The 57671-nt window shown below is 40.6% G+C and carries 59 protein-coding genes (1 of these 59 running past the window's edge); 34 read left to right on the plus strand and 25 right to left on the minus strand.

The annotated features are described in order from the left end of the window. Positions 1-288: 288 nt before the first annotated feature. Both CWB65_RS10360 and CWB65_RS10365 read left to right on the plus strand, forming a co-directional pair. Complete coding sequence (locus tag CWB65_RS10360) at positions 289-903, plus strand: trimeric intracellular cation channel family protein (protein ID WP_010557634.1); 615 nt, start codon at positions 289-291, stop codon at positions 901-903. Positions 904-937: 34 nt separating this feature from the next. Then, positions 938-2446 carry a YifB family Mg chelatase-like AAA ATPase gene (locus CWB65_RS10365; RefSeq protein ID WP_138740519.1) on the plus strand — a complete coding sequence of 503 codons (1509 nt, stop codon included), beginning with the start codon at positions 938-940 and terminating at the stop codon, positions 2444-2446. Between the two features lie 33 nt (positions 2447-2479). On the opposite strand, the gene CWB65_RS10370 is transcribed toward CWB65_RS10365, so the two are convergent. Continuing rightward, positions 2480-3184, minus strand: coding sequence for a response regulator transcription factor (locus CWB65_RS10370; protein WP_006791373.1), 705 nt, complete (start codon positions 3182-3184; stop codon positions 2480-2482). Between the two features lie 184 nt (positions 3185-3368). Further along, complete coding sequence (locus CWB65_RS10375) at positions 3369-5864, minus strand: alpha/beta hydrolase family protein (RefSeq protein ID WP_138740520.1); 2496 nt, start codon at positions 5862-5864, stop codon at positions 3369-3371. 84 nt (positions 5865-5948) lie between these two features. Here CWB65_RS10375 and CWB65_RS10380 point away from each other — a divergent pair, with 84 nt between their 5' ends. The 6 genes from CWB65_RS10380 to CWB65_RS10405 all read left to right on the plus strand — a co-directional run bounded on the left by CWB65_RS10380 (position 5949) and on the right by CWB65_RS10405 (position 12598). Then, positions 5949-7025 (plus strand): hemolysin family protein, encoded by a 1077-nt coding sequence (locus CWB65_RS10380; protein WP_138740521.1) that lies wholly within the window; start codon positions 5949-5951, stop codon positions 7023-7025. A 121-nt stretch (positions 7026-7146) separates the two neighbouring features. Further along, complete coding sequence (locus CWB65_RS10385; RefSeq protein WP_138740522.1) at positions 7147-8163, plus strand: metalloprotease; 1017 nt, start codon at positions 7147-7149, stop codon at positions 8161-8163. Between the two features lie 143 nt (positions 8164-8306). Then, the gene (locus tag CWB65_RS10390; RefSeq protein WP_138740523.1) at positions 8307-9548 is read left to right on the plus strand and encodes a beta-barrel domain-containing protein; all 1242 of its coding nucleotides are present in this window, start codon (positions 8307-8309) and stop codon (positions 9546-9548) included. Positions 9549-9741: 193 nt separating this feature from the next. After that, positions 9742-9900, plus strand: coding sequence for a class IIb bacteriocin, lactobin A/cerein 7B family (locus CWB65_RS10395; RefSeq protein ID WP_138740524.1), 159 nt, complete (start codon positions 9742-9744; stop codon positions 9898-9900). Positions 9901-9908: 8 nt separating this feature from the next. Next, positions 9909-10091, plus strand: coding sequence for a hypothetical protein (locus CWB65_RS10400; protein ID WP_024594667.1), 183 nt, complete (start codon positions 9909-9911; stop codon positions 10089-10091). A 368-nt stretch (positions 10092-10459) separates the two neighbouring features. Next, positions 10460-12598, plus strand: a complete 2139-nt coding sequence (locus CWB65_RS10405; RefSeq protein ID WP_138740525.1) for a peptidase domain-containing ABC transporter — start codon at positions 10460-10462, stop codon at positions 12596-12598. Positions 12599-12646: 48 nt separating this feature from the next. Here the strand turns inward: CWB65_RS10405 and CWB65_RS10410 are convergent, their stop codons facing one another. Then, the gene (locus CWB65_RS10410; RefSeq protein ID WP_138740526.1) at positions 12647-13957 is read right to left on the minus strand and encodes a short-chain fatty acid transporter; all 1311 of its coding nucleotides are present in this window, start codon (positions 13955-13957) and stop codon (positions 12647-12649) included. 178 nt (positions 13958-14135) lie between these two features. Here CWB65_RS10410 and CWB65_RS10415 point away from each other — a divergent pair, with 178 nt between their 5' ends. After that, a complete protein-coding gene (locus CWB65_RS10415; protein ID WP_010557641.1) occupies positions 14136-15203 on the plus strand; it encodes a potassium channel family protein in 1068 nt (355 codons plus the stop codon). Next, positions 15203-15406, plus strand: a complete 204-nt coding sequence (locus CWB65_RS10420; RefSeq protein ID WP_006791365.1) for a PLDc N-terminal domain-containing protein — start codon at positions 15203-15205, stop codon at positions 15404-15406. The genes CWB65_RS10415 and CWB65_RS10420 overlap by 1 nt, the downstream gene beginning before the upstream one ends. A gap of 16 nt (positions 15407-15422) precedes the next feature. Here CWB65_RS10420 and CWB65_RS10425 read toward each other — a convergent pair whose 3' ends face one another. Continuing rightward, positions 15423-15884: an EVE domain-containing protein gene (locus CWB65_RS10425; RefSeq protein ID WP_008129557.1), complete on the minus strand. Its 462-nt coding sequence runs from the start codon at positions 15882-15884 to the stop codon at positions 15423-15425. A gap of 77 nt (positions 15885-15961) precedes the next feature. Here CWB65_RS10425 and tesB point away from each other — a divergent pair, with 77 nt between their 5' ends. Then, a complete protein-coding gene (tesB, locus tag CWB65_RS10430) occupies positions 15962-16819 on the plus strand; it encodes an acyl-CoA thioesterase II (protein ID WP_006791363.1) in 858 nt (285 codons plus the stop codon). A gap of 19 nt (positions 16820-16838) precedes the next feature. Here tesB and plsB read toward each other — a convergent pair whose 3' ends face one another. Further along, on the minus strand, positions 16839-19277 hold the full coding sequence (gene plsB / locus CWB65_RS10435) for a glycerol-3-phosphate 1-O-acyltransferase PlsB (RefSeq protein ID WP_138740527.1): 2439 nt from the start codon (positions 19275-19277) through the stop codon (positions 16839-16841). Between the two features lie 419 nt (positions 19278-19696). On the opposite strand from plsB, the gene rpsJ reads away from it, so the two are divergent. The 12 genes from rpsJ to CWB65_RS10495 all read left to right on the plus strand — a co-directional run bounded on the left by rpsJ (position 19697) and on the right by CWB65_RS10495 (position 25591). Further along, positions 19697-20008, plus strand: coding sequence for a 30S ribosomal protein S10 (gene rpsJ, locus CWB65_RS10440; RefSeq protein WP_002957900.1), 312 nt, complete (start codon positions 19697-19699; stop codon positions 20006-20008). 27 nt (positions 20009-20035) lie between these two features. Continuing rightward, a complete protein-coding gene (gene rplC, locus CWB65_RS10445) occupies positions 20036-20671 on the plus strand; it encodes a 50S ribosomal protein L3 (RefSeq protein ID WP_006791361.1) in 636 nt (211 codons plus the stop codon). Between the two features lie 17 nt (positions 20672-20688). Then, entirely contained in the window at positions 20689-21294 is a 606-nt protein-coding gene (rplD, locus tag CWB65_RS10450) for a 50S ribosomal protein L4 (RefSeq protein WP_006791360.1), read from the plus strand. Continuing rightward, a complete protein-coding gene (gene rplW / locus CWB65_RS10455) occupies positions 21291-21593 on the plus strand; it encodes a 50S ribosomal protein L23 (RefSeq protein WP_006791359.1) in 303 nt (100 codons plus the stop codon). The genes rplD and rplW overlap by 4 nt, the downstream gene beginning before the upstream one ends. A gap of 15 nt (positions 21594-21608) precedes the next feature. Continuing rightward, positions 21609-22433, plus strand: coding sequence for a 50S ribosomal protein L2 (rplB, locus tag CWB65_RS10460; RefSeq protein WP_006791358.1), 825 nt, complete (start codon positions 21609-21611; stop codon positions 22431-22433). A 15-nt stretch (positions 22434-22448) separates the two neighbouring features. Continuing rightward, on the plus strand, positions 22449-22727 hold the full coding sequence (rpsS, locus tag CWB65_RS10465) for a 30S ribosomal protein S19 (protein WP_004588689.1): 279 nt from the start codon (positions 22449-22451) through the stop codon (positions 22725-22727). Positions 22728-22740: 13 nt separating this feature from the next. Further along, the gene (rplV, locus tag CWB65_RS10470; protein WP_006791357.1) at positions 22741-23073 is read left to right on the plus strand and encodes a 50S ribosomal protein L22; all 333 of its coding nucleotides are present in this window, start codon (positions 22741-22743) and stop codon (positions 23071-23073) included. An 11-nt stretch (positions 23074-23084) separates the two neighbouring features. Continuing rightward, the gene (rpsC, locus tag CWB65_RS10475; RefSeq protein ID WP_006791356.1) at positions 23085-23786 is read left to right on the plus strand and encodes a 30S ribosomal protein S3; all 702 of its coding nucleotides are present in this window, start codon (positions 23085-23087) and stop codon (positions 23784-23786) included. 12 nt (positions 23787-23798) lie between these two features. Continuing rightward, positions 23799-24212, plus strand: coding sequence for a 50S ribosomal protein L16 (gene rplP, locus CWB65_RS10480; RefSeq protein ID WP_002957890.1), 414 nt, complete (start codon positions 23799-23801; stop codon positions 24210-24212). Further along, a complete protein-coding gene (gene rpmC / locus CWB65_RS10485; protein WP_004588692.1) occupies positions 24212-24403 on the plus strand; it encodes a 50S ribosomal protein L29 in 192 nt (63 codons plus the stop codon). Before rplP ends, rpmC begins: the two co-directional genes overlap by 1 nt. Continuing rightward, on the plus strand, positions 24403-24660 hold the full coding sequence (rpsQ, locus tag CWB65_RS10490) for a 30S ribosomal protein S17 (RefSeq protein ID WP_006791355.1): 258 nt from the start codon (positions 24403-24405) through the stop codon (positions 24658-24660). The genes rpmC and rpsQ overlap by 1 nt, the downstream gene beginning before the upstream one ends. Before the next feature lie 172 nt (positions 24661-24832). Then, positions 24833-25591, plus strand: a complete 759-nt coding sequence (locus CWB65_RS10495; RefSeq protein WP_239104466.1) for a hypothetical protein — start codon at positions 24833-24835, stop codon at positions 25589-25591. 5 nt (positions 25592-25596) lie between these two features. On the opposite strand, the gene CWB65_RS10500 is transcribed toward CWB65_RS10495, so the two are convergent. After that, positions 25597-26142: a helix-turn-helix domain-containing protein gene (locus CWB65_RS10500; protein ID WP_138740528.1), complete on the minus strand. Its 546-nt coding sequence runs from the start codon at positions 26140-26142 to the stop codon at positions 25597-25599. A gap of 185 nt (positions 26143-26327) precedes the next feature. Here CWB65_RS10500 and CWB65_RS10505 point away from each other — a divergent pair, with 185 nt between their 5' ends. Then, positions 26328-26792: a hypothetical protein gene (locus tag CWB65_RS10505; protein WP_006791352.1), complete on the plus strand. Its 465-nt coding sequence runs from the start codon at positions 26328-26330 to the stop codon at positions 26790-26792. 27 nt (positions 26793-26819) lie between these two features. Here the strand turns inward: CWB65_RS10505 and CWB65_RS10510 are convergent, their stop codons facing one another. Next, positions 26820-28436: an endonuclease gene (locus CWB65_RS10510; protein ID WP_138740529.1), complete on the minus strand. Its 1617-nt coding sequence runs from the start codon at positions 28434-28436 to the stop codon at positions 26820-26822. Positions 28437-28739: 303 nt separating this feature from the next. On the opposite strand from CWB65_RS10510, the gene CWB65_RS10515 reads away from it, so the two are divergent. The 4 genes from CWB65_RS10515 to CWB65_RS10535 all read left to right on the plus strand — a co-directional run bounded on the left by CWB65_RS10515 (position 28740) and on the right by CWB65_RS10535 (position 33776). Beyond that, positions 28740-30554, plus strand: a complete 1815-nt coding sequence (locus CWB65_RS10515; RefSeq protein ID WP_138740530.1) for an assimilatory sulfite reductase (NADPH) flavoprotein subunit — start codon at positions 28740-28742, stop codon at positions 30552-30554. 60 nt (positions 30555-30614) lie between these two features. Continuing rightward, positions 30615-32312, plus strand: a complete 1698-nt coding sequence (gene cysI / locus CWB65_RS10520; RefSeq protein WP_024031990.1) for an assimilatory sulfite reductase (NADPH) hemoprotein subunit — start codon at positions 30615-30617, stop codon at positions 32310-32312. Between the two features lie 42 nt (positions 32313-32354). Beyond that, positions 32355-33095 (plus strand): phosphoadenylyl-sulfate reductase, encoded by a 741-nt coding sequence (locus CWB65_RS10525; protein ID WP_006791348.1) that lies wholly within the window; start codon positions 32355-32357, stop codon positions 33093-33095. Positions 33096-33233: 138 nt separating this feature from the next. After that, entirely contained in the window at positions 33234-33776 is a 543-nt protein-coding gene (locus tag CWB65_RS10535) for a DUF4124 domain-containing protein (protein ID WP_138740531.1), read from the plus strand. A gap of 3 nt (positions 33777-33779) precedes the next feature. Here CWB65_RS10535 and CWB65_RS10540 read toward each other — a convergent pair whose 3' ends face one another. From CWB65_RS10540 to CWB65_RS10555, 4 genes are all read right to left on the minus strand, one after another. Continuing rightward, entirely contained in the window at positions 33780-34025 is a 246-nt protein-coding gene (locus CWB65_RS10540; RefSeq protein ID WP_138740532.1) for a hypothetical protein, read from the minus strand. 134 nt (positions 34026-34159) lie between these two features. Beyond that, the gene (gene acnA, locus CWB65_RS10545) at positions 34160-36904 is read right to left on the minus strand and encodes an aconitate hydratase AcnA (RefSeq protein WP_138740533.1); all 2745 of its coding nucleotides are present in this window, start codon (positions 36902-36904) and stop codon (positions 34160-34162) included. Positions 36905-37104: 200 nt separating this feature from the next. After that, positions 37105-37533, minus strand: coding sequence for a hypothetical protein (locus tag CWB65_RS10550; protein WP_138740534.1), 429 nt, complete (start codon positions 37531-37533; stop codon positions 37105-37107). 94 nt (positions 37534-37627) lie between these two features. Further along, positions 37628-38011, minus strand: coding sequence for an RNA-binding S4 domain-containing protein (locus CWB65_RS10555; protein ID WP_138740535.1), 384 nt, complete (start codon positions 38009-38011; stop codon positions 37628-37630). A 227-nt stretch (positions 38012-38238) separates the two neighbouring features. Here CWB65_RS10555 and CWB65_RS10560 point away from each other — a divergent pair, with 227 nt between their 5' ends. Together CWB65_RS10560 and CWB65_RS10565 are read left to right on the plus strand one after the other, a co-directional pair. Next, positions 38239-38526, plus strand: coding sequence for a hypothetical protein (locus tag CWB65_RS10560; protein WP_138740536.1), 288 nt, complete (start codon positions 38239-38241; stop codon positions 38524-38526). Between the two features lie 55 nt (positions 38527-38581). After that, positions 38582-39247 carry a hypothetical protein gene (locus tag CWB65_RS10565; protein WP_138740537.1) on the plus strand — a complete coding sequence of 222 codons (666 nt, stop codon included), beginning with the start codon at positions 38582-38584 and terminating at the stop codon, positions 39245-39247. 1 nt (position 39248) lies between these two features. Here CWB65_RS10565 and CWB65_RS10570 read toward each other — a convergent pair whose 3' ends face one another. From CWB65_RS10570 to glnA, 5 genes are all read right to left on the minus strand, one after another. Continuing rightward, positions 39249-39707 (minus strand): cyclic nucleotide-binding domain-containing protein, encoded by a 459-nt coding sequence (locus CWB65_RS10570; protein ID WP_006791339.1) that lies wholly within the window; start codon positions 39705-39707, stop codon positions 39249-39251. Between the two features lie 26 nt (positions 39708-39733). Then, entirely contained in the window at positions 39734-41119 is a 1386-nt protein-coding gene (gene ntrC / locus CWB65_RS10575; RefSeq protein WP_138740538.1) for a nitrogen regulation protein NR(I), read from the minus strand. A gap of 14 nt (positions 41120-41133) precedes the next feature. After that, positions 41134-42204, minus strand: coding sequence for a nitrogen regulation protein NR(II) (glnL, locus tag CWB65_RS10580; RefSeq protein ID WP_008127000.1), 1071 nt, complete (start codon positions 42202-42204; stop codon positions 41134-41136). 83 nt (positions 42205-42287) lie between these two features. Beyond that, positions 42288-42809, minus strand: a complete 522-nt coding sequence (locus CWB65_RS10585; protein ID WP_277053767.1) for a DUF4124 domain-containing protein — start codon at positions 42807-42809, stop codon at positions 42288-42290. Between the two features lie 114 nt (positions 42810-42923). Beyond that, complete coding sequence (gene glnA, locus CWB65_RS10590; protein ID WP_006791335.1) at positions 42924-44330, minus strand: glutamate--ammonia ligase; 1407 nt, start codon at positions 44328-44330, stop codon at positions 42924-42926. A 506-nt stretch (positions 44331-44836) separates the two neighbouring features. On the opposite strand from glnA, the gene typA reads away from it, so the two are divergent. Further along, on the plus strand, positions 44837-46657 hold the full coding sequence (gene typA / locus CWB65_RS10595) for a translational GTPase TypA (RefSeq protein WP_006791334.1): 1821 nt from the start codon (positions 44837-44839) through the stop codon (positions 46655-46657). A 289-nt stretch (positions 46658-46946) separates the two neighbouring features. Here typA and CWB65_RS10600 read toward each other — a convergent pair whose 3' ends face one another. The 4 genes from CWB65_RS10600 to CWB65_RS10615 form a co-directional block, all read right to left on the minus strand. Next, on the minus strand, positions 46947-47675 hold the full coding sequence (locus CWB65_RS10600; RefSeq protein ID WP_138740539.1) for a CBM9 family sugar-binding protein: 729 nt from the start codon (positions 47673-47675) through the stop codon (positions 46947-46949). A 72-nt stretch (positions 47676-47747) separates the two neighbouring features. Continuing rightward, positions 47748-48173, minus strand: a complete 426-nt coding sequence (locus tag CWB65_RS10605) for a BLUF domain-containing protein (protein WP_138740540.1) — start codon at positions 48171-48173, stop codon at positions 47748-47750. An 88-nt stretch (positions 48174-48261) separates the two neighbouring features. Then, a complete protein-coding gene (locus CWB65_RS10610; RefSeq protein WP_138740541.1) occupies positions 48262-49350 on the minus strand; it encodes an MBL fold metallo-hydrolase in 1089 nt (362 codons plus the stop codon). Between the two features lie 142 nt (positions 49351-49492). Beyond that, positions 49493-50146: a DUF2959 domain-containing protein gene (locus CWB65_RS10615; protein ID WP_006791329.1), complete on the minus strand. Its 654-nt coding sequence runs from the start codon at positions 50144-50146 to the stop codon at positions 49493-49495. An 85-nt stretch (positions 50147-50231) separates the two neighbouring features. Between CWB65_RS10615 and CWB65_RS10620 the strand changes: the two genes are divergently transcribed. Both CWB65_RS10620 and dtd read left to right on the plus strand, forming a co-directional pair. Then, positions 50232-51134 carry a virulence factor BrkB family protein gene (locus tag CWB65_RS10620; protein ID WP_008127015.1) on the plus strand — a complete coding sequence of 301 codons (903 nt, stop codon included), beginning with the start codon at positions 50232-50234 and terminating at the stop codon, positions 51132-51134. Beyond that, positions 51135-51572 carry a D-aminoacyl-tRNA deacylase gene (gene dtd, locus CWB65_RS10625; protein WP_008127017.1) on the plus strand — a complete coding sequence of 146 codons (438 nt, stop codon included), beginning with the start codon at positions 51135-51137 and terminating at the stop codon, positions 51570-51572. Here the strand turns inward: dtd and CWB65_RS10630 are convergent. Beyond that, a complete protein-coding gene (locus CWB65_RS10630; protein ID WP_008127019.1) occupies positions 51556-52281 on the minus strand; it encodes a spermidine synthase in 726 nt (241 codons plus the stop codon). The two genes, dtd and CWB65_RS10630, sit on opposite strands and share 17 nt — an antisense overlap. A 172-nt stretch (positions 52282-52453) precedes the next feature. Between CWB65_RS10630 and CWB65_RS10635 the strand changes: the two genes are divergently transcribed. Next, positions 52454-53347 carry a bifunctional GNAT family N-acetyltransferase/hotdog fold thioesterase gene (locus tag CWB65_RS10635; protein ID WP_008127021.1) on the plus strand — a complete coding sequence of 298 codons (894 nt, stop codon included), beginning with the start codon at positions 52454-52456 and terminating at the stop codon, positions 53345-53347. Positions 53348-53416: 69 nt separating this feature from the next. On the opposite strand, the gene CWB65_RS10640 is transcribed toward CWB65_RS10635, so the two are convergent. From CWB65_RS10640 to CWB65_RS10655, 4 genes are all read right to left on the minus strand, one after another. Continuing rightward, positions 53417-54451, minus strand: a complete 1035-nt coding sequence (locus CWB65_RS10640; protein ID WP_008127023.1) for a phospholipase A — start codon at positions 54449-54451, stop codon at positions 53417-53419. A gap of 203 nt (positions 54452-54654) precedes the next feature. Next, positions 54655-55776: a succinylglutamate desuccinylase/aspartoacylase family protein gene (locus CWB65_RS10645; protein ID WP_138740542.1), complete on the minus strand. Its 1122-nt coding sequence runs from the start codon at positions 55774-55776 to the stop codon at positions 54655-54657. Positions 55777-55781: 5 nt separating this feature from the next. After that, positions 55782-56987, minus strand: a complete 1206-nt coding sequence (locus tag CWB65_RS10650; RefSeq protein WP_138740543.1) for a PLP-dependent decarboxylase — start codon at positions 56985-56987, stop codon at positions 55782-55784. Next, positions 56987-57671, minus strand: the 3' portion of a protein-coding gene (locus tag CWB65_RS10655) for a 2,3,4,5-tetrahydropyridine-2,6-dicarboxylate N-succinyltransferase (RefSeq protein ID WP_029773501.1). 56 nt of this gene lie beyond the right edge of the window; the window shows 685 of its 741 coding nt (coding positions 57-741); its start codon lies beyond the right edge, outside the window — the gene reads right to left on this strand; it ends in the stop codon at positions 56987-56989. The genes CWB65_RS10650 and CWB65_RS10655 overlap by 1 nt, the downstream gene beginning before the upstream one ends.

A 57671-nucleotide genomic window follows, 5' to 3' on the forward strand; every position in this document is an offset into this window, starting at 1 on the left:
AAAATTCAGTGAAATGGGTAACTCGTCGGTCTCAGCTCTCCATTAGCCAGCAAAGGTCGTCGGTTCACTTTATATAAGCTCAGGCTCCCGCAACCACTGAAATAAAAGCACTATTAAAGTGATATGCTAAAAGCATGTTTTTTATGTCTAAAATTCAGTAATTTTTAATAGCAAAGCTGTTATTACATTTACCACATATACTATACCAATCATTTTAAATTCGTTATTACTTAACACCTCGTGCTGGGTATGTTAAAACGGCTGAAATATTTTTAAGTGTACTTTTACATGACAGAACTGTATCACTGGTTTGATTTAATCGGCATTGCTGTGTTTGCTATTTCAGGCACATTAGTGGCCTACGAAAAAAAAATGGATGGTTTTGGGGTGGTAGTATTAGCAACAGTGACCGCTATTGGTGGGGGAACTGTTCGCGATGTGATTCTAGACGTTCCTGTATTTTGGCTACATGATCAAAGCTATTTTTTTGCTATTTTAGCTGCTGTACTTATTACATCTCGGCTTATTAATAAGCAAAAGTCTATTCCGTATTACACACTTCAAATAGCAGACGCATTCGGTTTGGCTTTTTTTGCTGTAATGGGTACTCAAAAAGCACTACTTGCAGGTATGCCAGAAATGACTGCAATCATAATGGGAGTCATAACGGCTTGTTTTGGAGGCTTAATACGTGATGTACTCGCTCGCGAAATCCCTATGTTGTTAAAAGGAGAGCTCTATGCCATTACCTGTATTGCGGGTGGTATTGTTTATACACTCAGTATGTATTTTTCATTTGTGACTGAGCTGGCGATGGTATTGGCAATGTTGATGACATTATTCTTACGTTTTTCAGCAATAAAATGGAAAATCACATTACACGTTTTTAAATATCCTGACTAAACTTACTTAATCATAGGATTGATTAGGATAAGGAATGTCATTAGCTCGTATCTATTCTCGTGCTCAGGTGGGTATTAATGCCCCTGAAGTTATTGTAGAGGTTCACTTAGGAACTGGTTTACCCGCATTCCACATTGTAGGCCTTCCCGAAGCCTCTGTTAAAGAGTCAAAAGACAGAGTGCGCAGCGCGCTTGAAAACTCTCAATTTGGTTTTCCTGATCAACGTATTACTGTTAATTTAGCCCCAGCTGATTTACCCAAAGACGGTGGCCGGTTTGATTTGGCCATTGCCGTAGGCATTTTGGTAGCATCAGGGCAAATAGTGTGCCCTGATATTCATAAATATGAGTTTTACGGTGAGCTTGCACTCAACGGTGAGGTACGCGGAGTAAATGCTATTTTGCCCTCTGTGCTTGCAGCTAAGGAACAAAACCGCTGCTGTTTTTTACCCATAGCTAATGATAGCCTGGCAAGCCTTGTAAATGGCGTAAAGCGTAAAGCGGTAAGCTCTATTCAAGAAGTATGGGGTGATTTACTAAACCAACAGCCGTTGCCGTTAAATATAGAGTATCCAGACTGTACGCAAGCACCTGACTTTTTACTCGATTTGAGCGACGTAAAAGGCCAGCCCGGGGCTAAACGTGTATTAGAAATAGCCGCTGCAGGCGGGCACAACCTGCTATTTTTAGGTCCACCGGGAACCGGTAAATCAATGCTTGCTCAGCGAATGGCCACAATAATGCCGGCTATGTCTGACGATGAGGCACTTTCAACTGCCGCACTTTATTCAATTATTGGTCATTCAATCGATTTAACAAACTGGCGGCAACGCCCTTTTCGTAATCCTCATCATACCTGTTCGGCGGTTGCATTAGTAGGTGGGTCATCAAACCCTAAGCCGGGTGAAATTTCGCTGGCACACAATGGGGTATTATTTTTAGATGAACTACCAGAGTTTGAGCGTAAAGTACTCGACTCCCTTCGTGAGCCAATGGAAACCGGTACGGTAACTATTTCGCGTGCGGCGCGGCAAATGGAGTTTCCTGCACAGTTTCAGCTCATTACAGCGTTAAACCCCAGTCCTACGGGAAGCCATACCGATAAACGAGCAACACCCGATCAGGTTATACGTTATTTATCTCGTGTTTCAGGCCCTTTTGTTGACCGTATTGATTTGCAAATAGAGCTACCACGGTTAACCAGCGTTGAACTGCAAAGCACTAAGCAAGAAGAAACCAGTGCACAAGTACGTGCACGGGTAGAAGCAGCTTATTACATACAGTTAAAACGCCAAGGCAAAGTGAATGCGCGGCTAAATAATAAAGAGATGAGTATTCACTGTGAGCTTGCCCCAGCAGAACTGCAGTTTTTGGCTAAGGCCAGTGAAAAGCTGTCTTTATCACCGCGCTCTTACCATAGAGTTGTTAAGGTAGCGCGTACGATTAGCGATTTAAAAGGGAATGAAAAAATTAGTTTAGACGATTTAAAAGAGGCATTAAATTACAGAGCCTTTGAACGATTAATTGCTCAACTTACTAAGTAGCTAAAATTGAGGCTAAACTGTTTTTACTAGCTGCTATAAAGAGAGCATATAACCTTTACCGCGCACAGTGACAATACGCTTTTGATCTTTTTCATCGTTTAGTTTTTTACGTAATCGACCAATAAGAACATCGACTGTACGATCGTTAGGGCTCCAATCTGGTTGGCCTATTTCTTCAGATATTTTTTCACGTGAAGTGGCTTTACCTGCATTACTTATTAAGCAAATAAGTACTTTGTGCTCTGCTTCAGTTAAACGTGATTCAACACCCGAGGAGGTAATAAGGGTGCGATTATCGGGGTGTAATTTAAAGTCGGCGTATTCAATAAACTCTTCACTTTCGTCGCTATCCATATTAACGGCAACGCGTTTATACAAAGCGCGCATGCGCAGTTCAAGCTCAAGCAAATCAACAGGCTTACAAATATAGTCGTCAGCACCTTGGGCAAGGCCTGCTATTCGATCTGCTTGTGAATCACGACTAGAAAGCACAATAACACCAATATCTGTTAGTGTGTTAAGTTCTTTGGCGAGCTGAAGGCCGTCTATTTTAGGCAGTACAATATCAATAATAGCGAGGGTAAATGCATCACGCAGGTTTACTCGCTGCCTAACGATGCTCAATGCATCAGCGCCAGTTGAGTCTACTTCTATTGTAAATTCGGTCTCTGCAAAGTGATTTTGAATGCGTTTAACGAGTATTTCATCGTCTTCAACCAATAAAACATTAATAGCCATAGTACTTTATTTTAAATGCTTGTAGCTTTGTATGGTAGCACCATTAGGTAAATACTGAGAAGGGGTTACATGCTAGTTTTAAGTAACTTAATATTTCAAAAATATTAAAATAATTATAAAAAAATCAAAAAAGCGCCCCATATTCAAGGGCGCTTTTCATAAAGATATAAAATTCCGGTTTAAATTACTTATTTTCGTACATAGAATCCCACCATTGTGGTTCGTCTTTTAGTTTTTTATCAAAAAATGCCAACATAGTATTCCACCAGTTAAAGCGTTTATCGCGCGCAAAAATTTGATGATCAGCACCTTTGTACTCAATAAGCTCCACGTCTTTATTTAGTAGTTTAAGTGCGGTGTACATTGTTAAGCTCTCGCCTACGGGTACGTTAGTATCACTGTCACCATGAATAAGCAGTAATGGTGTGGTTACTTTGTCTGCATGAAATACCGGACTATGTTGGCTATACAGATTGGCGTTATTCCATGGGAAGCTGTTTTTAGATGCTTCACCAGAGTATAAGTAGCCCCACCACCCTTCGCCCCAATAAGAGGTTAAGTTTGAAATACCCGCGTGGGAAATAGAGGCGCTAAATAAATCGGTTTTTGTTGCCAATAGCATGGTCATAAAGCCACCATAAGAGGCACCTAAATTACCGACCTTAGTGTTATCTACGTAGTCGTATTGTTTCAAAAAAGCCTGTGTTCCTTCGATAATATCGTCGGCGGTGTAATCACCCCATGCATTGACGTGTTGTGCTGAGAACTTTTGTCCAAAACCAGTCGCGCCAGTAGGTTGCACTACATAAACCACATAGCCGTTTTCGGCCCATAAGTTAAATGGGTAACGGCCAGTAAAACCACGGGTAACGGGTGATGTACCACCGTAATAATAAACAAGAGCAGGGTACTTTTTAGTTTTATCTAGGTTACTTGGCACATAAACACGCCCGGTTATTTCAACACCACTTTTATTAGTAAAGTTAAATTCTTCAAGGGTGGGTATTGTTGTATTGGCATAAGCAATTGGTTTTGAATCCCAAATAAGATCGGTTTTGTTTTTACTGATATTAAGGCGTTTGAGCTGTTGCGGTGCTAAAGCACTTGTGCCGGTGATTAACACTTGTGAATTGCGCCCATGTGAAACGCTAAATTTTTCTACAATATCCACATTGGTATTTAACTTTTTAAAGCGCTGCTTACTGAGGTCGAATAGATACAATGGCTGAGTGTCTTTTTCGGTCACTTTAAGTACCGCATCGCCGTTTTCTAATACGCTTAGCTGACTAATCGATGGGTCGAATTGTTTACTGAGCGCAGTGACATTTTTTCCGTTGTTAGTTAACAGGTAAAGCTGTCCGTCGTAGTTATTAGCAAGCATTGACTTTGGCAACGCTCTGCCAGCGCCATTTTTAAAGTCGGGACCTGCAACAACATACACGTCTTTGTTTGCGTATTTTGCTTGGTTAAATGTTTTAAATTTACCAAGTGACAAGAGCTTGTTTGATTTTATATCCAGCTCGACGAGCTCTGTCTCAGGGTGAGTAGACGCTTGCATAGCCATAACCGAACGGCTCATTAATATTTTTCCACGCGTACTATTTAAATCTTCAAAGCTATGAGAAAGCGGGCCTTGGCTAAGTGCTTTTGTTAAGCCACTTTTAGTATCAAGCATATAAAGTTGGCTGGTGGTGCGCGCGTATGACCAACGATCTTGAAGGCCTTTATAATGCTTGGTTAAGTTGTTGCTACTCTCTGGTGATTTTGACCAGCTAAATACTAGGCTGGTGTCGTTAAAAAAGGTGAAGCCACTGGCGCCGGCTAAGTCGTTTGCCAGTGTTTTAATGGCTAAACTTTTTCGATTAAGTTGTTTAAGCTCACCCTTTAATAAATACACTAAGTACTGATTATCTGGGCTCCAAATAATGTTGCTTGGTTGCCCATCTTCAAATCGATATACAGTTGAGTTGTCGGTATTTTTTAACTCGGTAACCAAGTTGGCTTGATTTTGAGTTTTATCGTCGTAAGTGCGCTTAGTGGTTATGTATTGCTCTGCGTTAGGCGCTAAAGATATATTACTCATGGTTGGCGCATCAAACAGTTGCTTTGCTGATAAGCGCTTTGTGTATGATGTATTTAGCGTAATTTTATCAGTGTCACTCTTAGGGGTGAAATCAATAACCACATCATTCCAGTTTGCGACTTGTTGCGCCAAAATAATAACGCTGTGGGTAGAGTTAGTTAATGCAAGCTTATAACTGTTTTTATCCCCTTTTTGGGGTTCGCCATTAATAAATAATTGCCCCTTTTCAATCCCTTTTAATGTTAAGGTGCCTTGTGTAAAACGCTCTGTTTCAATATTAAATTTTAGTGCTTGCAGTCCGCCAAGGGTGAGTGCGCTTACTTTATTGAATGGCTGCCAGCTTTGTTTTTTACCGAAAATAGAAAAACTGTCTGAGTTTGCTTGTAATTGTGGCAAAAGGTTGTTGATAATGGCTGAGCCATGCGGCGTTTGAAAAGGTTTTAATTGCATATCTTCGGCCAAGGGGCCGATAAACTGAATTTTTGATTTGTCCAATGGTTCAGCAATTGCTGCAAAGCTTAAACTGCTAAAGGCTAATAAACCTAAGGCTCGTTTAAATTGCTTGTTGCGGTAAAACCAAGGTGCATTAAATTTCATTATTGTGCCTGTTATTATTGGGTATTTGGTCAAATATAGCATGTATTGTTACCATGCTCACATACCCAATATAAAGGAGAAAAAGTGACTTTACTGATTGTTTATATGGTTGTGGCCATTGTTATTTCGTTTTTGTGCTCTGTGATGGAAGCGGTGCTGCTAAGCATTTCGCCAAGCTATGTTGCATCACTCAGAAAAGAGCAGCCTGTGCTTGCTAAGCAGCTTGAAAAACTAAAAAATAATATAGATCAGCCACTGGCAGCCATTTTGACTTTAAACACCATCGCGCATACAGCGGGTGCAGCGGGTGTAGGAGCGCAAGCGGCCGTGGTTTTTTCTGATGCTGCAGTGGGGATTGCCTCAGCAATTATGACCTTACTGGTATTAATCCTTTCTGAAATTATTCCAAAAACTCTGGGTGCTAATTACTGGCGAGCCTTAACGCCAAGTGTTACCTACTCTTTACGGTTTTTGGTAATTTCGCTAAAGCCCTTTGTATGGTGTGCGCAAAAGTTAACAAACCTAATGGGGCCAAAGCACGACGAGGCTTACTATATTCGCCAAGAAATAGAAGCCATGGCCGATATTGGCACTGAATCGGGCGCTTTGCACGAAGATGAGTCTGAAATTATTCGTAATCTTTTACATTTTAGGCATGCAAAATTGTCTGATTTAATGACGCCGCGCACAGTTATTTTTAAAGTACATAAAGACTTAACAGTAAACCAATATTTAAATGAGCACGGTTCGTCATCGTTTTCCCGCGTATTAATATTTGATAAAGATGCCGACGACATTGTCGGTTTTGTGCATAAAAACGATATTATGTTGGCGTATCATCGTTTAGGCACCGATTATAAAATCAGTAAACTGATCAAACCAATCTATACAGTACCCACATCTCAAAATGTATCGTCATTATTGCAAACGCTACTAACTCAGCGTACGCACATATGTTTAGTCGTGGATGAATACGGAGAAGTGCGCGGCATAGTAACGCTTGAGGATATGATTGAATCACTAATGGGCTTAGAAATAGTCGACGAACGCGATCAGTCAACCAATATGCGTGCAGTGGCAAAGCAACGCTGGCGTAAGCGTTTGGCCAGCAGTGCGCATATTGTAAGTGAAGAAGACGAACATCCTGAAGAAGAAAAGTAGCCTTTCGCTCGCAACGTTAGCTATTGTTAGGTACTTAAATTTAATACAATAGTTAACGTCTGCCCTCGTGTTTTTTTAGCCAAACGGTATACTAGCGCGATTATTTTAAATGGCTTTAATTATGATAAGAATAGACCTCACCTTGGCTGATCAGCCATTTTCATTAATGGTTTCTGGGCAGCAAATAGTACAAGTATTTCATAACCAGCAAGCTATTGCGTTTGATACTCCTCGAGAACATTACTATCAATTTAACTTTAAAGATAAATTAATAGGCATAGATACCAGCACAACTGCCGAGCAAAGTATTTCGTTATTTGTAGATGAGCAATTTGCTACTCAGCTCGCTTTACCAGCCCCAGTTAATGGTGAACCTAAAAGAGGTTTTTTAGGTTTTGCTGCGTTAGGTTTTAAACTATTTAAAAGCGCAAAAGTAGTAAAGGCTGCGTTGGCAGGTGCATCTGTTGCTGGGTATGCCTGGTTATTTAGCATTGAATTTGCGCTTATGCTTATTGCGTGTTTAGTGGTGCATGAGTATGGGCATGTAAGAGCTATGAAGTACTTTGGCATAAAAACCAAAGGTATTTACTTAATCCCATTTGTGGGTGGCTTAGCTGTCAGTGACGATAAAATAACAACCCGCTGGCAAGATGTGGTCATATCGCTCATGGGGCCTGCTTTTGGCTTAATAACCTCTGTGTTGGGTGTTGTTTTATATTACGCCACGGAGATGGACATATTTGCCGGTGTTGCGGTATTAAGCGCACTACTTAACTTATTTAACTTACTGCCTATTTTACCGCTAGATGGTGGGCATGTATTAAAGAGTATCAGCTTTTCTATGCGCTCATGGATTGGACTAAGTGTATGCTTGCTGGGTGTGTTTTTTGGCTTATGGCTTAGTTATACATTTGGCTTAATGTTACTGGTGTTCTTTTTATTTGTTGGCGCATTGGAAATTATATTTGAATGGCGCGGACGACATTACTCGCATTTAATACCACTAGATAAATACGGACAAGGCTTTTCAGCGGTCATGTACGCACTTGTAGTTGCAGGGCATGTAGCAGTGATGATGCATTTTGCAGATTCTGACAACCCAATACTTAGTTTGCCGATGACGATTTTATCTAGTTAACGACAAAAAACAGTATGGTAAGTTTAAAAAATGCGCAGGTTTCGGTTTTTTTGTTCGGTTATTGCTCTTTTTAAAGGTTTTTGTATGTTTGTTGTTTTTTTGTAACTGGAGATGTAGTGTTCTGATATCAGGGTTGTTCAGGGATGTTATTTAGAAAGGAAGCTATCGCTCAGCAAAGTGAGCGTTTAACGGGGGCGATTACCCTCGCCCAACCTTTATCAATAAAATTAACTGTGCTTATTTTGGCTTGTGTGGCTATTGCAGTTATTAGCTTCTTGTTTACTGCTGAATACTCTCGTAAAGAAACCGTGCGCGGGTTTTTAATGCCCAACAAAGGGGTGATCCAGAGCTTTGCTAATCAAGGCGGCATGATTGAGCAGTTATTTGTACAAGAGGGTGATGCTGTTATAAAAGGTCAGCCACTGGCGACTATTATTGTACAACAAAATAACAGCCAAGGGGTTGCATTAAGTACCCAGCTTGTTGAGCAGCTAAGTATGCAAATACAGCTGCTTAATGACGAAATCACACAAAATCATACCTTACAAAAGCAAGAGTCACTAAACTTGCAAGCGCAAAAACGTGCACTGACTAATGAACAAGCTGCATTACAAAGCCAGCTAAAACTTACCGATGAAAAACTAGCACTACTTAACCGCCAGCAGAGCAACCTTAATCAACTTAATAAAAATGGCTTTTTATCAAACATAGAGCGCGAGCAACAACAGCAAGCCCTGCTAGATGCCAAACAAGAAAAACAAAACCTAGCGCGTTTGCTGATGCAGCAAGAAAACCAGTTAAGCCAACTAAGCTTTAACATTGCCAACGTACCCCAGCAGTATACTTTGCGTATAAATAGCCTTAAACGCCAGCAAGCGGATATTCAAAACCAGCTCACACAAATTAAAAGTAACTATCAATACACCATCACCGCAAGTAATAGCGGTACGGTTACTGGGATTCAAGTGGTTGAGGGTGAAACGCTCACCCAAGCCAAACCGCTACTGCATATTATTCCCGAAGGTTCTGAGCTAGTAGCAGAGTTGCTGCTACCAACACGCTCAGCAGGTTTTATACAGCTTGGTAACGATACGCGTTTGCGCTTTGATGCCTTTCCTTATCAGCGCTTTGGCTTCATTAACAGTAAAATTAGTCGGATTGATAAGGCGCTTATTACCCCAAACGAAATACGCTTGCCTATCGCACTGCAAGAGCCAGTATACCGCTTGCGAGCAACACTCAGCCAACAACAAATGCAGGCTTATGGTAAGGCATTTGAGCTTAAAAGTGGCATGTTGTTTGAGGCAGATATTATGCTAGAGCAGCGCACATTAATTGAATGGTTACTCGAGCCACTGTATAGCCTAAAAGGACGGGTAAGTTAATTGTAGCAACAAAGAAAAATTTAAAAGTTCTGGTGGTTTGCTAAATGCAAACAACCGATAAAGACGGCCAGCTTTAGTTAACTTTAGCGAGCAGCTAAAGCCAGCCTATTAACCGCTCACCTTTATTGAAGGGGAGCATATTAACAACCCGACGACTTAACTAAAAAGCGTCGGATACATGGAGTATAACATTATGCGTGAATTAAACGTAAATGAAATTCAAGAAGTGAATGGTGGAGTTGTATTTTTAGTTCCCCCATTATTAACATTCGCTGTTAAAGTTACAGGGATTAGCATTGGTACAATTGCTGCATCTATTGCTACCTTCTCAGCATATCAGTCATTGAAGTAGGGGGATTTATGAGAGAGTTAACTGCGAGTGAATTGACTCAAGTTGATGGTGGTGTTTCTAGTCGCACTGTTGCAGCTGGTGCTAGAATACTTGGTCGTGCGTTGTTGAGTGGAATTGCTATCGGAACAGGTGTTGGTATTGCGGTTGGTGTGGCAATGATCGCATATGATGTTTATCAAATGCAAAAGTAAACATTTTTTAAGGCTACTTTGTAGCCTTTAATTTATTTCAATGTAAGGTACTAAGATGAATGCAATTATTAAAAAACCTTATAGTTTTTCAATCTCATTAGTCTTTCTAATATTAGGTGCGTTTCTTGTTAATGATGGAGAGTTTATTTTTTCTGGCTTATTTTTTGTTCTGGGTTCCTTTAGCTTATTTTATTCAATTATTAGGCTTAATTTAATATTATTTCAAATATTTCAGATTTTTATATATATAGGTATTGCAAGTTTCTATATGGTTATCATATCAGCATTAAGTTTTTCCTTATTTATTATTGCAGGACTTTCAATACTAATGCTTCACCTCACACTCAAGTACGTTCGTAAGATAGAGTATGAATAATCTAAATTTCTCTATAGGCAAAAGCACCCCTCTACTACTCCAATCCGAAATAGCTGAATGTGGCCTTGCTTCTATGGCCATGGTGGCGTGTTATCACGGTCATAGGCTGGATATGCCAGCCATGCGTAAGCGCTTTTCGGCTAATTTAAAGGGGATGAACTTACAACAGCTGATTGAGTTGGGTGATAACTTGGGACTCGCCAGTCGTGCGCTACAATGCCCACTTGATGAAGTCCATAAATTACAAACGCCCTGTATTTTACATTGGGATTTAAATCACTTTGTGGTGCTGACCAAAGTATCTGGTAAAGAAGCTGCAGCTAAGTTTGCTATTAACGACCCTGCTGTGGGTAAGCTTAGTTTAAGCGCGGAAGAGTTTAGTAAACACTTTACCGGCATTTGTTTAGAGCTGACTCCAACCAGCAAGTTTGAAGCCAAACAAGAACAAGCAAGAATGAAGTTTACTCAGCTTTGGAGCACCATGAAGGGCTTAAAGGCAGGGTTGCTAAAACTGATTGCGTTATCACTGGTATTGCAATTATTTGCTTTGATGACCCCTTATTACATGCAGTGGGTGGTGGATGAAGTACTAATTAGTTTTGATGAATCGTTATTAACGGTGCTTGCGATGGGGTTTGCGCTGATTGCGATTATTTCCGTGGTGACTAATGCGGTGCGCAGCTGGTTGATTTTACGGCTTTCGAGTTTGCTCAATATGCAAATGGGTGTGAACTTACTTAGGCACTTATTACGCCTTCCCATGAATTATTTTGAGTCACGCCATGTTGGCGATATCGTCTCACGCTTTGGCTCCTTGGCCCAAATACGCGAGCGCATAACTACAGGGTTTGTCGAAACACTGGTTGATGGCGTCATGGCTATTACCGTCCTCTTTATGATGCTAATTTATTCGCTGAAACTCACTGCGGTCGTTGTCGGTGCAATTGTACTATATACCTTAGTGCGTTTGGCGCTTTACAGGCCACTGCACCAAGCCACTGAAGAAATGATCCAAAACTCTGCCAAAGAGCAATCAAACTTTTTAGAAAATATTCGCGGTATGCAAACCATCAAACTGTTTGGTAATGAATCGCAGCGCCAAGGTATTTGGCAAAACCGCTATGCAGAGGTAATAAATAGTGAAATCCGTTTAGGGCGGTTAAACATCAGTTTTGATTCATTTAATAAGCTGTTATTTGGCCTTGAAAATGTATTGGTGATTTACTTTGCTGCATTACTAGTTATGAGCAATAGCTTATCTGTTGGTATGGTACTGGCGTTTATTGCTTATAAAAACCAACTGACTAGCCGCTTTGCTAATTTAATTGAGCAAATTATTCAGTTTAAAATGATGCGCTTACACCTTGACCGTATTGCTGATATTGCTCTTACCAAGCAAGAGGCTAATCGTGACGGTGAAATAGTCTATAGCGGTGATGACGAAGGTAAAGTAAAAGGCCAACTGACGCTTGACAATATTTGCTTTAGTTACAGTGAAGAGCAAGCGCCGATTTTAAATAATGTTAACTTAACGCTGAATGCGGGTGACTCGATTGCGATTACAGGCCCATCAGGTGCGGGTAAAACCACCTTGATGAAAATTATGCTCGGGTTATTACAACCTACCTCAGGTAAAGTGCTGCTTGATGGTAAAGATATTACCCAGCTTGGCCTTAAAAATTACCGCAAACAAATAGCTGCCGTGATGCAAGATGACACGCTATTAGCAGGCTCAATCGCCGATAACATCAGCTTTTTTGACCCACAGCCCAATTACCTAAAAATAGAGCAGTGCGCCCATCATGCGGCAATTCATGATGATGTCACCAAAATGACGATGGGTTACAACTCACTAGTGGGTGATATGGGTTCAAATTTATCCGGTGGGCAAGTACAGCGATTGTTACTGGCGCGAGCGTTATACCAGTCGCCCTGCGTGTTGTTTATGGACGAAGCAACTAGCCATTTAGATAAAGATAACGAGGCGAAAATAAGTGAGCAAATTCAGCACTTACCAATCACACGGATTATGATTGCTCATCGTCAAGAAACTATTAATATGGCTGGCAAAGTCTATCACTTAAATGAAGGTGAATTAGTGGATTTAGACCAGCAAAGTGAGAGTGCTTAAAGCGATGAAGGTGTGCGTATATTGCACGCCTTTTTATTATGTTTACAGTTAGTAAAAGCTCAATACCAGCGATATAAACACCCCAGTAATAATTAGTTGTACCACGCAAAAGCCCATAATATCTCTTGCCTTTAGGCCCGCTATAGCCAATACGGGCAGTGCCCAAAAAGGTTGAATTAAATTGGTCCACGCATCGCCCCATGCCACAGCCATAGCAACACGGGATATATCGGCGCCCAGCTCTTGCGCTGCGGGTATTACAATAGGTGCCTGTACAGCCCATTGTCCGCCACCGGAGGGCACAAACATATTAACGAGTCCTGCACTAATAAAACTATAAAATGGCAAGCTATCGGCATCCGCAATGGCAATAAAGCCTTGTGATATTTGTTGTGCTAATCCTGTATCGACCATGACCGCCATAATACCGGCATAAAAAGGGAACTGAATTACAATTCCCGCACCACTCGGAATTGCTTGTTGTAAGCTATTAAGCACATTGTGAGGAGTTTGATGTAGCGTAATAGCTAAAAATAAAAACAGGGCAATTACACTATTGAGGTTTAAGCCGCCACCAGAGATAAAAAAGTAATAGCTTAAGTAGGCAAGCCCCATTAAGCCAATGCCCATACCTAGCAGTTTGCTTTGTTCTAAATGTTGCGAAGGACGCGTTATTTTACTTGTTGCAGGTGTGCGGGTGTTTAATAGGGTTGGATCGATATAAACGCTGTCGTTGTCATTGGGTAACATGTAGCGATTTACTAATGGGACGATAATAAATAAACCAATCAAAATGGCAATATTAAAACCTGCAAATAAGGTTTGATCTGTACTCACAATACCCATACTTGCCTGTGAAAAGTGTCCTGGTGTTGCAATAGTTAGCGGAATTGAACCTGCAAGGCCGCCATGCCATACAACAAAGCCAGTATAGGCACTAGCTACTAATAATCGATAATCTACACGGGTATGTTTTGCAATAGCTTTGGCAAACAATGCACCAATAACAAGGCCAAATCCCCAGTTTAGCCAGCTCGCTAAAAGTGAGATAAAAGTAACTAATATAATTGCTTTAGGCGCGGTGTTGGCTAAGGTTGCTAGTTTCTCTAATACTTTGCTAATGAGAGGTGTACTTGCCAGCATGTAGCCTGTAATAAGTACAAGCAGCATTTGCATAGCAAAGCTCAATAGGTTCCAAAACCCATTGCCCCACGCGTGCAGTACATTAATACTGCTGGAAGGGGTAAATATACTGGCAGCGGCAAATGTAATAAGTGTAAGCAAAATTACAAATATAAATGGGTCGGGTAGGTAACGCTCAACCAGTTTTGTAAATGGGGTGGCTATTCTATTAAGCATAAAAATACAGTTTAGTGTTTGTTTGTAGATTAATTAATCACGAAATGTGGTTATGTGCAAATCACAATTAGTATTACAGGGGACAGTTTTATACTGTCTATACCTTAAACGTTGATTAAAACTAAGGCATACAGTAACGTACTGTTTATAGATAATTTAATAACAAAGATTTTGTATTATGCCGGTGATATTTAAAAGGTTAGCGTTACTTGTTCGCGCTCATATTGATCAATTGAGCTGGCAAGCAGTGACCTTTGCAATTTTAACTCATATGCTCGTAACCTGGTTGCTACTGTATGCTGCTAATGAACAGGCGTTAACCTCTATAACCACTTTTTTTTACTATTACACAGTGACAACGTCAACAGTAGGATATGGTGATTTTAGCCCGACAACAGAGCTTGGTCGATGGGTGGTTGCTTTAATACAAATTCCGTTTGGTTTAGCTTTATTTGGTGTTTTGCTTGGAAAAGCAGGGCAAACTGTTACTTATTTAATTAGGCACGCTATGACTGGTGATAAAGATTTTGCTCACAGTAATAACCACATCATTATTTTTGGTTGGCACGATACCAGAACTAAAAAAATGATTGATTACATTTTGGCGGATACAAAGCGCACTGAACGTCGTATTTTACTCGCGGTAACAGAGCAGATGGATCATCCGTTTTTAGCAAATGAGCAGGTTGATTTTGCGCGTCTTTCTAGCTTTACTGATTTAGCAGAGTTAGAGCGTGTAGCAATAAGTCACGCCGATAAAGTAATTATTGATGGGCAAGACGACGACCAAACATTTACTACTGCGCTGCGTATTAGCCGCTTAGTAAAAGATGAGTGTCATATTAGTGCTCACTTTTTAGATGAAACCAAGGTCGATATGCTACTGGAGCATTGTCAAAATATAGAATGTAGCAGTGCTAAGTCGGCTGAAATATTAGTTCGTTCAATGCAAGACCCCGGCTCTAGTCGAGTACAAGAAGAACTGCTTTCTACATTACATGGTGATACACAATTTAGCTTAAAAGTACCCAGTGGCTGTAAGGAAATGGAATTTGGCACCTTGTTTCATCATTTTAAAAGGCAGCACGACGCTATTTTGTTGGGTGTTGCACATAACTTGAGTGCTCAAAATATGGACTTAAATCCACCTTTGGATTATAAAGTGAGTGAAGGTGATATTCTCCACTATATTTCTGTTGAGCGTGTATTGAGCGGCGAAGTTGATTGGTCAAGCTTGGAAAAATAATGAATGAAGTTATATTTTTAATTGTTATTTTAAGTGCGTACATTTTACCTGTAGTCATTGTACTAAACAGTAAACGTACGCAAGGCCACGAAAAAAACGGTTGGCTCATCGGTATCATCTTTTTTTCGTGGTTAGGGCTCATTATGTATTTTGCCATTGTGCCCAAGCACGGGCACAAAAAGAAAAAAGCAGTAAAAAAATAAGTACGGCGTTACAACTTTACTCTTTAGCCATATTCATAATTTCATTCCAATCATGCTCTGTTACGGGCATAACCGATAATCTTCCTGCTTTTTTTAGTGCCAACTCTGTAATACTGTCGTTTGCTTTTATAGATTTTAAGCTAACCATTTTATTCAAATGTTGGTGGTAGGTTACGTCAACGACTACCCAACGCGGTGAATCGCTGGTGGCTTTAGGGTCATAATAATCGCTATTTAGGTCAAATTGAGTAGGATCTGGATAGGCTGCGCTTGTTATCTTTGCTATACCCGCTACACCTACGTTTTTGCAGCTTGAGTGATAAATCATCACTAAATCGCCTTCTTTAACATCATCACGCAAAAAGTTTCGGGCTTGGTAATTTCGTACACCTTCCCATAATGTTGTTTGATTAGGTGCGTGTTTTAGGTCGTCAATTGAAAAAGCATCGGGTTCGGTTTTAAACAGCCAGTAAGCCATAGTTGTATTCCTAACAAAGATTTACATAGTTGTAGTCTATAGTATCATTAAGTTATTAGGGAATTGAGGAACATATAATGAGCCAAGTTTTAGATGATTTATTATCGTTATTAACACTTGAAGAAATAGAGCAAGGGTTATATCGAGGGCAAAGCCAAGATTTGGGTTTTAGAGCTGTTTTTGGTGGTCAGGTTATGGGGCAAGCGCTATCAGCAGCGAAGGAAACCCTTCCGGCTGGACGTATTGTTCACTCTTTACATTCTTACTTTTTACGCCCAGGGGATGCTGCTAAACCTATCGTTTACGATGTTGAAACTATTCGCGATGGCAAAAGCTTTAGTACCCGTCGTGTAAGTGCAATTCAATACGGCAAGCCTATTTTTTATATGACTGCATCTTTTCAGGCGGTTGAAGACGGACTTTCGCATCAGGCAACGATGCCAGATGTACCGCAACCGGAAGAGCTACGTTCGTCGCTTGAGTTTTATCAAGAAAATGCTGAGCATATACCCGAGGTGATTCGTAATAAATTTATTCGCGAAATGCCTATCGAAATGCGCCCTGTGACATTTCATAACCCCTTTAAACCAGAAGCGATTGAGCCAGTTAAACATATTTGGTTTAGAGCAAATGGTGATATGCCCGATGATCAGCGTATTCATAATTACCTATTGGCTTATGCGTCTGACTTTGAGTTTTTACCAACGGCATTACAGCCGCATGGCGTGTCGTTTATGCAGCCAAATATGCAGGTTGCAACAATTGACCATGCAATGTGGTTTCATCGCTCGTTTAGATTAGACGACTGGATTTTATACACCATAGACAGCCCGAGTGCGAGCTCAGGCAGAGGGCTGGTAAGAGGGCAATTTTTTGATCGCCAAGGCAACTTGGTTGCCTCAACAATTCAAGAAGGGGTTATGCGTCAGCGCTAACCCTATCTATGTATAGCGGCTAGTTACACTGGTCTTGAACAATGTCGCTAATCGATTGCCATATACGGGCAGGTAGCAATGTTTTAAGTTGTGAATAGGTTTCGCACAATTGCGTACTGCCCACCAAGCCATTGTCGCCTTCTGTAACAAGCCCTTCACCACGTAAGTTATCGATAAAACCAACCAGTACTTTTTTATCAAAAAACTCCGGTGTTTTAATGCCGTGTAACGTGCCTAAGCGATCTGCTAATACTTGGCTTTCTCGCTCAAGCTCAGCCTTTTCAATGCCATTACTCGTTTGTATAAAACCAATCACAATGGCGTAGCGTTGCAGAGTGAAGCTCAATGCTCGCCCTAGCATTTCTAATTTTGCTAAGCAGTCGTTGGTATTAGTAATGTGTATATTGTCGCCATCAAATTCAATTAAGTTTTGATCAGCAAAATTGGCCAAGATACGCGTAATGTAGTTTTCATCAAGGGGCTGTAAATACCATTCTTTGGCAAATAGCGGATAAAACGAATGTACTAATTGTTCACATTGCTTAATTGTTGTTGTGTGCTGCTTAAATAAGTGCAATGCCAACAAGCTAGGCACCGCAAATAGATGCAAAATATTGTTACGGTAATAATTAAAGAGTGTTTTTTCTTTATCGCTAATGGCAATAATTTCGCCAAACTCATCACTTATCACATCAAATTTGTTAAGTTTTAAGGCATGTGTAAGAAGTTGCTCAGGCGTTTCGTCAGGCGCAGTTACTTTATCGCTATAACTTGCATCACGCTGCAGGCGTAAGTAAAAATCGAGCTGAGCTAATAGCTTTGGTTTACTTAAAGCGTGCTTGTCGTTTACTAGCAATACCATTGCTAATAAGTTAACAGCATTTAATGCAGCTGCATTATTAATTTTAACCATAACTTGGTCTGCTAAGGCTGCAACTTGTGGGCCTAACCACTGAGGTTTTTGTACGTTAGTTGGGTGAACCGCGTCGCGCCAGTCGGGTTGGTTATCATTTAAATATTGGTTAACCGAAATAGGATCGCCAAAATTTAGGTAACCACGTCCGTAGTTTTTAAGGTTTTTTATCGCTTTAAAAATACCAAATACCGACTCGCCTTTCTTATCTTTTCCAGCAAGCTCTTTAAGGTACGTATTTATTTCCATGACATGTTCGTAGCCAATATACACAGGGACTATTGATACTGGTCGATCGATACCGCGTAGCATGGCTTGAAAGGTCATTGCAAGCATACCTGTTTTGGGCGGTAACAAACGCCCAGTACGGCTACGCCCGCCTTCTGTGTAAAACTTAACTGAGTAACCTTTAATAAATAACTGACTCAAATATTCTTTAAAAATAGCTGAGTACAGTTTATTGCCTGCAAACGAGCGGCGAATAAAAAACGCACCCGAGCGGCGAAATATGCCACCGGCAGGAAAAAAGTTAAGGTTAACACCTGCGGCTATATGCGGTGGCACCAAACCTAAATGGTAAATAGAGTAAGTAAGAAGCAAGTAGTCCATATGGCTACGATGACAAGGCATGTAAATAATTTCATGGCCTTTATTAGTTAGTTCATGCAATTGCTCTGTGTGTTTTATGTGTATGCCGTTGTATAGCTTATTCCAAAGCCATGTTAAAAAGCGATCAGCAACGCGTATCATTGCTTCAGAATAGTTTGCGGCTATTTCATCAAGTAGCTTAAGCGCATTTTGACGAGCTTCGGTTTGGCTAATATTTTTAGCTTTTGCTTCATCTTGAATGGCTTTTTTTATTGTTGGTGAAGCAAGAAGAGAGTTAAACAATTGCTCGCGCGATGGCATTTTTGGGCCTGTGGCTGCCAGTTTTTGACGCTTAAAGTGAACCCGGGCAACACGTAGTAATTTTTGTGGTAGCTCATTTACATCAGCTTTTTCATTTACAATAAGTGATAAGTCGAGTGGTTGGCTAAAGCGAATAAAGTTGTCGCGACCAGAAAACAACACAACAAAAAACTTTCTAAACCAGCTTGGTGTAACCGAATGCGTTATTAAAGTACGTAATCCTGGTTTTTCTTTACCTGGATCGCGTCCCCATAAAATAGTTGCAGGTATCACTTGTACATTTTTTTGGCCACTATTTATAAGGTGATCAATTATTTGTTTGCCTTGTGCCAGTGCATTGGTTGGTTTTGCTGTATCGCCAAATAAAGGTGGTGGATTTTTAATACCAATAAATCGCTCTAAATGTTCATCACCTAATATTTGCTCTTCAGTAGGACTAGGTAAGCCGTGTTTTTTACAAGCATGAGCCAGCGCCGCAAGATCAAAACGAGAGTTTAAGCGCACTATATAAAATGTAGGGTAATCAGGATTTAAATCGTACTGTTTAATAGGGTTTTCTGGAAGGACTTTGCTTTTAACAAATAAGCGACTGAATCCAGCAGATAAAACGTTTAAACAATAATTAAAAATACGCATCGACTCACCATATTGAGGGTGTTAAAAAGCAAAATTAGCGTGATAGGATACCATATTATCTAAAAAATCGCTTCTTTACGAAATGAGATTAGTTAATGCAGCTATTGACCCGCATTGAAAAATTTAGTTCCAGTATAGTCACACAATATAAGCTGGCACTTATTTAGACGAATTAATCATTGATACTTTGTTTTGAATTAGTTGTTGCATTTATCACCAATACCTCTATAATACGCAGGCTTTCAAAATTCCCCCGGGAACTTGGAAGGATAAATTAAGCTTGGATTTCAAGCTAATAAACAGGAGTTCCGATTTGGAACTCAACGTAGATATAATCAAACAGCCGACATCTTAATAATTAAGATTGTTTCGGTCGTTTTTTTATGCTCTTTTAAATGCTCTTTATATTGAGGTTAAGAATGTCAAATCAACGCATTCGTATTCGCCTAAAAGCTTTTGACCACCGTTTGATTGACCAATCAACGGCAGAAATCGTGGAAACTGCGAAACGCACTGGCGCACAAGTACGTGGTCCAATCCCACTACCTACACGCTTTGAACGTTTTACTGTACTTACTTCACCGCACGTAAACAAAGATGCGCGTGATCAGTACGAAATCCGCACCCATAAACGTCTGATAGACATCGTAGAACCAACTGACAAGACTGTTGACGCGCTTATGCGTTTAGATCTTGCTGCTGGTGTTGATGTTCAAATCAGCCTGGGTTAATCGGAAGATTAGAGAGGTTTTAGGAAAATGGCATTAGGTCTAGTCGGTCGTAAAGTGGGTATGACACGAATCTTCACTGAAGATGGTGTATCTATCCCTGTGACAGTTATTGAAGCGACACCTAACCGCATTGCTCAGATCAAATCTGACGCAACAGACGGTTATAACGCGCTTCAAGTAACCGCAGGCACTAAAAAAGCAAGTCGTGTAAACAAAGCTTCAGCGGGTCACTTCGCTAAAGCTGGCGTTGAAGCGGGTCGCGGTCTGTGGGAATTCCGCCTTAACGGTGGTGAAGGCGATTTTGAAGTAGGCGCAGAGCTTACTGTTGAGTTATTCAACGAAATCAACAAGGTTGACGTAACCGGTACTTCTAAAGGTAAAGGTTTCCAAGGTGGTGTTAAGCGCTGGAATTTCAGCATGCAAGACGCTACACATGGTAACTCTCTATCTCACCGTGCTCCTGGTTCAATCGGTCAAAACCAATCACCTGGTAAGGTGTTTAAAGGTAAGAAAATGGCCGGTCATATGGGTGCTGAGCGTGTAACGACTCAAAACTTAGAACTAGTTCGCGTTGACGCTGAGCGTAACTTGCTTTTAGTGAAAGGTGCAGTACCTGGATCTATCGGCGGTGACGTTATCGTTAAACCAGCTGTTAAAGCATAAGTCCTGGAGATTTAGTGATGGAATTAGCAATCAAAGACGCTTCTGGCGCTCTTGAAGTTTCTGAAGCTACTTTTGGACGTGAGTTTAACGAAGCATTAGTACACCAAGTAGTTGTTGCTTACGCAGCAGGTGCTCGTCAAGGTACTCGTGCTCAGAAGACACGTTCTGAAGTAAGCGGTGGTGGTAAAAAACCATGGGCTCAAAAAGGTACTGGCCGTGCACGTGCTGGTACAATCCGTAGTCCAATTTGGCGTTCAGGTGGCGTTAGCTTCGCAGCTAAACCACAAGACCACAGCCAAAAAGTAAACCGTAAAATGTACCGTGGTGCGATCAAAAGCATCCTATCTGAACTAGTTCGTCAAGAGCGTTTAATCGTTGTTGAAAGTTTTGGTCTTGAAGCACCAAAAACTAAAGATCTAGTAGCTAAGCTAAAAGAGCTTGAGCTTAAAGATGTACTTATCGTGACTGAAGAAGTAGATGAAAATCTTTTCTTATCAGCACGTAACCTTTATAAGGTTGACACGCGTGATGTAGCTGGTATCGATCCTGTAAGCTTAATTGCTTTCGACAAGGTACTTATTACAGCCGCTGCTGTTAAGCAACTTGAGGAGGCGCTAGCATGATCCGTGAAGAACGTCTTTTAAAAGTGATCCTTGCTCCACACATCTCTGAAAAAAGCACAATTGCTGCTGAAGAAAACAACACAATTGTTTTCAAAGTAGTAAATGACGCAACTAAAGCTGAAATTAAAGCAGCAGTTGAGAAGCTTTTTGAAGTAGAAGTAACGGGTGTTCGCACACTTAACGTTAAGGGTAAAACAAAACGTACTGGCATGCGTTTCGGTCGTCGTAGCGACTGGAAGAAAGCTTACGTTACTCTTAAAGAAGGCAGCGAGCTAGACTTTGTCGGCGGCGCCGAGTAATAAGGGGATAGAATTATGGCACTTCAAAAGTGTAAGCCTACTTCTGCGGGTCGTCGTCACCTAGTTAAAGTGGTTAACTCTGATTTACATAAGGGTAAGCCATACGCACCACTTTTAGAGAAAAACTCTAAATCAGGTGGTCGTAATAACAATGGTCGTATTACGGTTCGTCATATCGGTGGTGGTCATAAACATCATTACCGTTTAATCGATTTTAAACGTACTAAAGATGGTATTCCAGCTACTGTTGAACGTTTAGAATACGATCCAAATCGTAGCGCAAACATCGCTCTTGTATTATATGCAGACGGTGAGCGTCGTTACATTATCGCACCTAAAGGCTTAAAAGCTGGTGATGCAATCCAGTCTGGTGTTGATGCACCAATCAAAGCTGGTAATGCACTACCAATGCGTAATATGCCTGTAGGTTCGACTGTTCACAACGTAGAATTAAAACCAGGTAAAGGTGCACAAATCGCACGTTCTGCTGGTGCTTACGTTCAAATTCTTGCACGTGATGGTCAGTATGTAACATTACGTCTTCGTTCAGGCGAAGTACGTAAAGTTGAAGCTGATTGTCGTGCTACACTTGGTGAAGTTGGCAATGCTGAGCATATGCTTCGTTCACTTGGTAAAGCAGGTGCAAACCGCTGGCGTGGTATTCGTCCGACAGTTCGTGGTGTTGCCATGAACCCGGTTGATCACCCACACGGTGGTGGTGAAGGTCGTACTTCTGGTGGTCGTCATCCTGTGTCTCCATGGGGTAAGCCGACTAAGGGTGCGAAGACGCGTAAGAACAAGCGTACGGATAAATTTATAGTACGTCGTCGTACTAAGTAATATTGAGGAATAGCCATGCCACGCTCTCTCAAGAAGGGTCCTTTTATAGACCTACACTTGCTGAAGAAGGTAGAGAAAGCTTTGGAAAGCGGTGAGAAAAAGCCAATTAAAACTTGGAGCCGTCGTTCAATGATCATACCTAACATGATCGGATTGACCATTGCTGTCCATAATGGTCGCCAGCACGTACCAGTTTTCGTTTCTGACGAAATGATCGGTCACAAACTAGGTGAATTTGCACCAACTCGCACTTACCGTGGCCATGCTGCGGATAAGAAAGCGAAGAAACGTTAAGAGGGGAAGATAAATGCAAGCATTAGCTAAACATAAATTCGCCTCTGGTTCGGCGCAAAAAGCACGTCTAGTTGCAGATCAGATCCGCGGGTTACCTGTCGATCGCGCACTAGAAATCCTGGCGTACAGCCCGAAAAAAGCGGCTGTATTAGTTAAGAAAGTACTTGAGTCTGCTATTGCTAACGCAGAGCATAACGAAGGTGCTGACATTGATGAGCTTCGTGTAACTACGATCTTTGTGGACGATGGTCCTACAATGAAACGTATTATGCCTCGTGCTAAAGGACGCGCAGACCGCATCCTTAAGCGTACAAGCCATATCACTGTTATGGTTTCAGATAGCTAGGAGTATAAGTAATGGGACAAAAAGTTCATCCTACTGGTATTCGCCTAGGTATATCTAAACCTTGGGTTTCTACCTGGTACGCGAGTTCTAAAGATTTCTCTGATCAGCTTTTTGGCGATCACAAAGTTCGTGCATTCCTTACAAAGGAATTAAAAACAGCTTCTGTGTCTAAAATCGTTATTGAGCGTCCAGCAAAATCAATCCGCGTAACAATCCACACGGCTCGTCCGGGTGTTGTTATCGGTAAAAAAGGCGAAGACGTAGAAAAATTACGTCAAGCAGTAACTAAAATCGCTGGTGTACCTGCTCAGATTAATATCTCTGAAGTACGTAAGCCAGAACTTGATGCACAACTAGTAGCAGACGGCATTGCCTCTCAACTAGAGCGTCGTGTTATGTTCCGTCGCGCTATGAAGCGTTCGGTACAAAATGCAATGCGCATCGGTTCAAAAGGGATTAAAGTTGAAGTTAGCGGTCGTCTTGGCGGCGCAGAAATCGCACGTTCAGAATGGTATCGTGAAGGTCGTGTACCTCTACATACTCTTCGTGCTGATATCGACTACGCAACTTCTGAAGCCTTAACCACTTATGGTATCATTGGTGTTAAAGTTTGGATCTTCAAAGGCGAAGTTATTGGTGGTTTACCACTAGTACAAGAGCAAGAGAAGCCAGCTAAACGCGCACCAAAGAAAGCCAAGAAAAGTGCTAAGTAGAGGTAGCGAGTAATGTTACAGCCAAAACGTACAAAATTCCGTAAAATGCACAAAGGCCGCAACCGCGGTTTAGCGCAAAACGGTAACAAAGTAAGCTTCGGTACTTTCGGATTGAAAGCTACTGGCCGTGGCCGCATGACTGCTCGTCAAATCGAAGCAGCTCGTCGTGCTATGACGCGTCACGTGAAACGTCAAGGTAAAATCTGGATCCGTGTCTTCCCTGACAAACCGATTACAGAAAAACCTCTTGAAGTTCGTATGGGTAAAGGTAAAGGTTCTGTTGAATATTGGGTTGCTGAAATTCAGCCTGGTAAAGTACTTTACGAAATGGAAGGTGTTTCTGAAGAGCTTGCTCGTGAAGCATTCGACCTTGCAGCTCGTAAACTGCCATTCAAAACAACTTTCGTAACTCGGACGGTAATGTGATGAAAGCAAGCGAACTAAAAGACAAAAGCGTAGAAGAGCTTAATGCTGAACTTCTAGGACTTCTTCGTGAGCAGTTTAACCTGCGCATGCAAGCAAGCACTGGTCAGTTAGCTCAGACACACACGCTAAGAACAGTACGTCGCGATATCGCGCGTGTAAAAACAATTATTAACCAGAAGGCAGGTCAATAATGAGCGATAAAATTCGTACTCTTCAAGGCCGTGTAGTTAGCGACAAGATGGAAAAATCTTTCACTATCGCAATCGCACGTTACGTGAAGCACCCAATCTATGGGAAATTCATTAAACGTACAACTAAGCTACACGTACATGACGAAAACAACACAGCAAAAGCGGGTGACGTAGTTACTATCCGTGAATGTGCACCAATTTCTAAGAATAAATCTTGGACTTTAGTAGACGTTGTTTCTAGTCCAAAACAAGCTTAATTTTTAATTAAGTTAGTTTTGTAAAAAAGCCCCGGCATTAGCTGGGGCTTTTTGTATTTAGTACCGCAGTAAAGTAACTTATTGATAATTTTTAGACCGACAATACGCCTTTTTAAATGAACTAAACCTGCCCAGTTATACTCATAAAGTAAGCTGTTCACAGGGAGTTGATGTGTTGAAAGGTAACTATAAAGCGTGGGGTATATCAATTGGTTTACATATTGTTGTTATTTATTTGGTTTCGAGGCAAACGGTTGAGATAGCACAACCATACGCAGGCAAAGTGATAAAAGCGTATGTAATGGTGGACCTTACAACATTACCCAGTAATACAAAAAGTAAACAGCCGAATGCTTCACTCCCTGAAAATGATACCGAGCTTGATGCAAGTGAGTTAACACCTAAGCCGCTTAAAGGGCGTGACTTTGAGAACGCTCAGCAATTAAAATTAAACTTACCAGAGAATGCCACTGAGACAAGTAAAAGCATTGCCATAAGTACTGATAGAAAAAAGCATAATGTAAATAAAGCCGCGATTGAGCCTATAAAAAATAAGGTTAATTCAAAAGCTCAGCAGCCATTTAAAAAAATTGATCCGTACGCATCAATAACTCCGTTTTCAATTTCCAGTAATGCTATTGTATCCTTTGATTTCCCGCAGATAGCAACTTTGCCAAAGAGCAAAAATCACCAGCACATAACGGTTCCAATTGAGCATTCTAGTGATTTAAAATCAGCGGTTTTGTGGCAAAGCGCAGATGGTAGTCAGCGGGTGGAAATGTACAAAGGTATGTGCTACAAGATTGATTTTAATGGTGTTATGGGTAAAGTAGGCTTACCAACGGGATCGCCAAGGCCATGCAAAGATAACGATCGTATTTTATATAATAAAATAATGGATAAGTGGAACGCTAAAAAGCCCATTAAGTAGTGTGTTTAAACTTTATTTAGAGGCTTAATTAATAAATGCTTTTTAGAAAAAGCGGCAACGACAACAGATAGCAAAATACAAAGTGTGGAGCCTACAATTAAAAAGCGGTTTTCAATCCGGCTAACTTGTCTCTCACCTAAAATTTGGTAAATAACATCACCTTCAATAAATCGCTCGCCTTGGTAGTGCTGACTGACGTTGAACGCTACAAAGTCGCCTAATTTGGCCTGATAAGTAAAGTAAGTCTCTGGGTAGAAAATTTCATAGGTTGCGCATAACCACATTACGAGACCATTAATAAGCATAATTAAACTTACAAACAGCCTTTTTTTAATCTGTGTGCTTTGTAATGTTTTTGATGGTAAATACTTATCTAAACACGTTTTGCCATAGCAAAGTTCGAGCTTTTCAATTACCTCAGCGGACGGAATAAATTGTCCATTTTCAAGCTTAGATAAGTAAGATTGTTGAATACCAATCTCGCGTGCAGCAAATGCTTGCGTCCATTTTTTATTTGCTCTTAATTGCTTTAGTTCAATTCCTAGCGACAAGTTTCTTCCTTACCTTGTTTAATGCTCATCTATTTATTATCGCTAAAAATGGTGTGTTTAAATAGCCCAATAAGCAATATTCATTACTGTGAATTAAAAGAATATTATGAATATTAATAAGTTAAGTTTTAATAGGTGATAAATTGGTTATGCTAGGCAGACTAAATAATAAAGGAGTATAACGAATGAAAATGTACTTTTATAAAGCGGTAATGGGGATTACTTTTGGGTTTTTATCCTCAGCGTGTATTGCAGAGCCAGTATTTGCGATTAAAGCCACTATATACAAGCTAGAGAGTAAAATAACAATAGATAGCAAAATAGATGAAACATTAAAAAATTTACAACCGATTCACCAACCTCAGTTATTAGCTAACTTAAATAAAAGCGCATTAATAGAAATAGGCGATGGTGAACAGCTAACAGCACTTGAGGTAAAAACAAATGAACAAGGAAGTTTTTATAATGCGAGCATGAAGCTCAAAGAAAAAGTAGATAGCGATTGGCAGTCTATTACGTCTTTCATGCCTAATATTCCCAATGGGCAAACTGTATATTTTAGCCGCACATTTACAGACAGCGTATGGGTGATTAAATTAACGGGAAAGCGCTATGAGTCTATTGCACTTGGTCAGGCGAGTTTTAAATAGCCTCAGCCTTGGCTGAGGCTATATTTTCTACCAAATCATTTCTACAAATTCAGGGTAGTCGATAAACGGATTACGGTTACCTTGAAATTCAAATGCTGCTTGGTTTCGATCTATTTCCATTTGGCTAACAGGGTCTGCGTTATGCCAGTTGATTAACATAGCAACAACCCAGCTTTCAAATACCTGCGAACTGGTGCCGTTAAGAACCGCATTACTTGCAGTGGTATTATTTTGCCACGTCCCAATCACATTTTCATAGCGTGTAGCCATGTAAAAATAGGCACGGGCAAAGTCACCTTTAAACTCATCAATGGGTTCAAACACTGTGCCCGTGTAATTAATGGCACTACTTGCAGAGCCTAACTTACTGCCATTAGTTGATGTAAACGTGGCGCTTGCCACTTCACCAAACGGAAAGTTGCTGCGTTTAGAGTTTACATAGCCATCGGTTGCATAAATATGATGAACATCTGAGTTCATAGGCTCATTAGTACCGCCAAACCAACTTTTAGGGAACGAATGCTCGCGGTTGTAACAACCACCTTCGCCACTGTAATTGCCACATTGATCGCTAACGGCTGTGTATGTGTAGCTATCGTTGCCATTTGGCTTTTCACTGTACATATCTAAAATACTATTATCGTTTTCAAAGTATGTATCGCGAGCCGATGAATCATAAAAGTTCCATATTGCAGAGTACCCCTGCGAACTATGATTATTAATGATGTTATAAAGCTCAGTTTTTAATGCGTAACCGGTTAGGCCTTGTGTTGTAACATAATAACCTGTTGGTGTTGTGGGGGTACCACCAGAGCCACCGCCAAGCGAAAATGAAGTACTTTCAGCTTTGCTGAAGCCTGCGCCACTTGCCAGGGTTGAACCACCACTAGTGAGTGCATAATTACCACTACCAAAACTACAACAGATACCATCACCGTAGCTGTCGTTAATAGTAAAGGTATAGGCGCCATCAGCTAAACACAGTGCTTCGTTATATTGTGTATTAGACGCATAGCCACTACCGCTTGCAACTGTATTACCTTGGTTATTATTAATAGCCCAGCTTGTTTCGCTACCATAATTATCTGTCGTCAAACTAAAAGAGAGGCTATTGCCCGAGCAACTCCCAGAGCTACTGTCGTTACTTGTAGGTAAAAAGTTATCTACATAGACAAGTTCATTGCCATCAAAGCCACTGACATCATAAAAGCGTAGGCCAACATTAATGGTTTTATTGCTACTTGCTGTATAGCTATGGCTAATTGTTTGCCATTGATTAGTTTGCGTATTATTGGAGTAGCCTTGGTAACCATCTACGAATAAACGGGCTTTAACTTTTCCTTCTGTGTGGTAAACATCAGTTGAAAACGCATAGGTTTTTCCTGCTTCTACCGTTATTTGTTGTAATAAATCGGTGTTAGCCTGAGAGCCTGTGGTTACATTAACTGCTGCTGCACTATTACCTGTTTTAACAATGTTTGTTGAGCGCGATAGGCTAATACCGCTATCTATTGTGCTCCACGCGTCAGGTGTATTGCCTGACCATTGCTCAAAACTGCCATTTTCTACATTTGCCATTACCGGAAGTGTGCCAAGTAATAAGGCTGTTCCGAATAGTTTATTTTTATATGTCCCGTGTGACATGATTGTTCCTATTTTTATAATGAGTGAATAATATACATTACTTTGTTTAGGTTACAAAATTGTTAATTTAAAATTTAATAAAAAGCAATAATCGCTCTTTAATCTGTTTTTTTAGGTGTTTTTTAAAATTAATAACTAAATGGAATATCAAAGCAGATTCTATTCTTTTTTGATAAGTCGATAGCCCGTTATCCTGCACAGTAAGAAAACCTCAGCAAACTTATATCGGCTGAGGAAAAACTCATTTTTAACAATACACGGTGTGTGTTGTGTTTAATTTTCAGGGTTATGGGGAATCGATTCATGTTGTTAGGTCAACTAAATGCTGCGGCAAGCCCGCTATCGCAAGAGCAAGTTCAAAAGCTGCAAGGTTTAGTGGCTGAGCTTAATCCAATACAACAAGCGTGGGTAAGTGGTTACTTAGCAGCTAATGCAAATGCTTCAGCACTTGGTATGCCTACGGCTGGCACATCAGTAACGGGCGATGCAGCAGAATTAACTATTTTATATGGCTCACAAACGGGTAATGCAAAAGGTGTTGCAACCCAAATGAAAGAGCAAGCTGAATCGCGTGGTTTATCAGCCAAATTAGTGAGTATGTCTGATTACAAACCAACGGCCCTGAAAAAAGAAAAGTTTTTAACCGTTGTTGTATCGACTTACGGTGAAGGTGAACCGCCTGAAGATGGCGAAACGTTGCACGCATTTTTAGCCACTAAAAAGGCCCCTAAACTCGACGGTGTTAAAATAGCTGTCATTGGTCTAGGCGATTCTAGTTATGAGTTTTTCTGTCAAACAGCAAAAGATTTTGAAGAGCGTTTAAATAAGTTAGGCGCTGAGTCAGTTTACCAACGCGCTGATTTAGATGTTGACTACGAAGAAGAAGCTGCAACATGGATTCAAGGCGCACTGGATGCATTTGAACCAGATTTAAAAGCGCAACAGGGTAACGCAGGTGCACAAGCCGCGGTTATGCCTTTTGGTGCACCAACGCCTGCAGCTAGCCAGTACACAAAGCAAAATCCATTTGAAGCCGAATTATTAGCCGTTCAAAAAATTACCGGGCGTGATTCAACAAAAGATGTACGCCATGTAGAAATTTCGCTCGAAGGCTCTGATATCACTTACACACCGGGTGATTCACTGGGTGTATATTTTTTAAATGATGAGGCGTTAGTTGATGAAGTGCTAGAACTTACCCAAATTGATGGTTCTAGTCGCGTTAAAGTTGCGAATGAAGAATTGAGCGTGCGCGATGCGCTTATCGAAAAATTAGAGCTAACGCAGTCATATCCGGGTTTTGTTGAAAAATACGCAACAGCAACAGGCACGCCTGAGCTCTTAAAGCTTGTAGAAGATAAAGCTGCAATGCGTGCTTACATTGAGCCACGCCAAATATTTGATGTTATTCGTCAAAATCCAGCAAAACTAGATGCACAAACATTAGTTGATTGCTTACGTAAGCTTCAGGCTCGTTTATATTCTATAGCGTCTAGCCAAAGCGAAGTTGAAGACGAAGTGCATTTAACTGTTGGACTTGTTGAGTTTGATACTTTTGACAGCGAGCACTTAGGTGGTTGTTCTGGTTATTTAGCGCGTCGTGCTGAAGAGGGCTGCAAAGTAAAAGTATTTAGCGAACATAATGACAACTTCCGTTTACCGGCTAACGATGAAACACCTATTATCATGGTGGGTCCGGGTACTGGTATTGCGCCATTCCGTGCATTTTTACAAGAGCGTGACTCGCGAGAAGCACAAGGTAAAAACTGGTTGTTTTTTGGTAATCCTCATTTTACACAAGATTTTTTATACCAAGTTGAAATTCAGGGGTATTTAAAATCGGGCTTATTGAGCAAAGTCGATGTGGCATTTAGCCGTGACCAAGCCGAAAAAATCTATGTACAAGATAAGCTTCGCAAAAACTCAAAAGACATTTTTGAGTGGTTAGAAGCTGGCGCTCACTTTTATGTATGTGGAGACGCAAACCGCATGGCAAAAGATGTACATCAAGCATTGGTTGATATCATTAAAGAAAATACGGGTAAAAATGATGAAGACGCAGAGCAATATTTAAAAGACCTGCGTAGCGCAAACCGCTATCAGAAAGACGTGTATTAATCACGTTTCTTATTTTATTAACAGCTAACAGCCGTCACTGTAACAAATTTAGGATTTAAAATGAGCGAACAAGATAAAAACGTAAAGCTTTCTGATAACGAGCGTTTGAAAAGAGAAAGTAACTTTTTACGAGGCACTATAGAGCAAGACTTAAAAGATGAAATTACCGGTGGTTTTACAGCCGATAACTTCCAACTTATACGTTTTCACGGTATGTATCAGCAAGATGATCGCGATATACGTCCTGAGCGCGCAAAGCAAAAGCTAGAGCCGCTGCACAACGTAATGCTACGTGCACGTATGCCTGGCGGTATTATCAAGCCTGAGCAATGGCTAGCAATTGATAAATTTGCCGATGAAAAAACAAGCTACGGCAGTATTCGTTTAACAACACGTCAAACGTTTCAATTTCATGGTGTATTAAAGCCAAATATTAAAGGCATGCACCAAATGCTTAATAGCGTTGGCATTGACTCTATTGCCACCGCAGGCGATGTAAACCGTAACGTACTATGTACGACTAACCCTGTTGAGTCAGAGTTACATCAAGAAGCGTATGAGTGGGCTGCAAAAATTTCTGAGCATTTACTTCCAAAAACGAAAGCATACGCTGAAATTTGGTTAAATGGCGAAAAGGCAGAAACCACAGAAGAGCCAATTTTAGGTTCTAACTACTTACCGCGTAAGTTTAAAACCACGGTTACTATTCCGCCTAACAACGAAGTTGATGTGCATGCGAATGACTTAAACTTTGTTGCTATTGCTGAAGATGGCAAGCTTGTTGGCTTTAACGTACTTGTAGGTGGTGGCCTAGCTATGACCCACGGTGATACGGCTACGTATCCGCGTAAAGCTGACGACTTTGGTTTTATTGCTCTAGAAGACACCTTAAAAATTGCTGAGCACGTTGTATCAGTGCAGCGCGATTGGGGTAACCGTTCTAACCGTAAAAATGCAAAAACTAAATACACACTAGACCGTGTTGGGTCTGACGTATTTAAAGCGGAAGTAGAAAAACGTGCCGGTGTAAGCTTTGCACCAAGCCGCCCTTATGAGTTTACTCACCGTGGCGATCGTATCGGTTGGGTAGAAGGCATTGATGGCAAGCACCACCTTACGCTATTTATACAAAGTGGCCGTATTTTAGACTACCCAGGTAAGCCATTAAAAACAGGCTGTCGTAAAATTGCAGAAGTGCACCAAGGCGATATGCGCATGACGGCTAACCAAAACTTAATTATTGCTGGTGTGCCTGCCGATCAAAAAGCAGTCATTGAAGAAATTGCCCGTAACCACGGCCTAATTGATGACAAAGACACTGAGCAACGTAAAAACTCAATGGCGTGTGTAGCATTGCCAACGTGTCCGCTTGCTATGGCCGAAGCTGAGCGTTACTTACCAAGCTTAATTGAAAAAACCGAAGCACTACTTGCTAAGCATGGCATACCTGATGACAGCATTATTATGCGTGTTGTAGGTTGTCCTAACGGTTGTGGCCGCGCAATGCTTGCAGAAGCTGGTTTAGTAGGTAAAGGCCCTGGTAAATACAACGTTTACTTAGGCGGTAATTTAGAAGGTACACGCATTCCTAAACTGTACCTAGAAAACGTAGGTGAAGATGTTTACCTAGACGCGTTTGATAAGCTAATTGGCCAGTGGGCAAGTGAGCGAAACGACGGTGAATGTTTTGGTGACTTTGTAATTCGCAAAGGCATTGTTGCTGAAGTAAAAGTATCAGTAACCGATTTTCACGCATAATTAGATACCAGCGCTTGGCGCTGGTGAGGCTTGGAATTTTCCATGAGTGAATTTAAAAATATATTACAGCTAGATAAACAAAGCCAAGCGGCTATGTTAGCTGATGCTAATGGTGTATTAGCAAATATGAGCGCAGAGCAACGTGTTGCGTGGGCGCTTGAAAATTTACCCGATACCGCGTTTCTATCGTCAAGCTTTGGGATTCAAGCTGCGGTGATGTTGCATTTAATGACAACCCAACGCCCAGACATTCCTGTTGTATTAACAGATACTGGTTATTTGTTCCCTGAGACGTACCAGTTTATTGAGCAAATGAGCGAGCGTTTGTCACTTAATTTAAAAGTGTACAAGGCGCAGCTGAGCCCAGCATGGCAAGAAGCTAAGTTTGGAAAGTTATGGGAGCAAGGTGAGGACGGTATTAAGCAATATAATCAGCTTAATAAAGTTGAGCCAATGACTCGCGCTTTAAAAGAAATTGAAGCGGGTACCTGGTTTAGTGGTTTACGTCGCGATCAATCTTCTACTCGTGCAGATAAGCAGTTTGTAGAAATAAGCCGTGGCACGGTAAAAGTGTACCCGATTATTGAATGGTCAAACCGCGATGTATATCAATACCTAACTAAGCATGACTTACCTTATCACCCATTATGGGAGCAAGGGTATGTATCAATGGGCGATGTACACACTACGCGCAAACTAGAGCCGGGCATGACTGAAGAAGAAACCCGCTTTTTTGGTTTAAACCGTGAATGCGGTCTTCATATGGATGGTGATGGTATTTAGTACCTTAACGCTTTATTTAACCGCAATTAAACGCAGCTTAGGCTGCGTTTTTTATTATCTAAATTTAGATAATAAAATTGCCAGTGAGTGCTTTATTCACTAATATTATATTAAAGGAACAAACAAAGCAGGAACGCTATGAAATACTTTACCTATTTAGCAATATCAGTGATGGTAATTGCTGTCATATCATTATTTTATTTAAAAAAGCCAGACGGCCAAACTTGGCTTTCAGGTTCAACTATCAGCAAAGAAACCCAGCAAATTAAAGAGCAAATGGTTGCGTTATCAACCAATACGCTAAATCAAGCTGTAAAAGGCATTCACGAGGCTGGCGATAAAGTGACGAGTAGTATTTCAAGCGATAGCTCAACGATTACGTCTTCAAGTACTATTTATAAGTGGCAAGATGAAACAGGCCAATGGCATTATTCAGATAGCCCTAACCCTCATGGTAAAAGCATAGAGTTAACCCTCAACCCTGAGGATATAACCGTGATTGGTGCAGAAGATACTTCTATTTTAAACTTAGAGTCTAGTACTAGTGAGATGTCAGCTAATACGCAAACCCCTTCAATATTAAATCCTGAATCGATTAAAAAGCTGTTTGAAGATGCAGAAAACATCGAAAAAAAATTAGAAAAACGTAATAAAGAAATTAATAACTTAAGTGTACTTTAAGCGCTATTCATTAGTATGAGAGCGGATATAACGTTTTTCAGCTTCCATTAGTAAAATGGTTAAATATATTTTGGTGGGTAGTGACAATAGTATACCTACAGCGATGCAGGCTGCGGATGCAATAATGCCGTTAATACCAAATTTCTCATTAAACCCATTAGATATGATAAGTGTATGGCCTGTAATTATAAGGCATATGCCAAGTACAATAGATGTTTTAAGTACTCTAATAATCGTTACATGCGACATAATGCCTCCACTGGTTATGGTGCCAGTGTAATAGGCTATGTGTTTTGTATATTGATGCAGCGCAATAATAAGGCAGTTATAAAAAAGGCCTCATGGTTGTAACCATAAGGCCTATGAGTCATTCACTACGCAGCTTAGTTAAGCATGTTACGCAGTACATATTGTAAAATACCGCCATGCTTGTAGTAATCCCACTCCTTAGGAGTATCAATACGTACATCGGCTTTTACGCTTGTTTTTTTGCCTTCGGCATCGGTTGCTATCAGTGTAACCTCGTCGGTTTTATCGTACAGACCTTGAATATCAAACTCTTCTTGGCCAGTTAAACCATGCGACTCATAGCTTTCACCCTCTTTAAATTGTAATGGCAGTACACCCATTCCAATTAAGTTAGAGCGGTGAATACGTTCATAGCTTTGTGCAAAAACAGCTTTCACGCCTAGCAACAATGAACCTTTTGCAGCCCAATCGCGTGACGAGCCAGTACCATATTCTTTTCCGGCTAAAATAATAAGCGGTGTATCATTTTTTTGATATGCCATGGCCGCATCGTAAATACTTTCTAAGCTATTGTCTGGTTGCGTGCGTGTTACACCGCCTTCTGTGCCCGGTGCTAACAAGTTTTTTAGTCGCACGTTAGCAAAGGTGCCACGCATCATTACTTCATGGTTACCTCGGCGAGAGCCGTAAGAATTAAACTGTGCTTTTTCTACATTGTGCTCTTGTAGATAAAGACCAGCAGGTGCATCCGCTTTAATCGCGCCAGCAGGAGAGATGTGATCGGTTGTTACTGAGTCTCCTAGCTTGGCTAAACAGCGAGCCCTTTCAATAGTAGGAATACCCGGTGGCTCTACGGTCATGCCATCAAAAAATGGTGCTTTTTTAATATAGGTAGATGCGTCGTTCCAATCATACAACTTACCATCAGGTATTTGAATTTGTTGCCAGCGGCTATCGCCTTCATAAACATTGGCGTAGCTTGTTGCAAACATCTCTTTGGTAACCGTTTCTTTTACTAAGTCGCTAACCTCTTTCACACTTGGCCAAATGTTTTTAAGGTAAATATCGTTACCGTTTTCATCTTGTGCAAGGGGCTCGTTATAAACATCTATGTCTGTTCTACCTGCAATTGCGTAGGCAACAACCAAAGGAGGAGAAGCTAAAAAGTTCATTTTAACATCTTGGTGTATACGCCCTTCAAAATTTCGATTGCCCGATAAGATAGAGCTGACTACCAGCTTGTGTTTTTGAATAGCTTGTGAGATTTCATCAGCCAGCGGTCCTGAGTTGCCTATACATGTAGTACAACCGTAACCTACTAAATTAAAACCTAGGCTTTCTAAGTCGTCCATTAACCCCGCTTTCTCTAAGTAGTCGGTAACTACTTTTGAGCCAGGTGCCAGTGATGTTTTAACCCAAGGTTTAACGTTAATACCTAGTTGTTTTGCTTTTTTAGCCACAAGGCCTGCTGCTAAAATAACACTTGGATTAGACGTGTTGGTACAGCTTGTTATAGCTGCAATAACGCATGCACCGTCGTTAAGTTCAAACTCTTGGCCTTTATAGTTAACTTTTGCCGCCCCCATAAATTGTGCTTCGTTTACAGGTTCATCAGGGTTGGTTGTGGGGCCTTCGCTTTCGATACGCGATTGCTCGTCATCACTTTTATCGCGATGTGCTATACGCTCTTCTTGAAAACCTTTTAGGTGCTGAGAGATTTCCTCGCCGGCTTTGTTAAGCGCTATTCTATCTTGTGGGCGTTTTGGGCCTGCAAGGCTTGGTACAACATCATCGAGCTTTAGTTCCAGGGTATCGGTATAGCGAGCTTCGTCGCCATCGTTACGCCACAAGCCTTGGTGTTTTGCATAATCTTCAATAAGCTTTAGTTGGTCTTCATCACGGTTGGTAAGACGTAAATAATTAATCGTTTCGTCATCAATTGGAAAAATACCACATGTAGCACCATATTCAGGTGCCATGTTAGCAATGGTTGCTCTATCTGCAAGGGGGAGATCTGCAAGGCCATCGCCATAAAATTCTACAAATTTACCCACCACGCCGTGGTTACGCAAAATTTCAGTTACCGTGAGCACTAAATCAGTTGCTGTTGTGCCTTCTGGTAATCGGCCATTAAGTTTCATGCCAACTACCTGTGGAATCAGTAAGCTAATTGGCTGGCCAAGCATTGCAGCTTCAGCCTCAATGCCGCCTACACCCCAGCCAAGTACGCCTAAGCCATTAATCATGGTTGTGTGCGAGTCAGTACCAACCAGTGTATCGGGGTAGGCAAACTTTTTACCATTGCTATCTTCGTTAAAAATAACGCGAGCAAGGTATTCTAAATTAACTTGGTGAACAATGCCGGTTGCGGGTGGTACCACTTTTAAGTTATCAAATGCCGTTTGGCCCCAACGTAAAAATTCGTAGCGTTCTTTATTTCGGTCGTATTCAAGTTTCGCATTTAAATCAAAGGCACCATCATTTCCATAGCCGTCAACTTGTACTGAATGGTCTATTACGAGTTCGGCCGGTGACAGTGGGTTTATTTTTGCAGGATCTCCGCCGAGCTTTTCCATTGCATCTCGCATTGCAGCTAAATCGACAATGGCAGGTACGCCAGTAAAGTCTTGCATTACCACTCGTGCAGGGGTAAATGCAACTTCAGATGATGGTTTTGCTTTTGGGTCCCAATTTAATAGCGCATTAATGTCTTGTTCTTTGATGTTTTCGCCGTCTTCGTTGCGCAGCAAATTTTCTAGCAAGACTTTTAAGGAGAAGGGGAGTCGTTTTGCTTTGTCGCCAAGCCCTTTCAGAGAATGAATATTATATTGCTCACCATTAATTGTGAGCTCATGTTGGGTATCGAAACTATTTTTCATTATTTTGCCCCTTCTTAACTAATTAAATTTTTTGAAAAGTAACCTCTGTAATTTGGCAGTTGCAAAGTGCATACCATGATAAATGAGTATTAAATAGCTGCATTTATGTGCAGCTATAATAGGAAGTAAGGTGTTAAATTATGAGTTCAATAAACCATCTATGACAACGAAAAAGCACGTTGTTCAGCTGGCCTATTCAGTTAGTTTAGCCAGCCTTGTTGTTTCCCTTTTATACTTAAATAAATAAGCGCTAAGGCAATAAAAACCACCATAAGTGGCATTACAACCGAGCTTATTCCTAGCAAGGCAACGCTATCAATTATAAAAAAGTTGTAGTATTGCTGCATGATTATCGCGCCGAGCGATAAAGCAAAAGTAGGTGTTGCCAGCGATTTTTTAGCAAGTAAAAAAATGCAGCCTAAAGCACCACCAAAAACGGCAACGGCGAAAGCAATGGTGGCCCATAGTGGGGTATTTGAATATGCAGCTTGTTGATCTAATGGTAGTTTACTGATCATATCTGGGCTTGTCATTATGTGCATAATGAATGCTATAACGCCCAATAAATTCCATATAAGAGCAGCCCAAGCGGCAGGTCTAAACCAGTTTTTAGGTGTGTGAGATGACATGTGTAACCTTATTTTTTATTATTATTAACAAGGTTATTAAAGAGCAAAAAAGCCAACTATACAAGTTGGCTTTTTTATAATGCGATTTGTAAGATTACCCAAATGAAATAGGACGACGCCCTGTTTTTTCATCTACCTTTGGCTTTTTAGTGCGCTTACGTTTACTTTTTGCTGGTTGGCTTTCAGGTGGTGTAATGTTTTGTTTAGGTTCAACCGGTGTTTGTTCACTTGGTCTTTGCGCTGGGGTTGCATCTTCACTCAGGGTGAGTTGAAAAAGCTCGCCATCAAATTCCAGTACATCACCACTGTATAATTTTTTCCGCTTTATTGTACAAATTTCATGGTTAACACCCACATAGCCTTCGGCGATTAGGTTTTTAGCTTGGCCGCCACCTTCAACTAAATTAAGTACTTTTAATAATTTACAGAGCTCTATCGGCTCTTCTTCTAGTTCAATTTCTATGTATTCTTCGTTCATTGTTACTCTCGGTGGAGGCTTGCATAGGCTGTAGTATAAAGGCATAGGGCCAATTATGCACCAAACCAAATCATTCAAATTTACGTATTAGTTATTTTTTAAAAAATGACTCATTTTAAAAAAACTGAAGTATTTATTAGTTAAGCTCCGGCGAGTCATGTTTTAAGTGGCTTACTAATTGCTAAAGCAGTGTCGAATTTAGAATACATAGAATCATGGAGTAAAAAATGGGCGTAAGATTAGCAATGAGAAAAGAGCTAATGGGCTTAAATCATTCAGACATGTTAACTGCCGATGACGTTAGGGAACACCTTAGTAGATCAATAAAAAAGCACGACCAAAAACCCGAACGCGGGTTTTCGGTTATTTCAAAATTTAACGATACACACAGCCAGTTACTCAGTGGCAACACTAACAAAAAAAGCGTTTTGGAATTTGAACGTCACCGCTTATTCAAAGAAGTGTTATATACGCGTAAAAGTGTAGATGCTTGGTTAGATAACCAAATAAATTAAGTTGCGATAAAGCAATACCTCTAATAGACTACAAGCGTAATCAACTGAGGTGACTATGAAAAAAGGATTTTTAATTTGTGTATTGGCATGTATGTTAGTTGCATGCCAGCAACCCACCGTTTATGTTTTTAGTGAAAACTTGCAAGATGAACAACGTAACCAGCTTGATGCGGCGTTAAAGGCACAAACTCTTCCCTATGAATATGTAACGTTAGAAATCCCATCAGATTTTGGTGAAGCTACATTGCTTTTATCAAGCGATAAAATTTATTCCAAAGAGACAGAGCAGCTTGCGTCCATAATGCAAGCGCTCGGGTATGAGCCACAAGTTAATTATACAAGTCGCTCAAACCATTTTTATGGTGATGGCAATATAGGTTTTTATTTAAAAAATACGGCTGCAAATGCTGCTTTTGTAATGCCTAAACAGTTACGAGCAACTCAATGCAGTGAAGATAAGTACAATGATTTAATCGTTACCTTTACCAAAGAATACGCTGATTTCACGTTACCCAGTGGCGCAGTTGTGAGGTTGGGTTGGGAGTTTTTATATGGTTACGTTGTCATTTATTACAAAAATTATTCGCAAACTTATCGTCACTCGCAGCCACTTATAAATACGCCCTTTGGCGATAAGCCATCAGATACTTACACGTTTACAGCCCATGTTAATAATCCTAGCTGGCTCGATTGCTCATTGCAGGTTGTTTATATGGACTGAGCTAACCGTGATTTTCTATATAGTCACTGAGCTTAGTTATTCGTTCACTCATACCTTCAATAATACGGTCTTTAATTTTTTCTCGAATGACATTGGGTAACTGAGTGAGTGCTTCGGGAGTGATGGCAAGGACTATGGTGTCGGTTTTAGCGCGAGCACTTGTACTGCGCTCTCTGTTATTTATAAATGCGCCTTCACCTATAAATTCGCCAGGCTCTATTGTGCCCAGTTCAAGTAAGTGATTATGCTTAAATACTAAAAGTGCGCCGCTAAGTACAATATACAATCGTTTATCGTTATCGAACTGTTTAAACAAAAATTGGTGCTGGCCAACTAAATACAATAGGCCATATGATTCTAATAAAATTTGACGCTCGTTAAGCGTAAATTCCTTAAAAAAATGTAGCCTGTTAATTATTTCCATTTGTTTGAACAATGGAATGTGTTCGATTAATTTCATTCGATATCAAAATTTAATGCACATTGTTAGCTAATATTGCGCTCTTTTAATTTTCGGGTCAATGTATTGCGACCCCAGCCTATTTTTATGGCGGCATCTTGTTTGTGACCCGAACAATTAGCAAGTGCTGTTTTAATTAAGCGTGTTTCTAGTTGTGCCTGTATGTCTGGCCAAATATTTTCTTTACCTTGTTTTAGTTCATTATTAAGCCATTGCTGAAAAGCATCCAGCCAATCACCTTCCTCTTGTATTGGTGTTACTTCAATAATTTCAGGGGGCAAATCTTGCTCTGTAACAAGCTCGCCTGGTGCCATAACCGTTAACCAACGACAAGTGTTTTCAAGCTGGCGAACATTGCCTGGCCAGTTAAATAAACGAAGTTGCTCGGTTGCTTTAGGGCTCAATACTTTGCTTTCTACTTGCAGATCTTTAGCGCTTTTATGTAAAAAGTGTTGCGCTAAGCGTTCAATATCTTCGGTGCGTTCACGTAAAGCAGGTAAATGAAGGCGTACTACATTTAAGCGATGGAATAAATCGTCCCTAAACTTACCTTGTTTAACTAAGTCTTCTAAGTTTTGATGTGTTGCGGCAATAATGCGTACATCAACTTTTATACTTTGATGACCACCAACACGGTAAAACTCTCCGTCGGCAAGTACGCGAAGTAAGCGTGTTTGCACATCTAAAGGCATATCGCCAATTTCATCTAAAAATAAAGTGCCGCCATTGGCTTGTTCAAATCGACCTTTTCGCACGGTATCTGCACCGGTGAACGCGCCTTTTTCATGGCCAAACAGCTCAGACTCGACTAATTCTTTAGGTATAGCAGCCATATTAAGGGCAATAAATTGGTTTTCTTTACGCGGGCTGTGATTGTGAAGTGCACTTGCAACGAGCTCTTTACCTGTGCCCGACTCACCATTAATCAAAACACTCATGCTAGATGCTGAAAGTTTACCTATTGCTCTAAAGACCTCTTGCATAGCGGGTGCTTCACCAATGATATGAGCACTTTTAGGGGGCGTTTGCTTACGTTTGGTTTTTTTTGTGGAATTTGCTCTAAATGCGCTTTCAACAAGTGCAACGGCTTCATTTAAATCGAATGGTTTAGCTAAGTACTCAAATGCCCCTTTTTGAAAGGCGTTCACTGCTGAATCTAGGTCTGAGTGCGCAGTCATTATTATTACTGGCAAGCCAGGGTTTTGTTCTGCGATGAGTTCAAGTAGGGCCATGCCATCCATACCGGGCATTTTCACATCCGATACTAAAACAGTAGGTTGACTAAACTTCAATGCATTAAGTACATCTTGCGCGTTGGCAAAGCTTTCTACATTAAAACCAGAGCGTTCAAGTGCTTTTTCAAGTACAAAACGAATTGATGCATCATCATCTACAAGCCAAACTGTTTTCATGGCAACTCCAAACATTAATCTGCAAAGGGCAGATAGATATTAAATTCAGTATGTCCAGGCCAGCTATCACATTCAATATAGCCATCGTGCTGATCAATGAGCGTCTGTGCAATCGAGAGTCCAAGCCCTGAGCCACCTTCTTTGTTGGTGATCATAGGGTAGAACAATGTTTCACGTATGCTGTGATCTATGCCTGGTCCGTTATCAGATATTTGGATCAACAAGGCTTTTTTAGGTGCCTTACCTGGACGACGGTGTTGATGATTAATACGCGTTTTTATTTTTATCTCACCACCCTCAGTAAGCGCCTGCTGAGCATTACGAACAATATTTAAAACCACTTGTTGTATTTTACTCTGATCAATAAACACATTAGGGATACTAGGATCGTAATCTTTTTTTAATTCGATATTTGAACAATTATCGAGTGTGCTTAACTTCACTACCGATTCTAACGCTTGGTGTATATTAACGTAAGATTTTTGTGGCAGTTGATTAGGCCCTAAAAGTCTATCTACTAGTTCACGTAATCTGTCTGCTTGCTCAATGATGAGCTCAGCGCATTGATTTCTTTCTTGCTGATCAACCTCATATTGCAATAATTGCGCCGCTCCGCGAATTCCACCTAAAGGATTTTTAATTTCGTGTGCCAAGCCTCTTATTAAGTTACGTGCTGCTTGGTATTGATGCATTTGATTTGAAGCTTGATCGTGCTTTATTTCATCGTCCGTTTGACGACATTCTAATAAAATATACGCAGTACCTTTAAAGTTAATTCGCCTTGAATTAACACTTACTTTGGCATGGCGAGAATCGCTAAAGACTACGTCAGCTCTGTGTTGTTGGCAATCAACGCCATCAATTAATGAAAACTGCGCGATGCGTTTTAAGTCAATTGAATGGTAATTAAAAAGGGTATCAAAGGGCTGTTCGAGTAAGCGTTTAGTGGCAAGCCCAAGTAACTCACTGGTACTGGTATTGGCATAAAAAACGGTAAAATTTTTATCGAGAAGCATAACTGCCGTTGTTTGATTTTGCCATATGGCATCAAGCAGTTCGGGGCTAAAATTTTTGTTATTAATCATGTTTGCACCATTTTAGTGCGCAGGTGTTTACAGGCCAGGTTTTATCTTAAATGAGCTGCTGCGCCTAAGTATTAAGTTTCGCTTTAATTGCTATGGATTTTGCCTTTTCTGCGCATATTAAATATACGTGGCTCGCTCACAGCGATAATTTGGTTTTTCTCGTTAAACAGTCTTAGTTGAAGCATATGTTCACCGGCTTCAACATCAGCAATTGCAAATACTGAGTTATTTATTGCAGGGCCGTTTGCTTCTCCATTAACAAGCAATTGAATGGTATAGCCTGCTTTAAAGCTCGGCATTACGCGGCTGGTGACGTATATTGTGCCGGTATTTTCATGAATGGTTTGATTGTGTTCAGGTGACGTAATGGCAATACCAAACCCTGTTTTTTTAGTATGGGATTGGCTGCTGAGAGTCGCTATATCTTTAGCGGGCATAGTTAAGCTTTGGCTAGAGAGTTTTACCTCTGTCGCACCTTTACGCGGTGTATCTGAAAACACTAAAACGCCGTTTTGATCTTTCCAAGCGTAAATTCTTTTTTCACCCGCATAACCATAATTACTTAATCCTAAAGTAATCATTAGCAATAAAATCTTACTATTCACCCTGCTACCCTGCAATTTTTATGATTGCTTAACTTTAGTGGAGTTTGATTTAATTTACCATTAAAAAAGCCCGCTAAGCGGGCTTGAGAACACACATTCTTTTACAGTGTCAAATTAACAGCTGTAGTACATTTCGAACTCAACTGGGTGAGTTGTCATGTTAAGTTTTTCAACTTCTTGACCTTTAAGTGCAATGTAAGCATCGATTAGGTCGTCAGTGAAAACACCACCTTGAGTTAAGAACTCGCGGTCAGCACTTAATGCATCTAGTGCTTCACCAAGTGAAGATGCAACTTGTGGAATTTCTGCTGCTTCTTCTGCTGGTAAGTCGTATAAATCTTTATCCATTGCATCGCCAGGGTGGATCTTGTTTTTGATACCGTCAAGGCCAGCCATAAGCATTGCTGAGAAAGCAAGGTATGGGTTAGCTGTTGGATCTGGGAAGCGTACTTCGATACGACGACCTTTCGCAGATGGTACTACTGGGATACGGATTGAAGCAGAACGGTTACGTGCAGAGTATGCAAGCATTACAGGTGCTTCAAAGCCTGGTACTAAACGTTTGTACGAGTTAGTTGATGCGTTAGCAAATGCGTTAATAGCTTTAGCATGCTTGATAATACCGCCAATGTAATAAAGCGCTTCTTCAGAAAGACCGCCGTATTTATCGCCAGCAAACAAGTTAACACCGTCTTTAGCTAAAGACTGGTGACAGTGCATACCAGAACCGTTATCACCAACAATTGGCTTAGGCATGAATGTAGCTGTTTTTCCGTACAAATGAGCCATGTTATGAATAACATATTTCATTTCTTGGATTTCATCTGCTTTTAAAACCATGCTGTTAAAACGCGTAGCAATTTCGTTTTGGCCTGCTGTTGCTACTTCGTGGTGATGTGCTTCTACTACTTGACCTAGCTCTTCAAGTACTAAACACGTAGCTGAACGCCAATCTTGTGAAGAATCTACAGGTGAACAAGGGAAGTAACCGCCTTTAACACCTGGACGGTGACCAGTGTTACCGCCTTCATAATCTTTATCTGAGTTCCATGCCGCTTCTACAGCGTCAACTTTGTACATTGAACCAGACATGTCTGATTTGTATTTAACATCGTCAAAAAGGAAGAACTCTGGCTCTGGGCCAAATAATACGGTATCAGCAATACCTGTAGAGCGCATGTAATCTTCAGCACGTTTTGCAACAGAACGCGGGTCACGCTCGTAGCCTTGAAGTGTAGAAGGCTCTACAACGTCACAACGTACGATTAATGTTGTTTCTTCAGTGAAAGGGTCAAGTTTTACTGATTCAGCAACAGGCATTAAAACCATATCTGATTCGTTTATGCCTTTCCAACCAGCAATTGAAGAACCGTCGAACATTTTACCGTCTTCGAAAAAATCTTCATCAACTTGGTGATGAGGAATAGATACATGTTGCTCTTTACCCTTTGTATCAGTAAAGCGTAAATCAATGAACTTAACGTCATTTTCTTTAATAAAATCTAAAACCGATTGTGACATGTGTCCTCCAACTATTGGGTTTTATTATTGCTGCATAATTGCTTTGGGATTTATTAAGCTGATTTTGTGCCATTTTTATAACTCTATGTTTATAGGTTAAAAAAACTTAGTTGCTACAATGTGGGGCATAAAATAGCACCACTATGGTGCGGTTAAAGTCCACTTTGGTGCAGGTTATGTGCACTATAATTTGTTGTTAATTTAATCGCTCGAAATCAGCATAACCTAAATGCAAAAGAGTGCCAAAAATATCGTATAAATAGTGTAAACTGCATTTTTGAAAAAATAATGACAATTTATTTCATATAATTGTCATATATAAAACAGATACTTAGTAAAAGTATTGAGAAAGTTTTGAAATTTGTATTGGATAAACTTTCATCCATGTCATTAATGAGGGATAATATGCGCCCTTTTAAATCCTATGCTTGGACATCTCGTGAAAACGCAGATGAGTGCGTAGATCTTGCAGGATCATTGAGAATTTAATTTCTCTGAGTAAATATATGAGCATCGAACAGTTAAGAAATATAGCGATTATCGCGCACGTTGACCACGGTAAAACAACTCTGGTTGACAAACTACTTGAGCAATCAGGTACATTAGAAACACGCGGCGGTAACGAAGAGCGCGTGATGGACTCAAACGACATTGAGAAAGAACGTGGTATTACCATTTTAGCTAAAAACACAGCTATCTCTTGGAATGATTACCATATCAATATCGTAGATACCCCGGGACACGCCGATTTCGGTGGTGAAGTTGAACGCGTACTTTCGATGGCTGACTCAGTATTATTACTTGTTGATGCTCAAGAAGGTCCAATGCCACAAACGCGTTTCGTAACGCAAAAGGCATTCGCGCAAGGCTTAAAGCCAATCGTCGTTATCAATAAAATTGATAAGCCAGGTGCACGCCCAGATTGGGTTATGGATCAAATCTTTGATTTATTCGATAACCTTGGTGCAACTGATGAACAGTTAGACTTTAAAGTAATCTACGCATCAGCTATCAACGGCTGGGCAACATTAGATTTAGACGAGCCATCAGACAACATGGAACCTATGTTCAAGATGATCGTTGACGAAGTATCACCACCGGATGCAGATCCTGAAGGTGACTTCCAAATGCAAATCTCTCAGCTTGATTACAACTCGTATAAAGGTGTAATCGGTATTGGTCGTATTAAACGTGGTTCTGTTGCGACTAACCAACAAGTTACAGTTATTGGCGCTGACGGCACGACTCGTAACGGTAAAATTGGTTCAGTACAAAGCTACTTAGGCCTTGAGCGTATCGACACTGATAAAGCTTATGCTGGTAACATCGTTACTGTAACAGGTTTAGGTGAGCTTAAGATTTCTGATACGCTTTGTTGTCCTAACAACGTTGAAGCATTACCACCACTAAGTGTTGATGAGCCAACAGTTACAATGACGTTCTCTGTAAACAACTCACCGTTCTGTGGTAAAGAAGGTAAGTTTGTAACATCACGTAATATTCGTGAGCGTTTAGACAAAGAATTAGTACACAACGTAGCACTTCGTGTTGCAGATACTGACAACCCAGATAGCTTCCGCGTATCAGGTCGTGGTGAATTACACCTAGGTATCTTAATCGAGAACATGCGTCGTGAAGGTTATGAGCTTGCTGTATCTCGTCCAGAAGTAATCCTGCGAACTGTTGATGGCGTGTTAGAAGAACCGTATGAAACACTAACGATTGACTGTGAAGAAGAGCACCAAGGTTCTATCATGGAGCAAATTGGTCTTCGTAAGGGTGAACTTACTGACATGGCACCAGATGGTAAAGGCCGTATGCGTATGGACTTTATGATCCCAAGCCGTGGCTTAATCGGTTTCCAAACTGAGTTCATGACACTTACTTCGGGTTCTGGTTTACTTTACCATACGTTCGATCACTACGGTCCGCACAAAGGTGGCGAGCTAGGTGTTCGTAAGAACGGCGTAATGATTGCAAACGCAACAGGTAAAGCACTTACTAACGCATTATTTAACTTACAAGAGCGCGGCCGTTTATTCATCGGTCACGGTGTTGAAGTTTATGAAGGTATGGTTATTGGTATTCATAGCCGTGATAACGACCTAACAGTTAACGCGCTTAAAGGTAAGCAACTTACTAACGTTCGTGCATCTGGTACAGATGAAGCACAAACATTGACACCACATCTGAACTATTCACTTGAGCAAGCGCTTGAGTTTATTGCTGATGATGAGTTAGTAGAAGTTACACCTGAGAACATTCGTATTCGTAAGCGTCATTTAACTGAAAATGAGCGTAAACGTGCGGGTCGTGCTCCTAAGTAATAGCCTATTAATTTAGAAAAATGATTTCAAAAGCCGCTGTATTGCAAAATACAGCGGCTTTTTTGTTTTTAAAGCAAGAGAAGCTTTCAGTTTTTAGTTATCAATATTGAGCTCTAAAAGCGCAGCGCCTCTTGTCCTCTTTGTGAAAAATTCACTTAAAAATTTTTGTAGAAAGAAAAGAGAACGAGAAGTAAAAGAGCAAGCGCTAAAACAACTGATAGTTCAAAGCCTCTATTTTGTTGGTTTTTTTGTTGTGTTTCGCTGCGCCCAACCTATACGCTAACTTACATCACTTTTTTGGTAGTAAGGTGATTTTGCCAAATACATCTGCGTCTATAAATCCTCGGTTTCTGTCACCGTTCACTGGCTGTACTTCGTGTGACCCCATAAAGTGCTCGCGTGTTTCACTGCCATCGTTATCGCAATACGCGAGCATAAAGCCAATAACTTGTTTTTCTGTTAATTTAAGCGGTGTATTTTTTGCGCCTTGTTGATAATCATTCGGGTAGAGTTTTATCGCAACTTCCCAAGTAATGTTATAGGGTGCAGTGGTATTGCGTTTCCAGTTGCTAACTAAGTGGTCGGTATACAAGTGCGCTTTTTTATCAGGGCCGTAATCGGCAGCTTGGTTATCAAGGCCAATGTGGTACGCTAAAGCAGTGTGGTTAAATTGGTGAATCCCGCCCGATGCATCGCTATCTATAAATATTTCAAGGGCATCGTCATCCCAATATTTATAGGTAGGGTTTGGGTGTGTATCTATTAAAACGTCATCTACAATATCGGCTTGTAGGTATAAGAATTTTTCATCCCATAATAAGCGATAGCGGCCTTTAAAATCGGCATCGTTTGAAGGCAATGTACCATCCATTAAATGTGGCATATCGTGCCAAGCAGCCTTATCCCATGCGCTTTCAGATACGCCGTCAATATTAATAGGGGTTGACGTATATTTAACATCAGCAGCCATTACTTGGCTGCTGATCACTAAGCTCGTGGCTAACAGTACTTTTTTCATTAATTGTTCCATTAATTAAAGTTGGCTTAGCTTGGCTTAAGTTAACAATAAAAACAATAATACATGTGAATTTTAACTAATAGCACCTGTAATGCTGCCTTTTAACGCTACCATTAATAAGTGGGCACTTTCGCCAGACATTTTAAATGGATTAAAATCAACAGAGCCTGAAAATTTCAGACTCAGTGATTGGGTTACTCTAGATTGTGGAACATAACCCATAGACCACTTTTCAAATTCTCTTTCTGGAATTTGGGTATAGTTAAGCATAATTACATTGTGGTGACGTTTGTCGTTTAATATTTGTTGATAGGTATTATTTACTGCGGTTCTGGAGCCTTCAAGGCACTGTAAAAAGTATTCGTTACTAAAGCAAAGCATGCAGGTAACATGTGTTTTTACATTATAGGTACGAGCACTTTGTAAAATACTTTCTATATCTTTTGGGCCAAAGCCGTCTGAAATTTTGCTTGCGTAAATTAGTCGTACTAGAAACATAATAACCCCACATTGCTTAGTTAATTAAAGATAGTTCAGCTAGAGGGTTATTACGAATTATGTTGATGTATTTCAGCTGGTGGGCAATTTAAAATTTAATACTTTCACCTTCATTTAAAATATAAAGCGGCACGGGTGATTTCATTGTTTCATGCATGTGTAATAAACGTAGTAAAGCTGAATGACTACTTCGGTCGCCCATTTTCCATGATGAGTTACCGTACCCCCACGGTACCATGACTTTACAGTTAAGCTCGTGTGCGGCCTTAAGAGCATCTTCTGGGGTTGTATGAACATAACGATACCACTTGGGATTATCTTCGCTGTAGTAAGAGGCTATCGGCATTAAGCACACATCAATATCGCCATACTTTTGCTGAATATCGCTAAAGTGTTTGGAGTAGCCGGTGTCGCCTGCAAAAAATAAGGTGCTGCCATTTTGTTCAAGTAGCCAGCCATTCCATAAGTCTTTATCGTTGTCTTCGTAAATAAAGGGTACTAATAAACGGCTGCTAAAGTGATGCGCTGGTAGTGCATGAATGGTTAAATCATCAATTTTAGTTTTTGCATACCACGCCATTTCGCTAATATTAAGTCCTGCGTTTGGAAAGTTATCTGCCATGCCTAATGGTGCTAAGTAGCGAGGTTGATTACCTATTTCTTCTATGTCTGATTTATTAAAATGATCGTAATGAATGTGCGAATATATAACGGCATCTAGGTTTTTAAGTTCGCTTTGAGTAAGCCAATCACCAGGTTGTCTATAAAACCCAGAGGCAAGCTTAAATGCTAAATCAACGGGTGAGTCAAACTGCTCTTTTACGGGGTCGAACACTACATGCTGTCCATTTGGTGTTTGGATCATAAAGCCAGCATGGCCTAACCAGCGTATATTAAAGCCAAGGTTTAGCTGTGGCTTTAATTGCTCAGCGTTAAATGTGCAATTTTCAGCAGTGGTTTCGCATATTACATTCGGGTGTTGTGGGTAGCAGTCAGCTTCACAAGTAACCGGATAGGTTTTATCGCTCACATAAAGGTTGTGATAACGCCCTTCACGCTCACCTGATTCATGAATTGGCGTTATGCTGTCTTGCCCAGCAATTACATTTACAGTGTTTGCGCTGCAGGCGGCTAAGAAGCTTGAGGTAATAAGTAAGCACAGAGTATGTAATTTCATTTCGACTGTTGCTATTGTTTTAAAGAAGTTTAAGCTTATCAAAAGCTATTTATTAAACAATGTGTTAATCGTAACAAAAAATAATCACAAAAAAGCCCGTTAAAATTAACAGGCTTTTAGAGCTGTTATAAAAATAGCATTATTAGGCTTTGTTCATTTGCTCAATAAACTTATTTGAATCGGCGATTGACTTGTTCATGTCGTTCATCAGTATCTGAATGTCGCGTTTAAGGTTAGTAAATTCACCTTTTATAGCAGCAACTGCCTGTGCATTTAAATTATGCTTTAAGTACAAAACGTTATCTTTTAGTGATGATAGTACTGGTTCCATTTTACTTTCAGCACTGCGCATTGAACGAAGAAGCTGATCAAATTGGCGCTTAGTGGCATTAAGTTTTTTACTGCTTTCGCGTTTTAACGAAGCGCTTTTGTACTGTTCTAATTCATCGCTCCACTCGTCAAACAAGGCTTCAGCAACATCTTCTACTTTATTGATATTGGTAGTAACGTCGTCTGCGGCTTTAAGGCTTGATTCGTAATCGTCATTTAGTTGATTGTAAGCATCTTGGAGCTCACCGCCATCAAAATTAATTAGTGTAGTTAAACGCTCAAGCGCTGACTGAAACTCTTCTTGAGATTCTTCTTGTGACTCTTTGGTTTCTTCTACGCGGTCAATAAGAATGTCACGTTTGTGAACACCTACTTTTTCCATTGCAGAATAGTAAGCTGATTGACACCCAGATAATGCTAACGTTAGGGCAAGTATTGATGCGCTTAACAGTGTTTGTTTTTTCATTTGATTCCCTATTTACGTGTAAGTGCTGTAAATTCCGGTGCTGATTGTTATGATAATCAAAACTCGATAAGCACAAGTCAATTGTATGAATGATAAGCTCTCCCATTACAAACAGCAAGTTAAGTCCTTTATGCGCCAGCAACCCGGTTGGTGGATGCAATATATTAATCGTTGTATAGACGATCAAATTACAGTCAATGCTGGTTACCTTGCTTACGTAACTCTGCTTTCATTAATACCGCTTATCGCTGTAGGGGTTGCAATATTTTCAGCGTTTCCGGGGTTTGAATCGACTCGTATGGAAATAGAAAGTTTTTTGTTTACTAACTTTGTGCCGACCTCTACGGATGTGATCAGAGAGCATATTAGCTCCTTTGCAGGCAATGCCAATCAAATGACTGCAGTGGGTATAGGTTTTTTAGCCGCTGTTGCATTACTTTTAATACGCAATGTAGATGCAACACTTAATCGCATTTGGCGTATTAAGAAAAAGCGCCCAATGATGATTTCATTTGCAGTGTATTGGATGGTCTTGAGTTTAGGCCCTGTATTACTGGGCGCAAGTATTGGTGTAACTTCATACATTGTGTCGTTAGTATCGTTTGCTGATCAAGGTATTCCAGGGTTTAGTGGATTTTTATTAAAATTACTTCCCTATGGAATTTCGATGATGGGCTTCATCATGCTTTATACCTTAGTGCCAAATACACGCGTATCGTTTAGAGCCGCTGTGCCAGGGGCATTGTTTGCTGCACTTTTATTTGAGCTAACAAAAAAAGGGTTTGCACTTTATATTAGCCACTTTCCTTCATATGAGGTTATTTACGGTGCGGTAGCAACAATTCCTATTTTATTTGTGTGGGTGTATTTAGCGTGGGTAGTTGTACTTTTGGGCGCCGAATTTACGGCGTGTATTAGCCCAAATGATATTGAGGATACCCCAGAAATAGAACTGGAAGAAGAACCTAAATCAAAGGATATAAGTTAAATGCAAGGGCTAATACAGCGCGTAAAACACGCAAAGGTAGAAGTTGACAACCAGGTAATTGGGCAAATAGAGCAAGGTATTTTACTTTTGTTAGGTGTTGAAAAGGCAGACGATAATGAGGCAGCTGATAAGCTTCTACATAAAGTAAGTAATTACCGAATTTTTACCGACGAAAACGATAAAATGAATTTAAGTTTAAAAGACATGGGTGGTGAATTATTAGTTGTTTCGCAATTTACGTTAGCCGCAAATACTAAAAAAGGAATGCGTCCGAGCTTTTCATCTGCAGCGACCCCAAGCCAAGCTAACGCGCTTTACGAGTACTTTGTTGATCAAGCTAAAGCGCAAGGTATTAGTGTTGCAACCGGTGAGTTTGGTGCTGATATGCAAGTGAGTTTATGTAACGATGGACCGGTTACGTTTAACTTATCTGTTTAGGGTGTTGTTTACTAATGATCACTATATGGTTAACGTAACCTGAAATTTTATGAGGGTATACTGTATAACCAAATACATCGAATAATAGCTTTTGGAGCTGTTTTAACTGTGAGTTATGTTGCGATAAAAAGTTAATAAATAGTTTGCCGGTAGTGTTAAGTGCAGCGTGAATTTTTTCATAAAATGCGTGCTCAAATAAAAATCGGGGCGCATCTATCTGGCAGAATAAATCTAATATAACCCAATCTATATTACGCGCTGAAGTAAGTACCACCTGTGCATCATCGCATAGTAAATTTTCGTTACTGCTTAATGCAAAAAACTGCGAATAACATGCCAATATGCCTGCATTTTTTTCAACTGACGTTATATTTACTTGAGGGTGTTGCTTAAGTAAATAGTTACGAATAGCCCCACCGCCCAATCCAAGTTCAAGCACGTTATTAGGTGGTGGCAGTGTTTGCCATTGCGCTGCTAAATATTGCAAGTGAGGAAACAACAGTGTTTGTGGATTATTGACGTCGATAATGGATTGCAATGTGTTGTTTATTAATAGCCAGCGTAAATTACCATGCTCGCGAACTTGAATGTGATCGCCATTTACGTTTTGCCAATAAAGTAGCGTTCCTTCATTTTGGCTGTTTTCAATAAAATGACTGTTAATTAGGCCTGTTGAGGCATCAATGTATGTGGTCATGTTATTTAGCATAAACCAGCTTTAGTAAAGCGCAATGGGATCTGTCATTAATTTTTTACGTATTTTAAAAGCTTCACCAAAGTCGTATTTGCAGTTTTGTTAAGATGGAGTATGGTATTTGCCATCAATAGGTTGAGGCCTTTTTAAATTTTTACATGCGGCTTTTACAGCAACAGGAGTAAGTATGTTTCAGGTAAGTACCCCACAAAGTAGCGAAGATTGGCAAGCTTATTATCAATTACGCTGGCAGGTTTTACGCGCTCCTTGGGGGGAACCAAGAGGTTCTGAACAAGATGATTTAGAACAAGACGCTGAACACCGCTTTATAAAAAATAAAGAGGGTGATGTATTAGGTGTGGCTCGATTACATTTTAATAACCACGAGCAAGCTCAGGTTCGTTATATGGCTGTGGCTGAAGGTAACCGAAATCAGCATATTGGTAGTCGCCTGTTACACGATTTAGAAAAAATAGCGTGGACACAAAATGCCGATGAGCTGGTGTTATTTGCACGTGAGCGAGCGCTTGAATTTTATAAGCGTCATGGGTACGAATTAAAAGAAAAAGCGCACTTGGCATATGGTGACGTACAGCATTATAAAATGGTTAAGCAAAAACCGAGTGAGCCGGGTTGGTTCCGCCATCCAAATTGGACTCAGGTACTGCAAAATATCTGGCGAGAATCAATTCCTATTAGTGATGCAATGGGCATTAAAGTAGAAAGTTACACCGATTGGCAATTTACAACCAGCGCTGATTTAGACGCTAATTTAAATTTACATAACACCATGTTTGCTGGTTCTATTTATAGTTTAGCGACATTAACTGGCTGGGGTGCAACGTATTTGGCGCTCAAAGAAGCGGGACTTGAAGGTAGCATAGTTTTAGCCGATGCGAGTATTAAGTACCTGAAACCACTCAATACAGATCCGCGCGGTTGTGTAGATTTACAAGCGTGTAAAGGCAAATTAAGCGATTTAGAAGCCGATGGTAAAACAAGTTATGTGGTACCGGTAATCATTTATGATGGTGACAACGTAGTTGCTGAGTTTGAAGGTGTTTTTGCCGTAAAAAAATAACGAGTAATTTTTAATTGAAAAAAAGCCAAGCACTTAATAATTAATGCTTGGCTTTTTTATAAGCTGATATTACAACAAATCAGTTAATAATATACCCACACCAATACGCTCAACGTCGGCGTTATAATCTATTAGGCTTTCACCGTAGCCGTTAAAGTATTGCGCGTAGCCACGAACGCGGCCCCACAAAGGAAATGACCAATCAAGCTGAAGTGCACCACGATTGTCTGAATTTAAATTATTGCGAGTCATAAAGCTAAATTCATGGTCGTGATAACGATAAGCACCGCTAAATTCAAAGTACCCCATGTATTTGTAAATATCAGGGTTATCATCACCTTTTGCATCTAGCAGGTTTTCTTTTTCGTCTTCAGCTATGCGATACCAAGGTTTAAAGCTAAAAACAAAGCCTCGGTTTTCCCATATGAAGTCGGCGTAAATACGGTTCCACGAACGTGAGTTTGGTTGGCTTCGACCATTTGACTGGTGTGAAATACCTAACACAATAGCCATTTCATCGCCCCAAAGTACGTTTTTTGGATCCAGATAATTTATCCAAAAAATTTCAGGTTCGTAGTTGGTTTCACGAAATGGCGATGAAATTTCTGAGTTATAAATTTGCCAATACGATTGCAGCGTAAAACCAAAATACAAGGCTTGGTCTTCGTCAGAAAATTCGTCAAACAAGGGAACCTTGATTGAAAGTTGATATTTTGCTTCTAAGTTATCGAGCGTATCACCATCTTGTTCATCGGTGAGCTCATCAAAACGGTCAAAAGGGCGATCGTTAGGATGCGATACGTATGATAATGGCAATATGTAATTACGTTTGTGGGGGGTGATTACATTACGATTTTTTTTACCAACCTCTTCACGTGCTTGGCGTTTATCGAGTGCGGTCAGTTGTTTGTTTTCTTCCAGTGCAGAGCATTTTTTACGAAGCTCATCGAGTGTTTGCTTGCCATCGCCCCCAATCACTTCATTCAAAATACATTGCTTGACGAGTTCTATACTGCTGTCTTGCTCGTTTGTTTGTACTTCGTCTTGCGCAAATGCTGCGGTACTTAGTAAAGCTGAAAGGGTGATCCAGTGGCGCCAGCTCATTGTAATTCCTTGTGAGTATTGGGTAGGTTGTGATTTATTTTATTATAACGCTTTTTACATTAGGTACAGTGAACTTTTACTGAACTATTCACATTACGTTAAAAGCGGTACTAACAGATCAAAAGAAAAGCGGCCAAAGCCGCTTTATCTAATGTACATTAACTTAGGAGATTAATGTACTCTCACGCAATGAGAAGGGTGAGCTATAGCTCAAATACGTTTGTAAAAAATTTATACAACTCAGTGCCTTGATTTACGCTTGCTGAGGCAAAGTGCAAAATAGCGATAGCATCGCAATCAAGAGTCAGCGTTTGTAATGGTTGTTCACTTAGGTAGCGTTCCATACGTAAAATATGTGCGATGGGCTCGCCTGCTTTAATATGACCACCAAGTGGTGCTATATATTCAACCATGCCGCCAATAGGGGCGTAATAGGCAAAGTAGTCATCTAGGTTACACGCATAGCGAGTTATATTAGCTGGTTTATGCGGTGCATCTACTAATACGTTCTTATGATTTAGGTAGCATAATATGCTCTTTGCATCGTTGAGTGCTTCTTTTAAATCTATTTTTTCTTGGCTACCTAGCTCAACTGTAAAGGCTTCTACCTGCACGTTGAACGAACGCCCTTGCGCGCTAAGTGCATTGCTTAAGTGCCACCATGGGCAAAAGCTAGCTTCATCCATAGCGCCATCAAAGTCGCTTGGGATCAGCAGTACATGTTCAATATTAAAATAACGAGCACTGTCTGTTGCATAGGTTGGGCAATATAAATGCTTACTTGAAATAGGGCCTGTGTGTAAATCGAGTACTATGTCGGCTTGGTGCGCAAGCTTTTGCAAATTAAGCGCAATGCGTTTACCGGTATTGAGTAAATATGCAGGGCCGTTAAGTTTGGTGTCTATTTCATCAAGCAAGGCTTGTTTAAAGTTATTTTTTAAAGCTGCATCGTCGTACTGGCTATGATCTTTGGCAAACTGGGTGACTAAATCACTATTGTAGTGATACATACGGTTCCAGTTAGTGCCCGTAATTGGGTCGAATCGGCCAAGGGTAAACTCCCCTGATTTTTGATTGCAACCAATAGGGTTAGCATATGGTACTAAGGTAATGTCGCCTTTTAAATTGAGCTGTTTTAACTGCTCTAGCAGCTGAAAAATAACCGCGTTACCTTGTACCTCGGCGCCATGCATGTTGGCTTGAATATACACGCTTGGACCTGTGCCGTCGCCTTTTAAGCGATACACCGGAATAGTGAGAGGCAAGCCATTTGCTACTTCCCCTACTACAATGTTTTCTTGGCTAATGGGTGTTGTTATGCTCATGTTTATTACCTTAAGTAGTGACTGGCATTTTCTGCTTGGCGCACACAGGTGAGCTCGCCATTTTGTAACACATATTCTGCGGCTAGTTCATGGCATAAAAAGTAGGGCATGCTTTCGGTAAAACCATAGGCGCCACATTGGCTAAATACCAGCCAGTCTTGCTCGTTTAAATCGCTTGGTAGGGTATGCTCACCTAAACAATCAAGGGCAGTACATAATGGGCCATATAGGCTCATTGCTTGTTCTGGCGCCGTTGATTCGCGCAATAACGCCGCAGGAAAATCTTGGCTTGTAACAGCAGGGCGCAATAAGTGGTTAATACCACCGGTTAAAATAACTTGCTGTTGGCCGTAGTTTTGTTTGCACTCTACTACGGGGTTAGCATAATGCCCGCATTCACCTACAGCGTAACGACCAAGCTCCATCCAAAGCTCGTCTACACCCGCCTCTTTTTTAATTTTTGCCAGCGCGGCAATAAGGCCATCCCATTCAAGTATTGTCTCGTTTTGTGTATAAGGAATACCTAAACCACCGCCTAAATCTAAAATTTTAAGGTTTATATTTAAGTTATTAGCCAAGGTGGTAAGCGGTGCAATCATTTGCGACCACAGCTCGCTTAGCTTTTGCGTGCTGAGCATATTGCCCCACTGAAAAATATGCAGGCCATCAAAATTAAGTGCTGGGTAATCGCCAGTATTGAGCGCTTGCCATTCATCGCAGCCAAGCCCAAACGGAGTTAGGCTGTCGCCGCCTAGTGGGTTTTTTTCACCTTCAGGCCAGCGTAGTTGCACACGCAATAAAACTTGCAGCTGCGTATTTTGCAGCTGCGCTTGTTGGTTTAACCAACGCACTTGATTGAGGCTTTCGGCAACAAAAATACGTACGCCGCGCTCGATAAAGTGTTTAATTTGTTTAGGGCTCTTTGCAGGCCCTGTGTTGAGCACGCGCTGCGAACTAATACCTTGTGCAAGGACTTGTTCAAGTTCACCTTTACTTGCTACGTCAAAGTTAAAGCCTGCGCTATCTAAGCTTTGAATAATCTTAGAAAGCGGGTTCGCTTTTACTGCATACCAAAGTTTTACATCGGTTTGCGCAACTAAGCGCGTAAGGTGTGCGTTTAGTTTATCTAAGTCGTAAACAAAAAAAGGAGTATCAAGCTGCTGTGTAAGCGTATTAACAGCGGTTTTGATTGGCGTGCTCAAAAAGCTCATTATCGTAAAACCTCTTCAAGTAATAATGATGCATCGCTTTGTTCGTCGCGGTATTTAACAATTAACGCACACGACATGCTTAAACCTTGCTCACGTGCCCATTCGTTAGACGCCGGGCGAGAGCCAGGTATTACAATTGCGTATTCTGGGATTGGCTCGCCTTTATCTAGCTGACGCTCGTTAACACAGTCGTAAACCGGAATAGTTGCAGATAAACGCACGCCTGGTGCCAGTACCGCGCCTTTTTTAACCACTACGCCTTCAACAATGACACAACCTGCGCCAATAAACGCATCGTCTTCAACTACTACTGGGCTTGCCCCAATTGGCTCAAGTACACCGCCAAGTTGAACGGCTGCGCTCAAATGTACGTTTTTACCTACTTGTGCACATGAACCCACTAATGCGTGGCTATCAACCATAGTGCCTTCGTCGATGTATGCGCCAATATTTACGTACGCTGGTGGCATAATAATAGTGCCTTTAGCTACGTAGGCACCGCGGCGAACACTGGTGCCACCTGGTACCATACGCACGCCGTCGTCAGTGCTAAATTCTTGCGGTGCAAGGTTGTGCTTATCAACAAACCCGCCTGCAAACTCGGTGTTAGTGCCATTTTTAAAGGCTTCTAAAATGCCTTGTTTTACTTCTACGTTAGCTTCCCATTGGCCGCTTTCGTTTTGT

The sequence above is a fragment of the Pseudoalteromonas sp. S554 genome, from assembly GCF_005930865.1.
GTDB lineage: Bacteria > Pseudomonadota > Gammaproteobacteria > Enterobacterales > Alteromonadaceae > Pseudoalteromonas > Pseudoalteromonas marina.

Coding starts and splice junctions, on each gene's coding strand:
- acnA (WP_138740533.1), bottom strand. CDS start 36,904: ATGAAAAATAGTTTCGATACCCAACATGAGCTCACAATTAATGGTGAG.
- rplP (WP_002957890.1), top strand. CDS start 23,799: ATGTTACAGCCAAAACGTACAAAATTCCGTAAAATGCACAAAGGCCGC.
- rplV (WP_006791357.1), top strand. CDS start 22,741: ATGCAAGCATTAGCTAAACATAAATTCGCCTCTGGTTCGGCGCAAAAA.
- CWB65_RS10565 (WP_138740537.1), top strand. CDS start 38,582: ATGAAAAAAGGATTTTTAATTTGTGTATTGGCATGTATGTTAGTTGCA.
- rplC (WP_006791361.1), top strand. CDS start 20,036: ATGGCATTAGGTCTAGTCGGTCGTAAAGTGGGTATGACACGAATCTTC.
- CWB65_RS10615 (WP_006791329.1), bottom strand. CDS start 50,146: ATGAAAAAACAAACACTGTTAAGCGCATCAATACTTGCCCTAACGTTA.
- CWB65_RS10395 (WP_138740524.1), top strand. CDS start 9,742: ATGCGTGAATTAAACGTAAATGAAATTCAAGAAGTGAATGGTGGAGTT.
- CWB65_RS10630 (WP_008127019.1), bottom strand. CDS start 52,281: ATGCTAAATAACATGACCACATACATTGATGCCTCAACAGGCCTAATT.
- CWB65_RS10420 (WP_006791365.1), top strand. CDS start 15,203: ATGAATGAAGTTATATTTTTAATTGTTATTTTAAGTGCGTACATTTTA.
- CWB65_RS10645 (WP_138740542.1), bottom strand. CDS start 55,776: ATGAGCATAACAACACCCATTAGCCAAGAAAACATTGTAGTAGGGGAA.
- glnA (WP_006791335.1), bottom strand. CDS start 44,330: ATGTCACAATCGGTTTTAGATTTTATTAAAGAAAATGACGTTAAGTTC.
- CWB65_RS10425 (WP_008129557.1), bottom strand. CDS start 15,884: ATGGCTTACTGGCTGTTTAAAACCGAACCCGATGCTTTTTCAATTGAC.
- typA (WP_006791334.1), top strand. CDS start 44,837: ATGAGCATCGAACAGTTAAGAAATATAGCGATTATCGCGCACGTTGAC.
- CWB65_RS10605 (WP_138740540.1), bottom strand. CDS start 48,173: ATGTTTCTAGTACGACTAATTTACGCAAGCAAAATTTCAGACGGCTTT.
- CWB65_RS10610 (WP_138740541.1), bottom strand. CDS start 49,350: ATGAAATTACATACTCTGTGCTTACTTATTACCTCAAGCTTCTTAGCC.
- tesB (WP_006791363.1), top strand. CDS start 15,962: ATGAGCCAAGTTTTAGATGATTTATTATCGTTATTAACACTTGAAGAA.
- CWB65_RS10650 (WP_138740543.1), bottom strand. CDS start 56,987: ATGAGCTTTTTGAGCACGCCAATCAAAACCGCTGTTAATACGCTTACA.
- CWB65_RS10400 (WP_024594667.1), top strand. CDS start 9,909: ATGAGAGAGTTAACTGCGAGTGAATTGACTCAAGTTGATGGTGGTGTT.
- rpsQ (WP_006791355.1), top strand. CDS start 24,403: ATGAGCGATAAAATTCGTACTCTTCAAGGCCGTGTAGTTAGCGACAAG.
- CWB65_RS10405 (WP_138740525.1), top strand. CDS start 10,460: ATGAATAATCTAAATTTCTCTATAGGCAAAAGCACCCCTCTACTACTC.
- dtd (WP_008127017.1), top strand. CDS start 51,135: ATGCAAGGGCTAATACAGCGCGTAAAACACGCAAAGGTAGAAGTTGAC.
- CWB65_RS10640 (WP_008127023.1), bottom strand. CDS start 54,451: ATGAGCTGGCGCCACTGGATCACCCTTTCAGCTTTACTAAGTACCGCA.
- CWB65_RS10410 (WP_138740526.1), bottom strand. CDS start 13,957: ATGCTTAATAGAATAGCCACCCCATTTACAAAACTGGTTGAGCGTTAC.
- CWB65_RS10515 (WP_138740530.1), top strand. CDS start 28,740: ATGTTGTTAGGTCAACTAAATGCTGCGGCAAGCCCGCTATCGCAAGAG.
- cysI (WP_024031990.1), top strand. CDS start 30,615: ATGAGCGAACAAGATAAAAACGTAAAGCTTTCTGATAACGAGCGTTTG.
- CWB65_RS10415 (WP_010557641.1), top strand. CDS start 14,136: ATGCCGGTGATATTTAAAAGGTTAGCGTTACTTGTTCGCGCTCATATT.
- glnL (WP_008127000.1), bottom strand. CDS start 42,204: ATGATTAATAACAAAAATTTTAGCCCCGAACTGCTTGATGCCATATGG.
- CWB65_RS10620 (WP_008127015.1), top strand. CDS start 50,232: ATGAATGATAAGCTCTCCCATTACAAACAGCAAGTTAAGTCCTTTATG.
- rpsC (WP_006791356.1), top strand. CDS start 23,085: ATGGGACAAAAAGTTCATCCTACTGGTATTCGCCTAGGTATATCTAAA.
- CWB65_RS10535 (WP_138740531.1), top strand. CDS start 33,234: ATGAAATACTTTACCTATTTAGCAATATCAGTGATGGTAATTGCTGTC.
- CWB65_RS10505 (WP_006791352.1), top strand. CDS start 26,328: ATGAAAATGTACTTTTATAAAGCGGTAATGGGGATTACTTTTGGGTTT.
- CWB65_RS10375 (WP_138740520.1), bottom strand. CDS start 5,864: ATGAAATTTAATGCACCTTGGTTTTACCGCAACAAGCAATTTAAACGA.
- CWB65_RS10390 (WP_138740523.1), top strand. CDS start 8,307: ATGTTATTTAGAAAGGAAGCTATCGCTCAGCAAAGTGAGCGTTTAACG.
- CWB65_RS10525 (WP_006791348.1), top strand. CDS start 32,355: ATGAGTGAATTTAAAAATATATTACAGCTAGATAAACAAAGCCAAGCG.
- CWB65_RS10370 (WP_006791373.1), bottom strand. CDS start 3,184: ATGGCTATTAATGTTTTATTGGTTGAAGACGATGAAATACTCGTTAAA.
- rplB (WP_006791358.1), top strand. CDS start 21,609: ATGGCACTTCAAAAGTGTAAGCCTACTTCTGCGGGTCGTCGTCACCTA.
- CWB65_RS10385 (WP_138740522.1), top strand. CDS start 7,147: ATGATAAGAATAGACCTCACCTTGGCTGATCAGCCATTTTCATTAATG.
- CWB65_RS10550 (WP_138740534.1), bottom strand. CDS start 37,533: ATGTCATCTCACACACCTAAAAACTGGTTTAGACCTGCCGCTTGGGCT.
- rplW (WP_006791359.1), top strand. CDS start 21,291: ATGATCCGTGAAGAACGTCTTTTAAAAGTGATCCTTGCTCCACACATC.
- CWB65_RS10360 (WP_010557634.1), top strand. CDS start 289: ATGACAGAACTGTATCACTGGTTTGATTTAATCGGCATTGCTGTGTTT.
- CWB65_RS10570 (WP_006791339.1), bottom strand. CDS start 39,707: ATGAAATTAATCGAACACATTCCATTGTTCAAACAAATGGAAATAATT.
- CWB65_RS10365 (WP_138740519.1), top strand. CDS start 938: ATGTCATTAGCTCGTATCTATTCTCGTGCTCAGGTGGGTATTAATGCC.
- CWB65_RS10600 (WP_138740539.1), bottom strand. CDS start 47,675: ATGAAAAAAGTACTGTTAGCCACGAGCTTAGTGATCAGCAGCCAAGTA.
- CWB65_RS10555 (WP_138740535.1), bottom strand. CDS start 38,011: ATGAACGAAGAATACATAGAAATTGAACTAGAAGAAGAGCCGATAGAG.
- plsB (WP_138740527.1), bottom strand. CDS start 19,277: ATGCGTATTTTTAATTATTGTTTAAACGTTTTATCTGCTGGATTCAGT.
- rpmC (WP_004588692.1), top strand. CDS start 24,212: ATGAAAGCAAGCGAACTAAAAGACAAAAGCGTAGAAGAGCTTAATGCT.
- rpsJ (WP_002957900.1), top strand. CDS start 19,697: ATGTCAAATCAACGCATTCGTATTCGCCTAAAAGCTTTTGACCACCGT.
- CWB65_RS10510 (WP_138740529.1), bottom strand. CDS start 28,436: ATGTCACACGGGACATATAAAAATAAACTATTCGGAACAGCCTTATTA.
- rplD (WP_006791360.1), top strand. CDS start 20,689: ATGGAATTAGCAATCAAAGACGCTTCTGGCGCTCTTGAAGTTTCTGAA.
- CWB65_RS10560 (WP_138740536.1), top strand. CDS start 38,239: ATGGGCGTAAGATTAGCAATGAGAAAAGAGCTAATGGGCTTAAATCAT.
- CWB65_RS10540 (WP_138740532.1), bottom strand. CDS start 34,025: ATGTCGCATGTAACGATTATTAGAGTACTTAAAACATCTATTGTACTT.
- ntrC (WP_138740538.1), bottom strand. CDS start 41,119: ATGAAAACAGTTTGGCTTGTAGATGATGATGCATCAATTCGTTTTGTA.
- rpsS (WP_004588689.1), top strand. CDS start 22,449: ATGCCACGCTCTCTCAAGAAGGGTCCTTTTATAGACCTACACTTGCTG.
- CWB65_RS10635 (WP_008127021.1), top strand. CDS start 52,454: ATGTTTCAGGTAAGTACCCCACAAAGTAGCGAAGATTGGCAAGCTTAT.